The organism is Terriglobales bacterium (assembly GCA_035691485.1).
Classification (GTDB): domain Bacteria; phylum Acidobacteriota; class Terriglobia; order Terriglobales; family Acidobacteriaceae; genus JAIQGF01.
The window spans coordinates 57,165-112,664 of sequence record DASSIZ010000013.1 but is presented as its reverse complement, the minus strand read 5'-3'; the positions used below and the strand labels follow the sequence as shown (position 1 = coordinate 112,664).

Below are 55,500 nucleotides of genomic sequence, written 5' to 3'. Positions count from 1 at the left end.
AGTGGCAAATCGGTTCACCGAACGGAGCGTTTTGAGGTGCTAACCGCCTTCCGATACAAAGAATTGAGCGCGCTGCCCGCGTCGAGCGAGACGGCGCGCCCGGTACTCGGTATCCGCTGCTCAACTACTCCTTCGACGCGGTTTCGGTCTTCTTTGCTGTCGGCGGAAGCAGGCCGTTCAGGCGCAGGTACATGGACGCCATCCCGTAGTGGTCGGCCCATCCGTTGGTCAGACCCAGCAGCGCCGCCGCCTTGGGCCCCTTGTGTCCGCCAAACAAGCTGACTTCCTCACCCAACTGCGAGTCTTTCACGCCCTTGAGCGCGGTATCGCAATAAGTGAACGAGTCCTTCATCGCTGTGACCAGCTTTTCCTTCGAGTCTTTCTCGCTGACCGTCATCGCGGGTGGCGCCTGCGTCGTCAGCTTGGAGCAGTAGAATTGGTTACCCTTGGCGATGTGCTCCACCAGCTCGGCAAAGCTCATCTGCTGCGGTGTCGGCTTGTAAGAGTACTTGTCCGCCGGCATCTCCTCGGCCGCTGCCGTCATGTTCTTGGCCTGCCGGTCGATCATCGAGCGCACGCTGTCGCTGACCGGATTGGAATTCGACTGCTGCGCCAGCACCACGGCCGCGCACAGCAGCACTAGCGCGAGACACAGAACTTTTTTCATAGTTGCCTCCTCACCCGTGAGCGGCGTCAAGCATACACGTTCCCGCTGATGTCACGCCAGCCTGTGCGAAGCATCACACTCTGCGGTGCTGCGCGTCTGCTACACCAATCTGGTACATTGGACCGCCGCTGGCCAGCATGAATCCCAGTTTCGCCAAGGTTCTGTTCATCGCCGGGCTTGTTTTTGCCCTCAGCCCATGGGCCTCGCCGCCGCTGGCGCTCACTCTCGGTCTGCTCATCGGTCTCACCTCCGGTAATCCCTTTCGCGAGCAAACCCGGGCGTGGACCACTCGCCTTTTGCAGGCGTCTGTAGTCGGCCTCGGTTTCGGCATGAACCTGCAGCAGATCCTGAAGGCCGGCCGCTCCGGGTTCGTCTATACCGCCATCGGCATCAGCTTTGCCATGCTGGTCGGCATCAGCCTGGCGCATTTGCTGAAAGTGCGTCCCACGGCCGGTTTCCTGATTGCGACGGGCACGGCGATCTGCGGCGGCAGCGCCATTGCCGCGGTCGGGCCGGTGGTGGCTGCCGACGAGGAGGAAATGTCGGTTGCGCTGGGCACCGTCTTCATCCTGAATTCGATTGCCCTGCTGATTTTTCCCGCGATCGGAGCTTCGCTGCACCTGACCCAGTCGCAATTCGGGCTGTGGGCTGCGCTGGCGATTCACGACACCAGTTCCGTGGTCGGCGCCGGAGCCAAGTACGGCGTGGTCGCGCTTGCCGTTGCCACCACCGTCAAGCTGGCGCGCGCTCTCTGGATTGTGCCCATCACCCTCGGCGCCGCCGCGGTCAAGCGGCGGATGGATGATCGGCGAGCACCGGACAACGCGGTCTCCATCCCGACCAAAGTGCCGTGGCCCTGGTTCATCCTGCTCTTCGTCCTGGCGGCGGTGGCGAACTCATTTGTACCCGGCGGCGCGCCCGCTTTCCACGCGCTGGCGCGGCTTGGCATTGTCGGACTTACGGTGACACTCTACCTGATCGGCAGCGGCGTCTCGCGCGCCACCCTCAAGCAGGTCGGCGCCCGTCCCCTGATTCAGGGCGTATTGCTATGGATGATTGTGGCGGTGGTTTCGGTGGCGGCGATTCGCGCCGGTTGGGTGGCCTTGTAACGGCGGTCATGCAGGCTTCAGGATGCTGTACAACAGCACGGCCAGCACGATCAGAGTGATAAGCACGTAGCGGTAATCGCGCTCCTGCAAAAATCCGAACGCGGAAAAAATCACGCGCGCGATCGGCGTGGCGATCAGCAGCAGCAGCCCGGCCTGAATGATGCCCGCCGGATGTCCGGCTGCGGCAGAGCGCACAATCCCCGACAGACTGCGCAGGTTCTCCGGTTCGCCAAGGAAGGTGCGGTAATCCGCCTTCTCGCCACCGTACTTCAACAAGTACAGAACCCCGCCAGCGAGCACAACCGCCGCCGACGCGGCCACCCCTATGCGCAGCAGGTTGCCAATGATGATCTCCAGCCGTGCATCGCTCCAAGCGCCGGTGTTGGTATCCGTCTCCGCCGCCATTACAGCCTCCCGGTGACGCCGTTGAAGATCATCTCAATTCCCAAGGCGACGATGACGGCGGCAAACACATAGCGCAGCAGCCGTACCTTGGCCCGCATCAGCACCCTGGTCCCGACGAGCGATCCGGCGAGCACACCGAGCATCACCGGCATGGCCAGCGCGGGATCGATGTAGCCGTGCCGCAGATATACACCCGCGCTGGCGGCAGCAGTGACGCCGATCATGAAATTGCTGGTGGTGGTGGAAACCTTGAACGGCATGCGCATCGCCTGGTCCATGGCGAGCACCTTGACCGCGCCGGAACCGATGCCGAGCAACCCGGAGAGCGTCCCGGCGCCGAACATCAGGCCGAACCCGGCGGGGACATTGGTGACCGCGTACTCCTGCCGGCCGTCCGCAACCGGATAGTTGCCGTTCATGCTGAGCAGGCGCGCACAACGATCGGAAGATGTCGCCAGGTGGTCGCGTTTCTCCCGCGCCGACTGAAACGCCGAGTACAGCAGCATGAGCCCGAAGATGACGCCGATGGCGGCGGTCGAGACCCGCTGCACCAGCAGCGCGCCAACGATCGCGCCCAGCGTGGTAGCGATCTCCAGGAACATGCCGATGCGAATGTTCGAATATCCCTCGCGCACGTAGGCGGCCGCCGCGCCGGAGGAGGTCGCGATTACCGATACCAGCGATGCGCCCATCGCGTAGTGGATATCCACCTTGAAGAACAGCGCCAGCAGCGGCACCAGGACGACACCGCCGCCCAGGCCGGTCAGCGCCCCGAGAAACCCGGCGAGGAAGGAGCCCATGGCGACCAGGATGGTGAAGACGAGAACAGTCATCCGTGCGAAGAGAATAGCGGAGTTTGCTGTCGAGTCAACATTCGGTTACCTCAGCAGCCATGTGGATGGTCTTCGTCCTTTCATTGGTCACAGCATTGTGGATCGAGGCGCAGCGCCTCGGGAGCGCTTTTCCGATATGGTGATGATGATGAATCCGGCGATGCAGCCCAGCACGCCGCCGGGGACGGCGCCGAACCACAGCGAGTACATCATGTTGACCGGCACTCGGGCGGCGCTCATCACGATGACGCTCAGGATTCCAAGCAATCCTCCCAAGGCAAATCCCAGCATGGCAAAGGCGATGGTCACCAGCGCGACACGAAACAGCAGCTTCACGGCGGCGGTAAAGCTCACATTGAACTCGGACTCGGCTGGGTAGCCGATGCGTCAGAACCGCGCTTGCGATATTTCTTCATCGCCAATACGAAGCAGGCGGCAAACGCGACCGCGCTGAGCGGCAGGCCGACGCCGCGGAACAGCCCGATGGGCGCAAGCACCACATCGGGCGCTTGGAGCGGGGCGTTGGGATCGTGCAGCTTGGCCAGCACCATCAGCACGGGAATGGAGATCATCATGAAGAATGAGAAGAACAGCGCTGCGCCGGCGAGAGCCAAAGCCAAGCTCTTCAGGATGGCGGTCACCGGTCCATTCTAAGCCGCGGGAACGAGCCATATGAGAAATACCAGGATGCCGGCTCACAGTTCTGATTACCAATCACTTGGGGATATTCGGGGAATTTGTGCAAAAACAACAGCAGCCGACCCGCCATGAAGGTCATCAAAAAAAAGGTCGTTCCGTTGTCGATTTTGCCAATCCTCGTTCGATCCACCCGTGAAGCCAGGCCGAGTAGTTCAAAGCCTGCAAGAACCTGGTCTAGAAACCACCCGAAGGATAAGGAGACGTTGAGATGAGCACAAAGCCGACCTACGAACAAGGACAACTCCACCTGCAAATCTTCGAGCAGCGGCGTGAAGCCAGGTTGCGCCAGGCCCGCGATTGGTTCTTCAAGAACTACTTTGCGGACACATTCGAAGAGGCCATGCGGATTGCCCCCATGGGAAGCGAAGCCGGCACCAACTGGATGATGGTGGCGAGCTACTGGGAGCAGGCTTGCGCCTTCCTGAATTACGGTTTGCTGCACGAAGACCTGTTCTTCGAGACCAGCGGCGAATTCTACGGCGTATGGGAGCGCATCAAGCCGACGCTGGCCGAAGGCCGCAAGCGGTTTGCCAGTCCACAGTTCCTCGCCCACCTGGAGAAGGCGGCCGACCGCTTCGAAAAATGGACCGAAAGCCGCTCCCCCGGCCAGATTGCCGCCATGCGCCAGATGATGAAGCAAATGCGCGCGCAAGCAGGTAAAGCGGCATAAGAGCATGATGTCCGTAATTGGACGTCAACCATAATTTGAGCCTGCGATCACGGATGCAATAAGCCTTCCTGGATCGCAGGCTGTTTTTCGTGCTGGAGACGCGCAATCAGAAGTTTCTGCCAACGCACCAGGCCGGCAACACAGATGGCGAAGAAGATCACGTACAGCACGGCGGTGAGATAGAGCGACTTGTAGAGGTAGAGCGCGACGTAGATGACGTCGGCGGCCATCCACAGCCACCAGTTCTCGATGATCTTGCGCGCCAGCATATATTGCGCGGTCAGGCTGATGGCGGTGGTCAGCGAATCCCAGAAGGGCACGGTGCTGTCGGTAAAGCGGCGCAGCAGGAACATCAGTACAGCCGTGGACGCTACGGTCGCCAGCGCCAGCGCGGGAATATGGTTCGATCGAACCCGGCTGACCGGCAACTCGGAGCGGTTGCGCCCGCCGTGCAGCCAGCTCCACCAGCCGTAGACGGAAATGGCGACGTACACCAGTTGCAGGCCGCAGTCGGCATAGAGCTTGGCGCCGAAGAAGACGATGATGTAGCTGACGGCGTTGACGATCGCCACCGGCCAGTTCCAGACGTTCTCGCGCGCCGCCAGCCAGACGCAGCCCACGCCGGTCACAAAACCCAGGACCTCGATCGGGGACAGGGCCATTGGCGGGCATGGTATCGCAATGCTTCGCCACCGGGATACATTACAATGACTGGGTAAGCGGGGACTGGGTAAGCGGGCAATTCCGTGGTGTGTTCCAATAGCGGTCGCACCAGATGACCCGCGCTGACTTCTTCATGGCTGAAACGACACAGGCAACTACGTTGACTCCCGCCGAGGTAATCCGGCGCGCTCCGGTTTCGCAAGCTCCCAACGGCGTCTGCTACGCCGCGATGGGAGAAGTGACGGTGAACGCCGCCGACCTGGAGCGGATGGTGGCCGCCGTCCCCAGGATCATCGCCGCGGCGCTGCACCACAAGGCGTATTACTTTGTGCCGTTGGCGGTCAGCCAGAACGACGAAACCCTGATCACGGAGCGCTACGACGTCACCCTCAGCGACAGCGCAGTCTGTCACCGCAACCTGAATATCGGCGACTCGCAGTGCGTGTTCATCTCTACCCGCCTGATGGATGACCGCTTCTCGGTGGCGTTCGAGTTCTATATCAACGTGGCGCACGCCTTCGTGGAGCAGGCAGGGGTGGCAGAGACGTTTGCCGACATGATGTGGAAGCAGGCGGAAGACCGCGTGCGCGGAGAGACCTCGCTCGATGCCTTTGAATCGCGCAAGGCGGCGACCACGCCGGGACCGCAGGCGGAGAAGGCGCGCAACGAGTACTTGACCGCCGCCTTCGCCGACGCCATCGCCATTTACATGCTGGCAATTTTTCTCGACGTCGATTACTACGACCTGCGCGAAAGAGAATATCCCTTGCTCGCCCCCAATGCCCTCGCCGAGCGGCTGAGGTCGGTGGCGGCCCTGTTCCCGCCCAACCCGGGTTTCGAATTCAACGTGTACTACAAGCGGCGCGGATAGCCCTCACAGGTCTTCCACTCTCAACTTCGTGTCGGCATCCTTCCAGGCGGCGTCGAACTGCTGGCCGACCCACTCGGCGTCGTGCTCGCGTCCTTGTGCCTGGAGCGCGCGCATCAGCCCAAACAGCGAGCGCGGATTGCGCGGGTTGCGCTGCAAATCGTCACGAAAAACCTTCTCCGCTTCCGCCGCGCGGCCCGCCTGCAACAGCTCGCCGCCGAGCGACTCGCGCGTCGGATAAAACCAGTCGGGAGGCTCGGTGTAATCCATGTCGTCCTGCAGCTTGACCGCTTCGCGCATGTGCTGGATGGCGGCGTCCTTGTTGCCCTGCGCCCAGGCGATGCGGCTCTCCACCAGATGCGCTTCGAGAGCAGGAATTATGGTTGCGTTGTTCGGTCCAGGGGCCATGGTGGGGACCTTCGCCATGGCCGGCGCGAGTTTCTGCAGCGCTTGCAGTTCTGCTTTCGCTTCCGCCAGCTTGCCCCGGCTGGCGAGCGCCAGGCCGCGCGCGTAGTGCCACGCTCCATTGCTCATGGGGAGAGCGTCGTCGGGTTGCGGCAAGGCGAGAACGTCGTCCCACTTGCGGAAGCGCACCATCACCAGCAACGGCATGAAATTGAAGCTGTCGAGCAGCGCCATTTCCTTGACGTGCGGCCCAACATGCTCCTGCACCCGTTTGGCGCCCGCGAGTGAATCCGCGTAGCGGCCGATCATTGCGTTCTCGAAAGCGATGAAGTGCAGGTTGTGGGTGTAATACATCATCGGGTAAATGCCCTGCGGCTGGGTCTCCGCGATGTAGGCCTCGTCGGCGGAGGCGGCGGCGACGTTGGTCTTGGCAGAGACTTCATGCATGCCGGTGCGGATGTAGATGTGACCTGGCATGTGCACCAGGTGGCCGGATTTCGGCGCCAAGCCGGCAAGACGCTCCGCCGACGGCAGGGCAACATCAGGATGGTTCGAGGCCTCCACGGCGTGAATGTAGAAATGGTTCGCGCCGAGATGATCGGGATCGCGCTGCAGCACCGACTGCAGGGTGGCGACAATTTCTTCGGTGCCGGGTTCCGACGTGCCGTCGTGCTTCCACAGCCTCCACGGGCGCAGGTTCATGCCGCTCTCGGCGAAGAGTGTGGCCGCATCAAGGTCGTCGGGATATTTGTTCGCCAGATCGCGCATGGCATCGTTGTAGGCAACGTCGAGCGGGTGATAGTCCTTCGTCGGCTGGTTGGTGTAGCGCCTGGCCAGCGCCTCAATGTAGTCGCGCTCGACCGCGGGGCCGTTGGCGGCGAGTTGCCGCGCTTTTTGGATGGCTTCGTAGGCCTGCTTTTCGCGTTCCGCATCAACCGGCAGGTTGTAATTCGGTCCCACGACCAGCGCGATTCCCCAGTACGCCATCGCCATGTCCGGATCCAGCTTCGCGGCCTGCTGAAAACATTTCTCCGCCTCGTTGTGGTTGAAGCCGTAATCGAGCGCGAGGCCCTGGTCGAATAACTTCTGTGCCTCGGCGCTGGCCGTCTTCACCGGGTGATGCGCCGCCCCGAAGCCGCTCTCACCGCACACCGACTTGCCGGAGCCGGCGGCGTGCTCGTGCTGCGCGAAGGCAGCGCCTGAGAGAAGAAGCACTGCGAGCGTCAATACAATTTTCAGCGTTGCGTAACGGCAGGACCTCATGTGCCATCCTCCTAAGGTGAATTTTGCGGGGAGGAATCCCCCTTGGTTTCAATTTTCTGCAACTCCCATTTCCATTGCGTCAACGGAAGTTGCTGAGCATGACGGCATCCTGTTTGTCGTTGCCGCGAGTCAGCGCCAGGCGCTTGCCGTCGCGCGAAAATGCAAAGGCGTAAATGTGGTCGCTGGTGAAGTGAGTCACCTGCCGCGGCGGAGTTCCCGCCATCGCTTGATACCACAGATTGTCGACGTCGCCATTGCGCCGGGAGTAATAGAAGCCGGAGGTGTCGCGGGCAAGCTGAAAAAGACGGGCGCCGGGAGGCGCGTCGAACTCGTGCACCGGCGCGCCCCCTTCGGCGTTCATCACCACGTATTTGGGATGGTCTTCGTCATTGCCCGCCCGGCATCCGATGTACTTGCCATCGCCGGAGATGCTCGGATACCAGGGCCCGTTTTCGCCGACCACAACACTGTTGCCGCCGGAGGTGGAAACCCGCATCAACTTCCAGGCGCCGCTATCGTGGGTCAAATACAACGCCCAGGCGCCGTCGGGAGAGCAGACCGGTTGATAGTCCATGCGGCCAGAGGTCAGATCGGTTTCGCGTCCGCCCCCAATCGGAGCGCGCGCAACGTGCAGGGCATTGTGCGTCAGGCGCGAGTAGAGGAATGACTTGCCATCGCCGCAAACGCTGGCGGCGACACTGTAATCCTGGGTCGGCAGGCGGACAATGCCGGACCCATCCGGGTCGAGCAGCGCCAAATGTCCGGAATCATCCTGAACCACGATCTTGCCCTCGGGGGTCCAGTCGGCCACGTCCCGCTCCGATGATGCGCCCGTCACCGGCTGCAGCTGGTCGAAACCGGCAAGGCTGGCGATATCGCCGGCGTACACGGTCGTGGTCGCCTCGGTTTGCACTGCCACAATTCCTTTCCCGTCGTGGACGACGCTGAGCACGTCGCCATAATCGTTGAGGTCATTGGTCAGGCGAACGGGCGGGCCGGAAGTTTCGGCGCGAAAATAAATTTGCGAGCGGCCCTGCGTCTCCGGCGATTTTTCCAGCCACACTATCCCGGTTCCGTCGGGCAGCCACTGCGCTGCCGGAACCTGTCCATGCTGCGCGATTTCCCGCGCGCGTCCACCAGCAACCGGCTGCAGCAGCAACGCCCCCAAGCCCTTTTCGGTAAACAGGTCGACGGTCAGCAGCAGGGTTTTGCCATCCGCTGACCAGGAGGGCGGCACCTTGTAAAGATGCGGGTACTCGGCGACGACTTTCTCGCCATTGTCATTGACGTCGGCGATTAGAACCCGGTCGCGCCCGCCCACTTCGCGCAGGAAGGCAACCTGCCGGCCGTCGGGCGAGAGAGCAACACCGGTTGAGGTGTTGCTGATCACCACGCGCGGCGCACCCCCGAGTGACGGAATCACGTATACCGATTCCTGCGCCTTCCCCTCGGCGCGAAACGCGTAGTAGAGGTAGTTACCGTCGGGACTAAAGGCAAGATCGGAAAAGTCGCCCTCCTGCGGTTCAACGACGCGCGTCTCGGCGCCGGTGGCGACCTGCTTCACCCAGAGAGCGGCGGTGTGGGCGTCATGGCGCATCATGGCCAGCCACTTTCCGTCCGGCGAAATAGCGGCATCATGCACGTGACCGTTGTCAGTCAACCGCGTAATCGTCAAGTTCTGTGGCGTAACCACATTCGGCCTGGTGCGCGCGGAATAAAAATATGCCCCAAGTGCCGCGACAATGATCAGGCCCGCCGCGATGGCCGCGATCGGCCATAATTTCTTCTTCGTCGCCACCGCGGCCGGAATTGACTTGCTGCTGCGCTGCGCCGCCGCCGTGCGACCCGACTCCGTGTCGCGCCTCAAGCGCTTCAGGTCACCCCGCAGTTCGGCCGCGGTCTGGTAGCGGAGATCGCGCTCCTTCTCCAGCGATTTTTCCAGGATCTCCTCCAGCCGGGCCGGCACAGCCGGATTCACCGAGGACGCCGGCGCCGGCGTCTTGTCCAATATGGCGGCAAACATCACGGCCGTGGTTTTGCCGTCGAAGGGAAGGACGCCGGTGGACATCTCGTACAGCAGGGTGCCAAAGGAAAACAAGTCCGACCGCGGATCCAGGTCCTCTCCGCGCGCCTGTTCCGGCGACATGTAGGCGACGGTGCCGACCGCCGTGCCGGGGCTGGTCAGGCGCGGGTCCGGTGCGGAGGCGGTGACGGTCTGCGCGGCATGGCGATCCACGTGCACGGTTGCCAGCCCGAAATCCAGCACCTTCACCCGTCCCCGCTTGGTCACAAAAATGTTGGCCGGCTTGATGTCGCGATGAACGATGCCGAGCTGGTGTGCGGCGTCCAGCGCATCGGCAATCTGGATGCCCATCTCGAGCACATCGCCCACGGGCAGCGGGCCGGAACGCAGGCGCGCGTCCAACGTCGTGCCATCCAGCAGCTCCATGGAGATGAAGTGGCGGCCGTCGTGGTCGCCGACTTCATAAATCGTGCAAATGGATTCGTGATTGAGCGCCGAGGCGGCGCGCGCCTCGCGGCGTAGCCTCTCCAGCGCGTGCGGGTCAGCCTCCGTGTCCCGAGGAAGGAACTTAAGCGCCACCTGGCGGCCGAGGACAGTGTCTTCCGCCGCATAAACGATGCCCATGCCGCCGCTGCCCAGGCGCGACAGGATGCGGTAGTGTGAAACGACTTGTCCTTCCATTTACGGCTGCCCCACGAAGATTGAGTCATCGTACGAGGGAGCAACGGGAACGGTCAAATGCTCGCGCACGAGGGCGTGCGCGCTCCAACGGCGATATACACGCGCGACGCGGGTGCTCGCGCAGGAGGGCGTGCGCGCTCCAACGGCGATACGCAGACGAAAAGTGAATCGGGCTTTAGTACAAATTTTCGCAGCTGCTGAATGAGCGTGCATGCGAACGGCAGCACGGTCTAATATTCCCCAAGCCTAGAGCCTTGTGCCTGGAGCCTTAGCCTCACATGATTGCCCACCTACGCGGCAAGTTGATCGCCAAGCACCCCAACCAGGCGATCGTCGAAACCGGCGGCGTCGGCTACGACGTCACCATCACGGTGCCGACCTTTTCCGACCTGCCCGCCTCCGGTCACGATGTCGCGTTGTACATCCATACCCATGTGCGCGAGGATGCGATTGCGCTGTTCGGCTTTCTGCGAGCGGAAGAGAAGCAGCTGTTCGAGAAACTGATTTCCGTCAGCGGCATCGGGCCCAAGCTGGCCATCACCATCCTGAGCGGCATGCCCACAGCGGACATGGTGAGCGCCATCCGCGGTAACGATGTCGCGCGGCTCACGCGCATTCCCGGCATCGGCAAAAAAACCGCGGAGCGCATGGTGCTGGAACTCCGCGACAAGCTGGAAGGCTTTGGCGCGGCGCCGGCGGTCGCAACCGCCACCCCCGCCGAAGAAGATGTGCTGTCGGCGCTGGTGAACCTGGGATACCAGCGCGCGGCAGCCGAACGCGCGGTCGCGGCGGCCGCACGCGGCGATAACGATCGGAGCTTCGACACGCTGTTTCGAGATGCGCTGGCGGGCTTATCGAAATAAGCCTGTCACTGCTCAACCTCCGAGCCAGCATCTGCCGGCCCCCAGCTACCATTTACCAACTACCATTTGTGTTCCATCGGCGTTAGGCTGCGGTCTGTGATTCGCCGCGGTCTGATCCTGTGTTTCGCAATTGCGATTGCGCTGCCGTTGGCGGCGGGCAAGAAGCCCAAAACCGCGCCACTGGTGCGCTTGCAGGACCAGAACGTCGAGCTGGCGGTGTTCTGGCTGCCCACTCCGGCACAGAAATGCACCAATTGGGCATGGGCGGTCGCCGTCGAGGCAATGCTGAAGTCGCAGCAGGTCACCATCAAGCAGAATGCCTGGGTGCAGAAAGCCAATTACGGCGAGGTCTGCATCGACGAAGCACCTAGCCTGGAGTCGCTCGCTAAGTGGGTGAACGGCGGCTACGTGCTCGACGATGGACGGCACGTGCGCCTGGAGTCGCACATCGTCTCCGGCGCGCCCACCATTCCCGACGACCTGATCGCGCCCCTGCGTCTCGGCCGGCCGGTGCTGCTGTTCTGGAAATCACGCGCGCTGGTGGTTCGCGCCGTCACCTACGACGAGTACATCTACCCCAACGGCCAGCGCATGTTCCAGATCAAGGAAATGAAACTTGTGGACCCGCTGCGCACCGGCAAGGAGCGCGAGGTTTCATTCGTCAACGGCCACGATGATCCCGCCGACATCGGCGGCGTCTTCCAGGTAGTGGTCGTCCCCGAAACGCATCCCAATTGGAGCGGCGAAAACCGCCCGTGGTAGGTAGTTGGCCGCTGGTCGTCGAACGGGGAAGTCTGCAGAACCAGGAGTTTCCTGAGTCAGCAGCTCCCACCCACCAGCTACGAACTACCAGCTACCTTCTTCACCTGCTGTCCCGGAGGTAGCGCGTCGCGCAGCTCGCGCACGGTCCGCTTGAAGACCGGGTGACGGGCCTCAGGCGCGATCTCGGCCAGCGGTTCCAGCACGAAGCGGCGCTCGTGCATCGCCGGATGCGGGATGGTCAGTTGCGCGGTATCCACCACCGCCGAACCGAACATCAGGATATCGAGGTCGATCACCCGGGGACCTTTGGGCTGCACCCGCTTGCGTCCCATCTCCTGCTCGATCTTCTGCAGCGCACCCAGGAACTGGCGCGGCATTTTGTCGGTTGCGACCACGACGGCGCAGTTCAGGAACCAGGGTTGGGCCAGGAAATCGACGGGCTCGGTTTCGTAATACGAGGAGACCGCGGCCACCTCGCCCAATTCCCCCAGCCGGCGCAGGGCCTCGCGCAGGTTGCCGGCGCGATCGCCCACGTTGGAACCCAGCGAGAGATACACGTTCTTGCGCATGCTCGCCCTAGTTTCCAGTTTTCGTCGTCACGGAGCAAGAGAGACACGATAGTAACTTGTTGGACAATGCGAACTGTTGTCACATGGCATAGAATCGAAGCTCAGCGCCTCCTGCGGGGTTAGGGCATTCATGGCGTTACAGTCACTGCTGCTCAGCCGTGACGATGATGTAATCCGCGTCTTGCGGCGGGTGCTCACCGACCTCGAGATCGACGTCGAGGTCTGCAACGGGTCCGACAAGGCAGGCGAGCAGCTGGCGCGCCGCAAGTGGGACGCTATCATCATCGACTGCGACGACGTCCAGGGCGCGGTTGACGTGTTGCGCACGGTACGCCAGAGCCCGTCCAACAAGACTTCCACTACTTTCGCCATCATCAACGGCATCACCAGCGTGCGCATCGCCTTCGAGCTGGGCGCCAACCTGGCGCTGGAGAAACCGATCACCGCCGACCGCGCCAAGCACAGCTTCCGCGCCGTCCACGGCATGATGCTGGCCGAGCGCCGCCGCTACTACCGCCACCCGGTGGACATGGCGGTCACGCTGAAGTTTGAAGACAAAGACACCGGCCGCAGCTTTGACCTGATGGCCACTGCGGTCAACCTGAGCGAAGGGGGCATGGCGCTGAACCTCAAGTCGAAGCCGCCGGACACCAAGGCGGTTGCCATGGTTCATTTCATGCTGCCGGGAACCAAGACTTGGATTGAGACTCCGGGGACCATCGCTTGGGCGGATGGCGAAGGATTGGCCGGCGTACGTTTTGAAAACACGCCCTACGCCGTCAAAGAACATATGGCGCGCTGGTTTACCCAGACGATGACGGCAGAAAAGAAGCCGGCCCAGCCGGCGCGCGAGAAACGCAGGTTCTGGCAAAGCTGAATTGCGTGTTCTAACTTCGGGTAGGCACCTCGCCAGGGCGGCGTGTTCGCGCACGAGGGCGTGCGCGCTCCAACGGCGATACGCACACGCCATCGCGTGTGGTTATCAGTGGCTAGTCCGTTCAGTGATCGTCTTAAGTACGAAGTTCCGCCGCGCCGGAATAGGCGAGCTCCCCGGACGTGTCTTCCTCGGTTTCCTCCCACAACGTCCGGTCGCGCAGCAGGCGAGAGACCAGCGCGGTGTGCATGGCGTGGCCGGCGCGGTCAGCCACAACGCGGCCGATGATGCGACGTCCGAGCAGAGCCAGGTCGCCAATCAGGTCCAGCACCTTGTGACGGACGAATTCGTCCGGGTAGCGGAGAGGTCCGTTGACCACGCCGTCGCGGGTGAGCACGATGACGTTTTCCGGCGTGGCGCCGCGGATCAGGCCCTGGTCGCGCATGGCCTTCTCCTGCTCCAAGAAACCGAAAGTGCGGGCCGGCGCGATCTCGCGGCGGTATTGGCCGTCGGAAAGTTCCACTTCGAAGGTTTCGCGGCCGATCAGCGGATGCGGAAAATTGATGGTGTAGGAAACCGAATAGCCGGGCGCAGGATACACCGCCAGCGATTTGCCGGCCTCGCGAAGCTCCAGCTCGCGGCGGATGCGCAGGTAAATCCGGCGCCGTCTCTGCTTCTTCAGCCCGACGCTCATCACCAGGTCCATGAACGGACGCGCGCTGCCGTCCAGAATTGGCAGCTCCAGGTTGTCGAGTTCGACGATGGCGTTGTCCACGCCCAGGCCGATCAACGCCGATAGCAGGTGCTCAGTGGTGGAGATGAGCACGCCTTTCTTCATCAAGCTGGTGGCGTAGCTGACACGGGCGACGTTGCGGCTGATGGCTTCAACCAGGAATCCATCCAGGTCCAGGCGGCGAAAGACAATGCCGGTGCCCGCCGCCGCCGGCAGGATGCGCAAATGCACGGGCGCTCCCGAATGCAAGCCTACGCCGTGACATTCAACCGCGCTGCGGATTGTCTGTTCGTATGCCAGAAGGGAGGTCGCGCTCACTTTCCGCGCAGCCATACCGATTAGACCCGCGCCGACCGGATCCAGTTTCGGTATTCTCTAACTATTTTACGATGAAGAGATTACATCGGCGGGTGATTCCTTGGCTGTGGCTAATTCACCACACTTGAGGTCATTTTGGACGCAGGCATCACACTGCTAACATCCCGTTAGTGGCTACTTGATGGGGGGAAACTCAATGAACGGCCGGGTGGAACAGCGTTCCGCCAAAGATCAGAACCAGCACCAGCAGAATCAGAAACAGCGCCAGCAGGAAACGCGCGATGGTGGCAAAGCCCGCGGCCAGGCCGGAGAAGCCCAGCAATCCGAAGATCAGAGCGCAGACGGCAAAGATGATCGCCCAAGTCAGCATCTCTGATTGGAGGGCACAGGTACGTCGGGGGTTGCCGCAATTTACCCAATTCGGCAATTACCCGATTCCGCAATCCTTACTCGATGGCAGCTTCGACGCGCCGCGCTTCTGCAATGATGCTCTGGAAGATACGCGTAATGGCATCGTGGTCGAAGGGGCCGCTATTGCCCTGCCGGACGCGGGCCAGCACCTGCTGCTCGCGTTCGGGATCCACGATCTCGACGCCGGATTCGCGCTTTACCTTGGCCAGCTCGCAGGCAAGCTTGGCGCGGATGTTAAGAAGCTGCAGCAGCTGGCCGTCGAGAACATCAATCGCGGCGCGCCAGTCGGATATTTGGGTAGCCATGGGTTTTCTCCTGTCAAAAACAAAAGCCGCGAACCTTGAGAGTTCGCGGCTTCGGTCTGGAATCTTTGCGCTGGTTCTAGGTCGCGTACGCACAAGCTCCGCCTAAGCCGCTGCTCCCGAAGGAGAAGCGGTAACTAAAGGCGTAGCTAAATCGAGTGCGAGACATATGCGCAGGAGCATCATGCCTTGTCACAGGCAGGTGTGTCAATTAGCCATTTGGGTTAGCCGGACCGCGGCTGCCACTCATTTCGCGGCGGCTTGCAGATAGAACTGCATGAAATTGAACGCCTCAAACCGGGTCAGCTCTGCGCTACCGCTGCTTGAGGTTTGCCGACAAAAAATCGCCGCGCCAGGAACCGCAATACCGCCCAACCCACCCGGCCGAGGAGCATAGCGGTCAAAATCCAAACCGCGAGCAACGGCAAGTGCACCAACAGCTGTACCATCGCGTCTGCGTAATCAGTGAGTCCGGAAAGTGTGCTCAGGACGGCTAGCCTCGCCTGGTACCGCGGACGCCAGTGCAGGCCCAACACCTCCGCCTCCGCGACGGTCCCGATCGTGATGGCAATTGCCGCCATTTCCACTTGTCCAGATAAATACCTCCGCTCGGCTTCCAGCCGTTCAATTTCGCCCCGCACTTCGCTGAGCTTTTCCGTTACCGCGACGATGTCTTTCACCCGGCTCGCACGTTTGATGATCGCCAGGTATTGCGACTCTTCGGCGCGAAGATTGCGCAGCTTCGCATCTTCGTCGGTCAACGTCCGCGAGACGTCGCGGGAGTCGGTGCTCTCTTTTTGGACGCTGGTGGCCAATTGACGCACCTGGCGGCGCACTTCGTCGAAGTGAGCGACAGGCACTTGCATCGTCACCTGTGCCCACTGCGAGCGCTCGGTCCCGGTCACAGCCGAGTTCTGGATGGTGCCTGCGTGTTGAGCCGCTAGCTCCGCCAATTTCTCAACCATTTCCGCTGGGCGTGCAGTCTGAAGCTGAAAGTCAGCCGTGCGAACGATCCGTAGCTCATCGTTGAGCTGACGCACTCCTCCCAGGAATCCAGCAGGCACACCGCCCGGCACGCCACCGATGACGCCGCCCATGACACCGCCTCGCTTCATAGGGCCTGCTGCGGGTGCAGAAACGCTTTGACGGACTTGCTCGCCGCGCAATTCGGCCAATGCTGTCGAATGCGGACGAGGTTGCTGCCATGGGCGAGCGTCGAAATACCAGGCCAAGCTCCCCAGCGCGAGCAGGACAATGAATGCACTGCTGAAATTCTGCCGGTATTTTGCGATCGCACCCGCCATAACCGCCTCCTACTACGGCATAGACAAATCAAAGGAGAGAATTGTTCCGAGTACAGAACGATAGGTCAGCGTGAGGTTGCAGCGTTTTCTTGAAGAAAATAAAAAGGGCGGGTTCGCTCCCGCCCTACCAACTACCGACTGCTGACCTTCTAGATGTCCAGATTCTTCACGTCCAGCGCGTTGTCTTCGATGAACTTCCGCCGCGCTTCCACGTCTTCGCCCATCAGCGTGGTGAAGATGGCTTCGCAAGCCTCGATGTCCTCCGCCTTCACCGCCAGCAGGGTGCGGCGCTCGGGGTCCATGGTGGTCTGCCACAATTGCTCGGCGCTCATTTCGCCCAGCCCTTTGTAGCGCTGCACCGTGAAGTCCTTCTTGCCCTCGTTGAGCACGTAATCGAAGAGCTCGCGGACGGTCGGCTTCTCCACCGGCTCCAGCTCCGGACCCTTGCGGCGCGCGGCGGCCTTGGGCGCCTTCTTCTCCGCCTTTTCCAGTTCCGCCTTCTCGGTCTCGCTGAGTTCTTCTTCCTTGTTGCCGTTGGTGGCGGTTTCGCGCGTCTTGAACTCGATGACGAACGGCGGCTCCATGTTCTCCGCGATCTGCTTGTACTTCGCCATCATCTGGCGATACTCCGGCGTGGAGGCCAGTTCCCAGCCAATGACGTGCTCGGCGCCCTGGGCGTTGACGAAGTGCACCTGCCACAGGTTGTGCTCCTCGTCATACTTCACTTCCACGCTCTTGAGTTCTTCCTGCTTGGCGATCTTCTTCAGCTCTTTCTCGAGTTCTTTGATCTTCCGGGGCGGCGCGCTCTTCTCGCCTTCAAAGTCGGCGCGCTTGGCCAGATCTATTTTCGGCAGCACGCCGGCGACGGCTTCGCTGCGCAACCGGTTGCAGACTTTGTCGAAGAAATCGAGATAATCCTTCAGCGTGGTGATGAACCGCGTCAGCGGCGCGCCTTCCAGCTTGGCCGCGCCTTCCCCGTAGCGCACGATGATGCCTTCGGAGGCGCGCTTCACCATCACCCGCACGAACTCGCGGTCGTCCTTGATGTACTGCGTCGCCTTGCCCTTCTTGATGCCGTACAGCGGCGGCTGCGCGATGAACACGTTGCCGCGCTTGATCAGCTCGTTCATGTGGCGGAAGAAAAACGTGAGCAGCAGGGTGCGGATGTGCGAGCCGTCCACGTCGGCGTCGGTCATCAGGATGATCTTGCCGTAGCGCAGCTTGATGGGATCGAAATCATCCTTGCCGATGCCGGTGCCCAGCGCCGTGATCATGGCGCGGATTTCCTCGTGCCCGAGCATCTTGTCGTAACGCGCCTTCTCCACGTTCAGGATCTTGCCTTTCAGCGGCAGGATGGCCTGGAAACGCCGGTCGCGTCCCTGCTTGGCGGTGCCGCCGGCGCTCTCGCCCTCCACCAGGAACAGTTCGCAGCGCTCCGGCTGGCGCTCGGAACAATCGGCGAGTTTGCCCGGCAATCCCCCGCCGTCGAGTGCGCCTTTGCGGCGGGTCAGATCACGCGCCTTGCGCGCCGCTTCGCGCGCCCGCGCCGCCTCGATGGCTTTGTTGATGATCTTGCGCGCCACCGGCGGGTTCTGCTCGAAAAACGCTCCCAGGCGCTCGTTCACGAACGCCTGCACTGTTCCGGCAATGTCGGAATTCAGCTTGCCCTTGGTCTGCCCTTCAAACTGTGGCTGCGACAGCTTTACCGAGATCACCGCCACCAGGCCTTCCCGGACGTCATCGCCGGTAAGGTTCTCCTTCACGTCTTTGAACAACCCAAGCTGCTGCCCCGCGTAGTTGATGGTGCGGGTAAGGGAGGTGCGGAAGCCGGACAAATGCGTGCCGCCGTCAACCGTGTTGATGTTGTTGGCGAAGCTGAAAACGTTTTCCGAGTAGCCGTCGTTGTATTGCAGCGCGATTTCCATGGTCACGCCGTCGCGCTCGGCTTCCATGTAGATGGGCCGGTCGTGCAGCACTGATTTGCCTTTGTTCAAATGCTTCACGAACTCGGCGATGCCGCCGGTGTACTTGAATTCCAGGCGCTTGTTTTCGCCCGTCTTGGCGTCGGTAGAGCGCTCGTCGGTGAGCGTAATCACCAGGCCCTTGTTGAGGAAGGCCAATTCGCGCAGCCGCTGCGCCAGGGTGTCGAAGTTGTATTCAGTAACCGTGAAGATGGTTTTGTCGGGTGTGAAATGGACCTTGGTTCCGCTCTTGCGTCCGGCGCTGCCAGTTTTCTTCAGCTTGCTGGTGGGCTCGCCTCGGGAATAGCTCTGTTCGAAAGTGCCTTGATCAGGCCGCCATACTTCCAGCTCCAACTCTTCGCTCAGCGCGTTGACGCAGCTGACGCCAACGCCGTGCAATCCGCCCGATACTTTGTAGGTCGAGGAATCAAACTTGCCGCCGGCGTGCAAGGTGGTCATCACCACTTGCGCGGCAGGAATTTTTTCGCCGTCGATGTCCATGTCGCCGACCGGAATGCCGCGGCCGTTGTCCACCACGGTGACCGAGTTATCGATATGAATCGTGACCTCGACGCGGTCCGCATATCCGGCCAGCGCCTCATCCACCGAATTGTCCACCACCTCGTACACCAGGTGATGCAGCCCCAGCTCGCCGGTCGAACCGATGTACATGGCGGGGCGCTTGCGCACCGCTTCCATTCCGCCCAGCACTTTGATGGAGTCGGCAGTGTAGGCGGCGTCGCCGTTGCCGTTGGAAGCGCGGCCATTGCTGCTCTTGCCCGCGACTTCTGCGTCTACTTTGCCGTTCTTTTTTTCCGCTTTCGCCTCGACGGTTGCCGTGGCGCTCACGTTCTCTTTGCTCGCCATGAATCTCCGATAGGGAACACAGCTCGGGCCTGCGACGCGCCGTGAAAACGGCCGCCAAAAATCACGTCAAATGATTGAAATTACTCACACTTAGTGGGTGCCCGAACAACTTCATTCTACCACAAAGGAAGGGAATTTTGGGGCCGGAGAATGGCCGTAAATTGCTGTTCACGCGGGACTTACGAGGCTAAGATTTCGGGCCGCCCGGAGCCGCGGAATGGCGCTGTTTTGCACCGGATTTCCACCACAAATCGGAGCCTCAATCTCCCGGGCGAGGTGAGTATGCCCGAGTCGAAGGGACCCTACAGCCGCATCTGCCGATGCGGCATTCCAACCGCGCATGTTGTTTATCCCGCCACCTTGATCGCTTCCCGAGCTTGACGAATCACGATGTCGTGCTTGATCTGGTTGTAGAGATCTTCTGACACCAGCAAGCGCGAGAGCAGCTCCAGCTTATTGCGATACGGACGGTTCTCGATCAGGCGATCCAGCGTGAGGCTCTCCACGATGCCGAGCGACATGAGCTGTTCGCGCGTGGCGGTGTTGATGTCCACCAGCGGCTCGCGCCAGCCCGCCATGTATCGGCGGCGATGTTGCACAGCCGCGAAGGTGAACGCGCCGGCGAATGCCAGCCCAATGCCAAACATGAATGCGCCAAGATGACTTTTCACGATTCCCCCACTGCAGTCAGTCATTTCCGGTCATGCTGACTGCCATCTTCGCCCCGCCACCGGCAATCTGCTGCGCACGCGCGCGTGCCTCGAGCCAGATCTGACGCATCTGCTCCGCCATTTCCGAGCGCTCTTCCCTGGTCACCGCCTCGGCAATCAGAATGCCGACTGGCAGCCCAAGCGCAAGCCCCGTCAGGAAGTTTTTCATGCGCGCCACCCGTAGTCCCTAGAACAGATGCCTCCGCGCCGGTACGGTTTGCCGCGCCATTGCTGGCTGCCGTTGTGGAGTAGAAGCGTTTCGCCGGCTGAAGCCCGCTCGACATGACATTTGTCTTCGAGACGCGGGCGGCACGACTGAAGTCGTGCCCTTCCCGCTGATTTCGTTTTGCTCCTCGGTGCTGACCCTGCGCCTAGGCCAGCGCCGAGGTGCAGAAGGCGCACTTGCGCGCCGCAATCGGAATTTCGCTCATGCACTCGGGACATTTCTTCGTGGTCGGATCCGCCGGCGCCGGTTCCTTGTGATAACGCTGGATCAGCGTGTTGATCGGCAACACGACAAAGTAGTACACGGCCGCCGCGACGATCAGGAACGACAGTACCGCGTTCACGAAGTCTCCGTACAGAAACCGGCTGCCGTGCAGGTCGAAATAGAAGGCGGAAAAATCCGGCTTGCCGACGATGGCGGCAATCAACGGCGTCAGAAGGTCCTTCACCAGGGCGGCCACCACCGTGCCAAACGCCGCGCCGATCACCACCGCCACCGCCAAATCCACCACGTTGCCGCGCAACAGGAATTGCTTGAAGCCTTTCATGGCTGATCCTCCTCAGAGCCGGTTTGCGGCCCGTCCAAGACAAACGACAAAATCCAGGCGGAGCATCATACTGCAATGGTGTAGCGGCGCAATTCCTTCCGCCGCGATAGGCGGACACGAACTCTGCCCCAAGCGGGAACATTCCGGCAGCAATAAAAATGGGGCGGTTGGCTCGCCCCCATTCGGTCCTGACTGTGCAGGCGCTCAGATCCTCATCGGCATCACGATGTAGCGGTACTTGTAGTCGCTGTCCGGCGGCTCTTCCGGCCGCAACTGTCCTGCCGACTGCGGATCTTTGAATTCGAATCGCACCTCGCCAGTGCCGGCGGCTTTGAAAAAGTCCAGCAGGTACTGGCTGTTGAAGCCGATGGTCAGCGAATCGCCCTGGTAGCTGGTCTCAATCGAGTCTTCCGATTCGCCGGCATCGCTCGACGACGACGAAACCTTGATCTCTCCCTTATCCAACTTGAGCCGGATCGCCCCGCTGCGTTCGTCGGCAAACTGCGCCACGCGCTGGATGGCCGACGAGATGGCCTCCGTGGGCACGGTGACGGATTTGCTGTTGTCGCGCGGCAGCACCGCCTCGTAGTTGGGAAATTGCCCGGTAAGCTGGCGTGAGGTCAGCAAGCGGTCGCCAAGCCGGAAAAACAGCGTGGATTCGTCTTTGGCGAACTCTACGTGCTCGCCGTCGTAATCGCTGAGCAGCGAGTTCAGCTCGCCCATCGCTTTCTTTGGCACCAGGATCCGCATCTCGCCCGAAACGCCGTGGAAACGCGCGGACGTGTTCTCGATGTGCGCCAGCCGATGACCGTCGGTCGCAACCATGATCATCGACTCCGGCTTCAGCACCAGCAGCGCCCCGTTCAGCGTGTAGCGCGACTCTTCGTTTGAAATCGCAAAAATTGTCTTTGCGATCATCCGGTGCAGCATTTGCGACGGCAGCTTGAACGCTGTCCCGCCCGGAAACGCGGGCAGGCTGGGAAAATTCGAGCGCGCCATGCCCACCATCTTGGTGTTGGAGCGGCCGAGGCGCAGGTTGACCCAGTGGTTCTCCAGCAGCTTGATGGCGATTTCGCCGTCGGGCAGCAGCTTGACGTAGTCGAACAGCCGCCGCGCCGGAATGGTGCACGCGCCTTCCTTCTTGATCTTGGCCGAGCAACCGGTGCGCAGGCTCAAATCCAGGTCGGTGGCCGTGATCGAGAGCCGATCCCCCGCAGCTTCGAACAGGAAATTCGACAGGATGGGAATCGTGGTCTTGCGCTCGACCACGCCCTGGGTCGCCGTCAGTTCTTTCAGCAAATCCGACTTGCTGACCGTGATTTCCATTACGCCCCCTTTGACCTCGGGGACCTCCGATACGCGCGTCGCGGTTGTTTCCGTCACTGCGGTGCCCCTCCCGACCAGGGTCCCCCGAAATCCAGGGTGACCGTTTGCGATCTGCCCGAAACCGCGCGGCTGGGATGCGCTCTCGGGGTTGCTTTGACGCTTACTTCTGTGGACTTAACTTATATCAAAAGAAAATTCAATAAAACAGCAGTAGAAGCCGTTGGCCTCGAAAATGTGGAAGACTCCGGCAAATCACTTCGAGTCGGCCACTTACGCGCTCTTAACACCCTGTTCATAAGGGAATTCCAATGTGCTTGACACAGCATAACCCCGGCCGCCGCCTTAATACTTCTCCGTGTTGCACGCTTTCCACATTCCGTCCACAGCGCCTGCTTCGGATTACGCGCCACTGCCGTGGAAAAACCGAACTAAGGGCCGATTCATCGGCTGTCGCCACCACCGACTTTTCCTTAACCCACAGCGAGAGGAAGCTCCTGATCTTTGGCGAGCCCATCAGCGCGAGGCCACAAAAAAAGCACGGCTTCTCGCCGTGCTCGCACCAATCCTCATTCCCGTCATCCGCCCAGGGTCTCGGTCAGCTTGTTGAGCAACCGGTTCAGGTCCTTGTCGTTTTTGCGCACGGTGTCAATCTTGTCAATCGAGTGCAGCACGGTGGTGTGGTGCTTGCCGCCGAACTGGCGCCCGATTTCCGGCAACGAAGAATCGGTCATGTGCTTGGCCAGGTACATCGCGATCTGCCGCGGGTACACGATGGCGCGCGAGTTGTTCTTCGCCTTGATCTCCGCCAGGCGCAGCCCGAATTGCTCCGCCACCGCCTTCTGAATGGAATCAATCGTAATTTTGCGCTGCTGCGAATCAATGAAGTTCTTGAGGACGGTTTGCGCATAGCTCAGGCTGATCTCACCGCCCGTCAACGATGCGTGCGCCACCAGGCGAATAAACGCCCCTTCCAGTTCTCTGACGTTGGAGCGGATATTGGAAGCGATGAACAATGCCACGTCGGTGGGCAGCTGCACCCGTTCCGACTCCGCCTTCTTCTGCAGGATGGCGACCTTGGTTTCCAGGTCGGGCGGCTGGATGTCAGCGATCAATCCCCACTCGAAGCGCGAGCGCAGCCGGTCTTCGATCTCGGCCAGCTCTTTTGGCGGCCGGTCGCTGGCGATAATGATCTGCCGCATCGACTCGTGCAGCGCATTGAAGGTGTGGAAGAACTCTTCCTGCGTCCGTTCTTTCTGCGCCAGGAACTGGATGTCATCGATCAGCAGCACGTCGACGGTGCGGAACTTGTCACGGAAACTGGTCATCTTGTCGTAGCGCAGAGAATTGATCATCTCGTTGGTAAAGCGCTCACTGGACAAGTAGCAGATGGACATCTGCGGGTTATGGCGTTTGACCTCGTGCCCGATGGCCTGCATCAGGTGCGTCTTGCCCATGCCGACACCGCCATAGAGGAACAGCGGGTTGTAGGCTTTCGAGGGACTCTCCGCCACCGCCAGCGCGGCGGCGTGGGCGAACTGGTTGCCGGCGCCGCAGACAAAGGCCTCGAAGGTGTAGCGCGGATTCAGTTGCGCGGCGCTGTCCCAGTCGAAGCGCTGCTGCTGCTGCACCTTCACCCCCGCCGCTGCCGCCGAGGTCCCGGCCAAACCAGGGGATGGGGCGGGATTAAACCCGCCATCGTGCCGCACCGGGGTGTTGGCCGCCGCCGTCGGCGCCGGTGGCGACACCGGCGGCAGGGTCACGAACTCGATGTCCTGTAACTCCAGGCCCAAGTCCTCCATCGCTTCCAGGATCAGGTCCTCGTAGCGCTCCGCCATTTGTCCGAACTCCGGGTTCGGCACCAGCACGAACAGCGTGTGATCGCTGGTATGACTGAAACGGGTCGGCTTCAGCCACGTGTCGTAGGAGTGGCGGTTGATCTTCTTTTCCAGCGCATCCAGAATGCGCATCCAGGGATTCACAGCAGTGATTGCGGACGACACGGACATGATGATTCCAATCTCTCACCGGATTCCGCCGACGAACATCCGGCATAAAACTTGGCCGGCGCTCTTTTTTCCGCGCCGAATACTTGTGTTTCCCGACGCTCTGCATTCCACCTTGCGCAGCACGCGCCGCGTATGCCGATCAAAACTGCTCTCGACTCAGGAGTGTTGTACCTGTGACTTCATGCGGCACTGCAAGGTGGTTCAGAGTTGCACTCATTCAGTGCAGTCAGCTTTTTCGTAACCTGCGCGCATACTAGCATGAAAATTTTCTTCGTGTCGGAATTGTTGCCGGTAAAAAAAAAATTGAGCGCGAAAATTGCAGCATCTGGACACGACATGTCAAGTATTGATTTCGTAATGACGCAAGCGTGGTGCAATTTTGCTTCCGAGCTGCGGGTTGAATTTCAACCGGCGTGGCTGCATTGGCGATCGAGTGATTGAGGTTGACGGAGGGGATCAGTAAATCACAGATCTCTCAATCGCAAATGAGGCGCGCTAGCCACTTCGTATCCTCGTCAGATATACTTTCAGTTTGGCCCCTTCATAATTTTCTCCACTGAGGAGCACTCACTTTTCATGCCGAAGCGCACGTTCCAGCCAAACCGGCGCCGCCGGTCCAAAACGCACGGATTTCGCAGCCGGATGAAGACCAAGAGCGGACAAGCGGTTCTCTCGCGCCGGCGCGCCAAGGGCCGCAAGCGGGTCTCGGTCAAGCCCGGCTTTCGGGATTAGCCCGCCTTCTGCGGTCAATGTCGCGGTGAAACCCCTGTCCCATTCTTTTGCAGCACGCGCCGATGCTTCCGCCTTCGAAGCGGTGCGCCGATGCGCGTCACCGGAACGCCCGGGCAACGACGCGTCTGGCGCCGGCCTGCCGCCCGCCGGCGCCGTGTCCGGCAATGCGCTGCGTTTCGCCAAGACCTCGAAGCTTCTTCGCCATTCAGATTTTCAGCGCGTGTACAAACAGGGCCGACGCCACTTCGCCGCGCACATGACCGTGTTCTACCTGCAGCGGACTGATGTAGCCGGGCCGCGCTCGGCCGGGACTGTCACTGGGCCGCGGGTCGGGTTTACCGTGGGACGCATCCTCGGCGGCGCCGTGGACCGCAACCGGATCAAGCGCCGCCTGCGCGAGGCGGTGCGCCACCACTTGTCTGGGCTGGCGCTGCCCGTCGATGTGGTGATAAACCCGAAGAAGTCGGCGCTGCTCGCCGAGTTTGCCGTTCTGGACCAGGAGATAGCCCGCGCCTTCCGGGTGATCAGCGAAAAGGCTCGCATATGAAATCGGCGCTCCTCACCTTGTTGCGCGCTTACCAGCGGTGGATCTCGCCGCTGCTGTCGCCGGCGTGCCGTTATGTCCCGAGCTGCTCGGAATATGCGCACGAAGCAATTGATTCTCACGGTGCCGTGAAAGGCGTCCTGCTTGCCGCCTGGCGCCTGCTGCGCTGTCATCCCTTGGCGCGCGGCGGATTCGATCCCGTGCCGAACGGTGTGGCACACGCGCCCGCGCGTGTGCGCGACCTCAAGCCTGAAACCTTGCGCCTGAAGCCTGAATGAATGGAAACATGCAAAACCCGCAGCAGGACCCCGGCACGGAGCGCAGGCTGCTGCTCGTCTTCGTCCTGACCTTTGCCGTCCTGCTCATCTCGCAGCCGCTGCTGATGAAGTACATCAAGCCGCAGGCGCCCGCGCCCGAGCAGAAGCCGGCCGCTACCCAAGCCGCACCCGCGCCCGCTCCTGCCGCCCCTGCCCCGGCGATGGCAGCTCCCGCCGCGGCCAAACGCGGTGCAACAAAGCCGGCAGCCAACCGCCAAGCCGCCGCCGAGCAGGAAACGGTGATCGAAAACGATCTCTACCGGATCACCTTCACCAATCGCGGCGCGCAGGTGAAGTCGTGGGTGCTGAAGCAATTCAAGGATGACGAAGGTCATCCCCTCGAGCTCGTGCACCAGGCCGCGGCGCAGCAGTTCGGATACCCGCTCTCGCTGTGGACGTATGACGAGGGCCTGCGCAAAAAACTGTCGGCGGGACTCTACGTGCCCTCTCGCGGCAAGGACCCGGCGGCAAGCAGCGCGGGTGATGTTCTGCATCCGCCCGCCGACATCACCTTCGATTACGCGGATGGCGACATTGTGGTTCGCAAGGCGTTTCACTTTGATCACTCTTACGTGTTGAAGATCGAAACCTCGGTCCTGCAGAACGGCCAGCCGATCCGTGCTTTTCCGTCCTGGCCGGGCGGCTTCGGCGACCAGGTCTCGCCCGCCGCCTACGCCGCCGCCACCATCGATCTCTATAACGGGGAAAGGAACTGGCATGGCAGCGAGAAGGTGATCCGCCGTGCCATGAAGAATGTCAGCGGGGGAGGGACCATCAACGGTCCGTTCGCCTGGGGCGCCGCCGCCGATCAGTATTTCGCCGCCGTCTTCATGCCCGACGATCCCAAGGATGCCGCGCTCATCATGCTGCGCAATCCCGTCGAGATTCCCAAGGACCCGGCCAAGCCCGACGGCGACAAGGTCAAGCTGGAAGTTGTTGGGGCCGCTGTCGGCAATCTCAGCGGCCTGACCTCGGAACGTCTTTTTGCCGGCCCCAAGAATCTCGACGTGCTGCAAAGCGTCAAAGCGCCGCCCCTGGCTGGGGAATCGGCCACCAATCTTGGCAGCCTGGTGGATTTCGGCACCTATCTCGGGTTCATCGCCAAGCCTCTGTTCCTGTGGTTGCGCTGGACCTATCACCACGTGGTGGCGAACTGGGGATGGTCGATCATCATCCTCACTGTCGTCATCAACGTCGTGGTCTTTCCGCTGCGGCTCTCCAGCATGAAGTCGGCGCTGAAGATGCAGAAAATGCAGCCGCAGGTCAACGCCATCAAGAGCCGCTACCAGCAGAAGATCCGCAACTTGAAGCCCGGCGATCGCACCGGCAAGATGGAATTGTCTTCCCAGCAAAACCAGGAAATCGCGGCCCTGTTCAAGCGCGAGGGCGCCAACCCGATGGGCGGATGCATTCCCATGCTCATCCAGTTCCCATTCCTGGTGGCGTTCTACTCCATGCTCGGCAGCGCCATTGAGTTGCGCCAGGCGCATTTTGCCTGGCTGCACGACCTCTCTTCGCCGGACCCATTGCACATCCTACCCATCCTGATCATCATCACGACGCTGGCGGTGCAGAAGATGACGCCGCAAGCCGGCATGGATCCGGCGCAACAAAAAGTCATGACCCTGATGATGCCGGTCATGCTCGGCGTCATCTCGTGGAACCTGTCGTCGGGACTGTGCCTCTACTGGGTGGTGGGAAACCTGGTTTCCATCATCCAGCAGTACTGGATGAACAACACGCGCTTCGGGCAGGAAATGCGCGCCGAAGCTGAAAAGCGCGCCCGCAAGAAAGGCGTGCCGGTGAAGACGTAAGAGTTTCGAAGCAGGTCACGGATGTTTCCAATCAAGCAGGCGAAACCTGCGAAACATCCGAAACCTTCTTTGCTATACTGCGAAGCTTTCAAGATTCATGCCGATCGCCGACAAAGTCGCCTCTGCCCGCAAAGTCGAAAGCTTGCTCCGAGTGGCCATTGTCAAGGGCGGTTTCAAGCTGAAGTACCGCATCACCGTGGATCCTCCGCTTCCCGAGGAACGCGATTGGGAGAAGCCCGACATCCTGGTCGAACTGGCCGGGCCCGACAGCGACCTGTTGCTGGAACGCGGTGGCGAACTGCTGCGCGCCTTCGAACACCTGGCCATCGAAATGCTGCGCCTGGGCCGGGAGGAGCACGACCGCGTCAGCTTCGATTGCCGCGGATTTCGCGCCATGCGCATCCAGGAGTTGAAGCTGGCCGCCGACGTTGCCGCCGACCGCGTGCGCAAGACCGGAACACCCTACGAATTCGGCCCCATGAGTTCGCGCGAGCGCCGCATCGTCCACCTCGCCCTTCGCGATCATGCCGACCTGCGCACCGAGAGCGCCGGGGAAGCGGGTGGCCGGCACGTGGTTCTCTATCCCAAGGACTACAAGGCGCGTCCTCCCGCCGCCCCGCGCTTCGGCCGCCGCCGGTAATTCACCGTCTATTGATTCATACGCAGGCCTCGGAACCCCAGCCCGAGCCGAAGGACTCTCAACCCGGCTTGCAACTGGAAACCAGAAACCAGAAACTAGAAACTTGCAATTAGACGACACCATCGTCGCCATCTCCACCCCTCCCGGTCGCGGCGGCATCGGTATGGTTCGCCTGGCCGGCCCCGACGCGCGCTCCATCGCCGCGCACATGCTCCGCTTCGGCAGCGAGCTGCAACCCCAGAGCGCCCTCTTCGGCGAATTCATCGATCCCGACACCCAGGAACGAATCGACGAAGTGGTGGTCACGTTCTTCCAGAAGCCGCACTCCTACACCACCGACGACATCGTCGAAATCTCCGCCCACGGCTCACCGGTCGTGTTACGACATATTGTGGAGCTCGCCCTTGCCCGCGGCGCGCGCCTCGCCGAGCCCGGAGAATTCACCATGCGCGCCTTCCTCCATGGCCGCCTCGACCTCACCCAGGCCGAGGCGGTGCGCGACCTCATCGACTCGCAAACGCTCTACCAGGCGCGCGTCGCCGCCCAGCAACTGGGAGGCGCGCTCTCCCACCGGCTGTCGCCGATCAAGCAAGGGTTGGTTGAATTGATCGCCACGCTCGAAGCCGGCGTGGACTTTGCCGAAGACGATGTCTCCGTTCTTCCCGCCCCGCAGATCATGGCGCGCATGGACGCCATCGCCGCCCCACTGCGCGAACTCTCTCGCTCCTTCGCTTACGGCAAATTGGTGCACGAAGGCCTGACGCTCGCCATCGTCGGCCGCCCCAACGTCGACAAGTCTTCGCTGTTCAACCGCCTGGTCGAGCGCGAGCGCGCCATCGTGACCGCCGCGCCCGGAACCACACGCGATCTGGTCACCGAAACTGTCGCCCTCGGCGGCATCCCGGTGCACCTGGTGGACACCGCCGGCATCCGCCAGGCGCCGAATGAAGCGGAAGCCGAATCCATCGGCATCCGCAAATCTCTGGAGGTTCTTGCCGACGCCGATTTCGTCCTCGTCGTCACCGACGCCTCCCAGCCACTCACGCCGGAAGACCGCGAGCTGATCGAGCAAGTCAGCGGACGAAACGCGCTTGTCGTTGCCAACAAATCCGATCTACGAACCCAATTTTCAGGAATGTCATCCCGAGCGACTGAGGGGAACCATGACCCGAGCACGCGATCACTCGATCACCAGATTCAAACGTCCGCCCTCACCGGCGCCGGCATCGCCGAACTTCGCGCCGCGATCCTCGGCCGCATCGCCGGCGGCTCTCCCCAGCAGGAAACCGCCTTCCTCACCAACCTTCGCCAGCAGAAACTGGTGGAAGATTCTCTGGCCGCGCTTGCCGGCGCCGCCCGTGCCGTCGAAAACAATACTCCGCACGAAATGCTTTTGCTCGACCTCTACAACGCGCTCCGCCCGCTCGACGAAATCACCGGCGCCACCACCACCGACGACATCCTCAACCTGATCTTCTCCACCTTTTGCATCGGAAAGTAGACGAAGATCACAGATTTTCGGCGCAGAATCCGTTACTCTGTCCGGCTCACATGGACTGGTTTTTCGAATCTCTCGACCTGTTCGTGCCTCTGGCGGTCTGCACGTTCATGGCATGCAAAGCCAGCTGGCGCTGGGCGCGCTACAGATTCCTGCATGTGTCAGCTCGCTACTGGCCCACGACGGACGCGTTGGTCCAGGTGATAGAGCGGGACGAGCCTTTCGCCATCTGCGGTCTGCGCGTGGAGTACGAATATCGGGTGGACGGAAAGTTCTATGCCGGTGAGCTTGTGTACAACACGTTGTTCACCGAGGCCTATGCACAACACTTCGTGGAGCGAAACCGCTACCTCATTCACTACGATCCGCACCGGCCCGAACGTTCTCTGTTGCCGCTCGATGCGCGGCCGGTTTACTCCGGTGAACAGGTCTTGATCTGAAATCGCGTATTCAAAATTGAGCTACGGCACAATGATCCTGCTTCCCTCCGGCGCTCCTACCGCCAGCTTCTCGGGAAAATTCGCCAACAGGAAGTCCAGGAACGCGCGCGACTTCGGCCTTCCCGAGGTTTTTCCCAGCGCCAGCCGCAGCGTGAACACCAGCGCCTTCAGCACGTCGCCATCCTTCAGCGTCGAGTAGCCCCGGCTCTGCTCTTCCACTTTCCGCATCTCCTGCAGCGTCTTCGAGATCTCCGCCGCAATCGCATGCTGCACCGGGTTCGACGTCGGTTGCTCGTAGATCAATCCCGACTTCACCTGCGTCTCATACGTCTTGGCCATCGCGGTCAGCGCCGCGATCACGTCCCGGTCGTACACCTGGCGGTCGCGGCGCCCGGACTGCGCGATAGCAAAACTCATGCCGGCCAGCAGCGGTTCGCGCTCGTAGAGGAACGAATCCGGCACGTCGACCTCGGGCATCAGCGCCTCGCGATCCAACTCGGCCAGGTGACTCATGTTTTCGTTCTTCCGCGCCTGCTGCAGATACGGACACTCGCTGGGACAATCCAGCGTTACCTCGCGCTCGGTGCCGCAGCAGATGGGGCAAATGCGGTCGTGCACCGCCGGACAAAAGCGCTTCTCTTTTCGCTCATGACAGATCGCACAGCTCAATTCGTCTTCTCCATTGCTCTCGGCCCCCGCGCGCGAACCCCTCATTATCCCATTAGCAAACAAAGCCAACCCGCCGGTTCGACCCAAGGGCTCGAGCGAATTCCTCGGTGGCGGATTTCTTCGGCGCCAATCTGCGCTTCCAGCCTGATTTTCGCTCCCCATCCCCTCAAAAGGGGCATTTTTTGCGGGTTTTCCACAGGAAGATGCGAAAAACCCGCATAAAATCAGGCTTCCGCGCTTCTCAACCGCTCGCGCCCTGTTGTACCATGGCCGCTATCGAGTTAAGCATTCTGGACTCACAATTCAAGGAGGATGTATGGCAGCAGGCATGACCAAGACTCAGCTCGTCCGCCACGTGGCCGAAAAGGTCGGCACCAACAACAAGACCGCGGCCACTTTCCTGGAGACGCTGGCTGAGACGGCCGTCAAGGAGACCAAGAAAAACGGCCTGTTTGTTCTTCCCGGCCTCGGACGCTTGAAGAAGGTGCAGCGCAAGGCACGCATGGGCCGTAATCCCCAAACCGGCGAGCCCATCAAGATCGCAGCCAAGACCACCGCGAAGTTCTATCTCGCCAAAGCCGTCAAGGATGCAATCGCTCCCAAGAAATAGTTTGCTCTTTGTGTTTCGGTAACTGGGCCGGCCTCGCGCCGGCCTTTATTTTTCTGCTTTCCCGTTCTGAAATTCCATTCCCGCCGCAGTTCATTCCTTCGAATCCCGTGTCCGCTCCCGGCCTACAATTTCCTTTAGCCGAGGTGACGCCCATGAAGTCCAAGGCTGCCATGGTCCTGATCATTCTGCTCCTTATTTTCCTGTTCCCCGCGCGCGTGAACTCACAATGGCCGCCGATGCCGCAGGAACTCGCCGGCGGCCGGCCGGGCACTTTTCATTTCTCCACCGACGCCCAGTCGCAGGCCGATCGTTACGACCTCGCCGAACTGCGCGCCAGCATCGAGCGCGTGCAAAGTCTCCTGCCCGCGATCCAGAATTCGGCCACGCGCCAGGCCCTGCAGGTGGAAGTGCAGAAGTGGCAAATCCACGCCGCGCGTTACGAGCAGCGCTTGTCGGTGAGCGCCAGCCCTACGGCCGCTGCGGCCGAGGCGCGTCTCAACCTCCTGAAAGGCCGGCGCAATTGCGCTCTTTGCCACGGCAACATGGGTGATTCCGGCCAGTGATTTGTGCTTTACCGGCTTATCCTGAGCGGTCTTCAGGTTTCACGACTTTTAGAGCGGAGTTATACGCACGTCATCCTGAGCGAGGGCGCACGCCCGAGTCGAAGGACCCCTGCGGTCTAGGAATGAATCTGCCGCCCTTGCTTTTTCCAAGACCGAAATCGAAACTGAATTCGTGCATCCTGAGCGCATCGCCGCCCTGCTTTCCCCCTTTCTCGGCGCTGCCTCGCTCAGCCCAACTCAACTCGAACAACTGTCGCGATATCTCGACCTTCTTCTCCGCTGGAACGCTCGCATGAATCTCACCGCGATTCGCGATGCGGAGCAGATCGTCGCTCGCCACTTCGGGGAATCCCTGTTCGCCGCTGTGCATCTCTACCCGTCCGGCAGCCTGCCGCCGGGAGCCAGCCTGAAGCCTGCCTCCTGCAGCCTGGTCGACATCGGCTCCGGCGCCGGCTTCCCTGGCCTGCCCATCGGGGTTTGGGCGCCCGGCCTGCACACCACCTTGCTCGAATCCAATCAGCGCAAGTCGACCTTTCTTCGCGAGGTTGTCCGTTGCCTCGGACTCGCGCAGTTGGATGTTCTTACCGGCCGCGCCGAAGCCCTCGCGCAAAACATAAGTAAGGTAGGCCCTGGCGCCGGCGCCGGGGCTGCGTATGAAACCACCGAAAGCGCTGCTGCCGCGGGTGCCCTGCCCGCGGCCGAGCTGACGGTCACGCTACGAGCGGTCGAGCATTTCGAAGACATTCTCCCCGTCGCCGTGAAGCTGCTTCACCACTTTTACGCGACCTCGCGCCGCCTTGGCCTGTTGATCGGTGAAGCGCAGGTAGCAGCCGCCCATCAACTCGCGCCCGCCGTCCAATGGTCAGGCGCGATCGCCATCCCCCAATCCTCGCAACGCGTGCTGCTGATCGGGAATTTGACGTAAGGAAATCCGCGACGCGGCTGGCCCGGTCCGTCAAGCCTGCGACTCTACTCCAAAGAATTTCTCCACGTCCCCCAACTGCGTCGTGCGGCGATACTTGGGCAGGCTGTCCAGAAACACTTTGCCGTACTGCTTCTTCAAGATCCGGTTGTCCATCAGCGCCAGCAGGCCGCGGTCGTGGAGCGAGCGAATCAGGCGCCCGAAGCCTTGTTTCAGGGTGATCACCGCCGCCGGCACCTGGTAATCGAAAAACGCATTCCCACCTGAGGCGTCAATGGCGCGAATCCTCGCCGCCACCACCGGATCGTTGGGCACCGCAAACGGCAGTCGATCAATAATGACGCAGCTCAACTGCTCGCCCTGCACGTCCACTCCCTGCCAGAACGAAGCCGTCGCGAACAGCACCGCGTTCGGCGTGGCCCGGAACTCCTCCAGCAATGCATTTTTCGGCGCCTGCCCCTGGATCATGACCGGGTACGCCAGCTCAGCCAGCAGGCGGTCGTGGATTTCGTGCATCTGCGCGTAGCTGGTGAACAAGCAGAACGCCCTACCCTGCGTGATCTCCAGCAGCCGGCGCATTCGTTCCGCTGCCTTCGCGGTGAACTCCGGCATGCGCGGATCCGGCAGGTCCGGCGGAATGTACAACAGCGCCTGCGATTCGTAGTGGAAGTGCGACGGCACCACCAGCTCGCGCGCGTTCTCCAGCCCGAGGCGCTGGCGGGCGTATTGGAAGCCGTTACTCACCGCCAGCGTCGCCGAGGTCAGCACCGATGTTTCCAGCTTGTCGAACAGGTACTGTCGCAGGATCTGCGACACATCAATCGGAGTCGCCTGCAGAAACACGTGCTGGCGGCCCTCGTAGGTCGATCGTCGAGCGTCGAGCGCCGACTTACGCGAGGATGGCTTCGCCGCCGAGGCTACGCGCGTTCCCCGCCGCTCAATCCAGAACACCGTGTTCGGGTCCTCGTTTTCCATCACGAACCCAAGCTGCACCTGCAGCTCCTGGGCTCGCCTGGCCAGCATGTGCAGCTCGTCCGGCTTGTTCTTCACCGCCTGCAGCTCCGCCTGCAACCGGCCCAGCGCCCGCATCGCCGCCCCGTACTCGTCGCCGTTTTCTTCCAGGAACTCGCGACGCCCGGTGAAGGCAAACCGCCCTTCTCCCGCCGGCAGCAGAGAGAAGAATCTTTGCGCGTGCTCGCGAACTCCGGCTGTCGCCTGCAGCAATGCCGGCGACGCCAGTTGCGCCTTCTGCAGTGTTCCCTCCACGTCGCGGGCCAGCTCTTCAAAGCGCGGCGTGCTCACGCTCACTCCGAAATAACTCGCCGCCACGTCCTCCAGCTCGTGCGCCTCATCGAAGATCACGGCGGCGCAATCCGGCAGGATGCCCGCATCGGTCTCGCCTTCGGTCGCCATCTTGATGGCCAGGTCGGCAAAGAACAGGTGGTGATTTACGATGATGATGTCGCTCTCCGCCGCCTTGCGGTGCATCTCGGTGATAAAGCAGCGGTCGAACTGCTGGCACTTTTGTCCCAGGCACGACTCCGCCCGCGCGTCCAGCTTCGGCCACAACGCGCTCGATTCGGCAATCGTCACCAGTTCGGAGCGGTCGCCGGTTTGCGTCGTCTTCTCCCACTCCGCAATCGCGCGATACTGCTGGATCTCCTCCAGCCCGCTCAGCACCGGCTGGTCGGAAAGGTCATAGAGCTTTTTCCGGCAGAGATAATTGTTCCTGCCCTTCATGTAGCAGACGCGCAGCTCGCCGATATGCTGCGACAGGAACGGAACATCCTTATAGAAGAGCTGCTCCTGCAGCGTCTTCGTTCCCGTGGACACGATTACGCGCTTGCCGCTTCGGATCACGGGCAGCAGGTACGCCAGGGTTTTTCCGGTGCCGGTGCCGGCCTCGACGATCAGGTGCCGCCGCTCTTCGAGCGCCTTCGCCACCTCTTCCGCCATCTGCAGCTGCCCGCGCCGGAACTCGTACGCCGGATGCGTCTTCGCCAGCAATCCCCCGGGCGCGAAGAAGCTGTACAGAGACCCGGTGGCGGGACTGGTCGCGGGTTTGGCAGGTGTGGACACGGGCGTGAAAGCTGTCATCCTGAGCGAGGCCACCGGACTGAATGAATTGGCGACCGAGCGAAGGACCTCGAACGAGCCGGAGGCGCTTCCTTATAATAGCTGCTGGAAGATTTGAAATTGGAAATTTGAGAATTTGAAATCTGCCCGACGCAAACGCACCAATTACCAATTTTCAAATTTCCAATTGCAAATTTCTGTGCCTCATGCCTCCCAATCCGCCGCCCACCTCCCGACCCTCGCCATCGTCGGCCGCCCTAACGTGGGCAAATCCACGCTCTTCAACAAGCTCATCGGGCGCCGCCGCGCCATCGTCACCGACGAGCCCGGCATCACCCGCGACCGCCTCTACGGCGAGACGGAATGGAACGGACGCCGCCTGCGCGTCATCGACACCGGCGGCATCATTCCCGACGACAAGGAACTCATCCCGGCGGAAATTTTTCGCCAGGCCCGGGTCGCGCTTGATGAAGCCGACGCCATCGTTCTCGTCGTCGACGGCCGCACCGAGCTTGTCTCCCCTGACATCGACCTGGCGCGCATGCTCATTCGCGGCGGCAAACCGCTGTTTCTCGCGGTCAACAAAATCGACACTCCCAAGCTCGAGGCAGCCGCGGAGAATTTCCGCCGCCTCGGCATTCGAAACCTTTTCGCCATCTCCGCCGAGCACGGCCTCAACGTCGCCGACCTGCTCGACGCCATCATTCAGAAATTGCCCGAAACCGTGTGGCAGGGGTCTTCGACCCGTGACTCGCGATCCGCGAAACCAGCCACTGAGAGCACAGAGCAGCAGTTCAAGAAAAGCACTCCACAAGATTCCATATCCGAAGTTGCACCGCAGCCAGAGGAAGAAATCCTTTCCTCCGCGCCCTCCGGGATAAATCTTTCTGAACGCGAGACCCGCGTCGCCATCATCGGACGTCCCAACGTCGGCAAGTCCACGCTGCTGAACACGCTCACCGCCACCGATCGTGCCATCGTCTCTCCCATGCCCGGCACTACGCGCGATGCGGTCGACGAACTGGTGGAACGCGACGGCCACGCCTACCGCTTCATCGATACGGCCGGCATCCGCCGCAAAGGCAAGACCAACCTGGTCGCGGAAAAGCTTTCCGTGGTCATGGCGCGCAAGCACCTCGAAGCCGCCGACATCGCCCTGCTCATCATCGACGCGGCCGAAGGCGTCACCGCGCTCGACGCTACTATCGCCGGTTACGCTCATGAGAGCGGGCGCTCCGTCATCGTCGTCGTCAACAAGTGGGACCTGGTCGCCAAGAAAGAAGATGAGCGCGCGCGCCGCGCCACCACGCGCCATCGCGGTGGCGTGCAGTTCCGTCGCGGCAGCATGAACGCCCGCATCGCCGCTCGCGCCGGCAGCGATAACGGGCACAAGCCCGCCGACCGCAAGATTTACGAGGAGGAACTTCGCCACCAGCTGAAATTTCTCGACTACTCCCCCGTCGTTTTCGTTTCCGCCAAGGCCGGCACGAATGTGGAGAAGATTTTTGATCTCGTCGCGCAGGTCGCCGCCGAACGCCGCAAGCGTATTCCCACTGCCGCCATGAACCGCTTCGTGCAGAGCATCGACTTCGACCGCGCCTCGGTTCCCTACTCGCGCCGCGTCAAAATTCTCTATATGACCCAGGCCGGCACCTCGCCGCCCACCTTCGTCCTCTTCACCGACCGCGCCGTCAAATTGCATTTTTCCTACGAGCGCTTCCTGGAAAACCAGATCCGCCGCGCCTTCGGTTTTTTCGGCACACCCATCATCATCAAAACCCGCGCCCGTAGTTAGCCACAGTAGTTAGCCACAGAGGACACAGAGAAATGACCTTCACTTGGCCTGACGTTCGCCGTGCCAGTGCGTCCATTCATTCAGGTATGCGTTACGCGCCCGTAGTTAGCCACAGCCCACGTATAATCCCGTTTCGACGAATGGAGCCTCCGATGCGCTTTCTCACCGCCGTTGTCTTCGTCCTGCTCTCCTTCAGCCTTTTTGCGCAGACGCCGTCCGCCGGGCCGCCACCCCCGAAGCTCAACCACTTCAGCGTCGACGAAGTGGACCCCTCGCTGGACGCCTGCACCGACTTCTACAAGTACGTCTGCTCGAAGTGGCAAGCGGCGAATCCCATTCCCGCCGACCAGGCCGCCTGGGGCTCCAGTTCGAACCTTCAGATCTGGAATGAGACCGTGCTCCGCGACACGCTGGTGCAAGCCTCACAGCCTTCGCCGAACCGTTCTGCCATCCAGCAAAAGATTGGCGACTACTGGACCGCCTGCATGGACGAATCCGGCGCCAACGCCGCCGCGCTCAAGCCCATCCAGCCCCTCCTCGACGCCATTGACAACCTGCGTTCTATCTCGCAGCTTGCTCCCGTGCTGGCGCGCCTTCATCTCTCCGCCCCCGCTGCCTGGGACGCGGGCAGCACCCAGACCAACGCTCCCGTCTTCGGTTTCGGACAGACTCAGGACCTTGCCGACGCCACCCTGGTCGTCGCCTTGGTTGATCAGGGCGGCATGGGCATGCCCGGCCGCGATTACTACCTCGAAGACAATCCTCGCTTGAAGGAAGCCCGCGGCAAATACCAGCAACACATTCAGAAGATGTTGACCCTCGCCGGCGAACCAGCGGCACAGGCTGCTTCCGACACGGCCGCCATCATGAAAATGGAAACCGCGATGGCCCGCGCCGCCATGGATCCGGTCCGACGTCGCGATCCAAAAAACATTTACCACGTCATGACCCTCGCCCAGGTGAAGGCGATGACGCCCTCGTTCAATTTCGCCGAGTACTTCAAACTTGTCGGGGCTCCTGCCCCCCAACACTACGTCGTCAGTGAGCCGGGGTTCTTCACCGCCCTGCAGCAGCTCCTCAAGTCCGAGCCGCTGCCGGCCTGGAAAGCCTACCTGCGCTGGTGGACGATCTCCCAGCACGCTCCCTACCTCAGCCAGCCCTTCGTGGAAGAGAATTTCGATTTCTACGGCCGCACTCTGACCGGCGCGCAGCAGCTGCAGCCGCGCTGGCGCCGTTGTGTGCGCGCCGCCGATCGCGATCTTGGCGAGGCCCTCGGTCAAGCTTACGTAGACAAGGCATTCCCGCCCGAGAGCAAGCAGCGCACCAGCGCCATGGTGAAAAACGTCGAGGCGGCGCTGGGCCGCGACATCCAGCAGATTGACTGGATGACTGCTGCCACCAAGCAGCAGGCGGAAACCAAGCTTCACGCCATCGAGGACAAAATTGGATATCCCAACCGCTGGCGCGATTACTCGGCGGTGAAGATCACGCCCGGCAGCTGGTCCGACAACGTGGCGCAGGCCACCGCCTTCGAGTTTCACCGCCAGCTCGACAAGATTGGCAAGCCCGTCGACCGCGCCGAGTGGACCATGACTCCGCCCACCATCAACGCCTACTACGATCCCCAGCTCAACACCATCAACTTTCCCGCCGGCATTCTGCAGCCTCCATTTTTCGATCCCGCGCTCGACGATGCCGTCAACTACGGCGCCATCGCCACCGTGGTCGGCCACGAGATCACGCACGGCTTCGATGACCAGGGGCGCAAGTTCGACGCCAAGGGCAATCTCAGCGACTGGTGGACGCCGCAGGACGCGCAGGCTTACGAGCAGCGCGGCGCCTGCATCGCCGAGCAATACACGGCCGAAGTTCCCGGCACCGGCGTCAAGCAGAACGGCAAGCTGACGCAGGGCGAAGACACCGCCGACAACGGCGGCACTCGCCTCGCCTTTATGGCGCTGGAAAAGCTATATAAAGAGAAGGGCAAGTCGATCGACGACAAAGAATCCGACGGGGTCACCCCGCGCCAGCGTTTCTTCCTCGCCCATGCGTTTGAGTCCTGCTACAACATTCGGCCTGAAATCGCACGCACCCTCATCGTCACCAACCCGCACTCGCTGCCCGTCTTCCGCGTCAACAACGTGGTTTCCAATATGCCGGAATTCCGGCAGGCCTTCGGCTGCAAACCCGGCCAGCCCATGGTCCGCCAAAACGCCTGCCGCGTCTGGTAACCCCGTGGTTAGCCACAGAGGAAAAGGGTTGTGCTAACGCGAGCCCAGGATCAGTGCGGCCGGAAAACCGATCCACAGGAGGACGTCGCCGGAGACGAGCAGGACAGTCTGTCTGGTCTCAAGGAGAGGAATCGGACCTGAAATCTCCGCCGACGCGGGCGCACCGCCCACGGCAAATCTTCCCTCAGCGGCCTCAGTGCCTCTGTGGTTAAATCTCTGCATGGCTGATGCCAAGCCAATTCGTCTGACGGAAGCGGTCAAAGCCGCGGGTTGAGCTTCCAAGCTGAGTCCGGCGGCGCTGGACGCGGTGCTTGGGAAATTAGCCCGGCAACAAGACGCGAACGTCCTGGTCGGCTTCGACAAAGCCGACGACGCCGGCGTGTACAAAATTTCCCCTGACCTCGCCCTCGTTCAGACCGTGGATTTCTTCACCCCCATCGTTGACGATCCTTACACCTTCGGCCAGATCGCCGCCACCAACGCCCTCAGCGACGTCTACGCCATGGGCGGGCGCCCGCTCAGCGCGCTCACTCTCGTCTGCTTTCCCGACAAGGGCGATCTCGACGTCCTCGAGCGCATCCTCGCCGGCGGCCTCAACAAGATGATGGAAGCCGACTGCACCATCGTCGGCGGCCACTCCATTCGTGACGACGAACTCAAGTTTGGCTACGCTGTCACCGGCACCATCCACCCCGACCGTGTCCTCGCCAACTCCGGCGCCCGTGCCGGCGATAAGCTCATCTTCACCAAACCGCTCGGGACCGGCGTCATCTCCACCGCCATCAAGAAGCAGAAGGCCGAGGGCTCCTGGATCTCCGCCGCCATCATGTCCATGACCACGCTGAACAAGGCCGCCGCGGAGGTGATCACGAATTTCAAAGTCGACAAAGCTGCCATCGACCATCGCAACGACGCCGTCCACGCCCTTACCGACATCACCGGCTTCGGACTCATCGGCCACGCCCGCGAGATGGCGCTCGCCAGCGACGTCTCGCTCCGCGTCAGCGCCTCGGCCGTCCCGCTTCTCCCGGGCGCACTCGATTGCGCCCGCGCCGGCTTCATTCCGGGCGGACTCAAAAACAATCGCGACTTCGCGGAATGCTGCGCCGAATTCGACGTCGACATTCCCGCCGACGTCCGTACTCTGCTCTTTGACCCGCAGACCGCCGGCGGCCTGCTCATCTCCGCTACCGCCTCTGTCGCGGACGCTCTCCTCGCCGCCCTGCGCGCAAAAAAAATCCCCGCCGCTTTGATCGGCGAGGTCCTCCCGCGCACCACACCCCTGATAGCAGTGATTGCGTAAGCCACTGCCGCCTGGCCACTACCTTTGCTATTAGCCCCTCGCCACCGGCCTTCTCTGCTACCAGCCCATTCTCTTTCGCAAGCTCATGATGTGCGCCACGTGATGTTTGCCGTGCCACGCGTACATTCCGAGCAGGCGGTCAAGGTCGAGCTGGCCAAGCTCCGGGTGCTTCAACTTGAATTCGAACTGGATGGGCGTCATCGAGCGCAGTACCGCGAGCCAGCGATGGTGCACCGCCTCCAGCAACACCAGCGATGTCTCAATCGGCACCTGCACATCCGCCAGCTTGGCCCACTCTTTTTCGTCGTAGGGTTTGATGGTGGGGTTGGGCTCGGTCAGCGCCAGCTTGAAGCGGATGAAAGCGTTCATGTGGCTGTCGGGCAAGTGGTGGACCACCTGCCGCACGGTCCATCCACCCGGGCGGTACGGCGTGTCGAGTTGCGATTCCCGCAGGTTGTGTACGGCCCCGCGCAGGCGCTCCGGGCAGGCCGCGATTTCGTTGATGAAATGCTGTCGCTGATCTTCGCTATAGGGGCCTTCGTAGTTGAACTTGCCGATGGGATAACTGAGGTCGGGAATGGCAGATGCGGTGCCCATGCGCACATTGTAGCCAAGAGCGATTTACAAATTTCAAATTTTCGCGTTTCAAATTTACAATTCCGGGATGCAACATTCACCGCGATTCCTGCAGATCGTCAACGACGCCAAAAAGCGCGTGCGTGAAACCACCGTCGACGCAATCAAGAGCCGGCTCGACCGCGGCGAACGCCTAACCATCGTGGACGTGCGCGAAGAGAGCGAATACGCCAAGGACCATCTCCCCGGCGCGATTCACCTGGGCAAGGGGATCATCGAGCGGGACATCGAGGCCAAGGTGCCGGACCCGAGCACGGAAATCGTGCTCTACTGCGGCGGCGGCTTTCGCTCCGCCCTGGCCGCCGATAATTTGCAGAAGATGGGCTACACCAACGTAATCTCAATGGACGGCGGCATTCGCGACTGGCGCGAAAAGAAATACCCGCTGAGCAACGTGGCGACGCGGTAATGGCGGGCAGCAGCGGGTTACTTCTGTTCTTCGATGGCGCACAACTGCTGCACGGCGCGTCTTTGCCCATCGCGCGAGTAGAGGAACTCGAACCCATGCTCGGTGCCGCGGTTGTTGCGCACTGCGGCATAGATGGCGAGCATGGGAGGGATCTCCAGCTTGACGATTTCGCCGATGTAGAGCGCGTCGGTGAGCCTGGCGCCCACACCACCTTGGCCGATCATGAATCCGCGGCCATGGATTTTCCGTATGGGATGGTCATCCCAGTAAACGGTGGCGTTTATGGGCCGGTCGATGGGATAGCGGGGAAACCGGCGGCTTTGCACGACATTCTCCTCCCAATGATTGCTTGATTTTAGGCCCGGTTCCTCCTGCCGTCGCGTCACGAAAGGCCCAGCCGCCAGGTAACGTTAGCCATGGAAGGGGACCCCATTTCGTCGTACAATTTGCGCCTATCCGGGGTGGCCAGCCTGCGGACGTCCTGCCCGCGGCAAAGGAGTCACTGCCATGAGCGTGAACTACACCGTCCGAAAGGTGGGAGAGGTTACCGTCCTCGATCTCGACGGCCGCATCAGCCGCGGCGACGCTCAAGCCTTCGGTCCTGACGGCGGCCGGGGTCTGCACCCAGTGGTGCGAGACATCGTCGAGAAGGGCAGCCGGAAGGTCCTGTTCAACCTGCGTCACGTCACCTACGTGGACAGTTTTGGGCTGGGCGAGCTGGTGGCCTGCATGACCACGCTGCACAACCACGAGGGCGAATTCCGCGTCTGCAACGCAACCGCACGGGTGGCCGAACTGCTGCGCATGACGCACTTGAGCGCAGTACTGCACTGCGAAGAGGACGAAGTAACCGGCCTGAAGTCGTTCCTTGAGAGTGCAAGGATGACGGCTGCTTGATGCCGTAGCGAACAACTGCGCGACGTCACTTTCCTGGGATGAACCGCGAACGCGGCGCGCCGGGAGTCGTATTGCCTTCCGTAATCCCTCTCCCCTAACTTACGACTGGTAACCGGTCCGACGAATGCTATGCTTCGCCACATTGGGAGAGGAGGTGCTATGTCCGGAAGATTCGGCCGCACCTGGGAACTGACCAAGCAGAGTTTTCATGTGCTCGCCGCCGATAAGCGAATGCTGCTGTTTCCTGTGATGAGCGCCATTGCAGTGGTGATTGTCAGCGCGAGCTTCCTGATTCCGGTAATCGCGACGGGCATGTTCGGCCACCGCGGGCAGCCGCTCACCAACGGCGAGTACGGGATCATGTTTCTGTTCTACTTCGCCAACTATTTCGTGATCGTGTTCTTCAACAGCGCGCTGGTCTATTGCGCCAGCATCTGCCTTTCCGGCGGACACGCCACGGTGCGTGACGGCCTGCAGGGCGCCTGGGGGCGCATCGGACAGATCCTCACCTGGGCGATCGTGGCCGCCACCGTGGGCATGATCCTGCGCATCATGGAAGACCGGTTGGGCAAGTTCGCGCGCATCATCACCTGGCTGCTGGGTACCGCATGGACGCTGATGACCTACTTCATTGTCCCCGTGCTGGTCTTTGAGGACATGGGCATCGTGGATTCGATCAAGCGCTCGGCCTCGGTGCTGAAGCAGACCTGGGGCGAGGAAGTAATCAGCGGCTTCAGCTTCGGCCTGATCTGGCTGGCATTGATGGTTCCTGGAATCGTGCTCGCCTTGGCGGCGATGTTCGTGCATCCGGCGCTCGGCATCGCGCTGGGCGTGCTCTATTTCCTGATGCTGGCGGTGATCTCGGCGGCAGTGAAGACCGTCTTCACCGTGGCGCTCTACCGCTACGCCTCGCAGGGCGCGGTGCCGGCCGGCTTTTCGCCCGACCTGGTGCAGGGCGCGTTCATCTCCAGGGGATAACCCAAAGTTTCCACAAACCGCGAGTCCCGAACCGCTCGGGACTCGTTTTTATTTGCCGCTCGCTTGCCGGCTGCTCGAGAAACTCCCAGTGGCACGCCAATTTGCGGCAGCGACCTACGCCAGGCAAGTCACTTTCCCATTCCGCGGTTTCATCGCCACACGAAGGTACGGTCACCGGCGTAATTTGGTACATGGCCTTCAGGCCGGATACCGTCTAATCGCACGGGGCAAAGCCGATGGAGACGGGCAAAGCGCGTAAACGCCGGGGACGCCGGATTCCGATGCGCCTGCCGGTCATGATTCACTGGCGCGAACCACAAGGCACCTGGCGCGAAGTGCCGGCTGAAACGCGCATGCTGAGCCGCCACGGATGCCTGGTGAGCTGCGAGGCCCGCATCAAGCTCTCCGACGAGGTCATGGTCTGGTGGCTGGAACGGGGCCGCTACACCCAGGCGCGCGTCGTCTTTCGCAAAGTCAGCTCCGACGAGGCGGTCGAACTCGCGCTGGAGTTCGTGGGCATGGACGATTTCTGGCAGATGGGTTTTTCCGAAAGCCTTCCGCTGCGGCACAGCCTGCCCGGGCGCACGCGCTGAGGCAGCGGTCGCGGGTCAGTTACCGCGCTTTCCTTCCGGCATAAGGCTCTGCCGACGTCTCGCCGAGGTCGGGGTTTTCGTCGTCCACGGGGCGCTCCTCAATCAATTGGTCATCCGGCGCGGTGTGAAACGACACCACGGCCCAATCGCCTGGCCCCATCACCGGCCGATGCCAGGTGTTGGCCGGGATCGAGAGCCACCTGTCCTGCAAGGCTTGCTGATTACCGCCGTCCGGAACACTCGTCAGGATGTGCGAGACCCACTTCGCGCCGTCCCAGGTCTGCATATCTGCCGAGCCGCGGTACGACATGAAGCGCTGGATGCTGTCGGGATGGCGCTCGGCGCCGGAGGTACAGCCGGCGCGCAGCACGAAAATCCAACTGGACGCGATCTCTCCGGGCAGGCGCTCGAATATGTCGAGCGGAACCGTGCGCCACGCCAATCGCGCCTCGGGATGACGCGCCAGTTCCTGGCTGACCTCGTCGGCAACGGCCGCCAGTTTTGCCGACACGCGCGGCGCGCGAATGGCCGCGTCGAGGGCTTCCAGAATGGCCTGCTCGGCGGAGGCAAATGACAGGTTCGTCGTCATCCCTGATCAGATGTACGCAGCGGCAATCCGTTGCTGAGTGCGGCCGCGTTTGATCAGCGCAATCAGCGGCTGGTTTCCAGGTCGGCGACATGCTGTTCCAGCGCGGCGACCTTTTCCCTTAATTCGGCAAGTTCCATTTCCAGGCGCGCGATCCGGTCGACATCGAGTGAACGTGGCGGTCGAGCTGGTTGGGACGAATCGGGTTGGACCGCTGCCTGGCTTTCCGCGGCGCCTTCCACTTCGCCGGAGAACAGGTGCGCGTAGCGAGCTTCCTTGGTGCCGGGCTGGCGGCGAAGCATGGTGACCAGCGGCGGTTCACGCTGCATCAGGCGCTGCAGGGTGGATTGCACGTCCGACAGCTCCTCGAACCGGTACATGCGTTCGGTGCGGCCGCGCAGTTCGCCGGGTGTTTGCGGCCCGCGCAGCAGCAACACGCAGAGAATGGCAGACTCGCGGCGATCGAAGTTGAACACTTCCTGCAGCCGGTGCTCGTACTTGGTGACGCGGGAATCGGCGGAGCTGACCGGGCCGGCGAGCCGTTTGCCGCCGAGGGAAGACAAGGCGTCGCGGACTTCGTCTTCCCCCAGTTCCATCACCGGATCGCGGCTGGATTTCTGGTTGCAGGCGTTGACAAGGGCATTCAGCGATAAGGGATAGTAATCCGGGGTGGTGATTTCCTTCTCCGCCAATGCTCCCAGCACCCTGACTTCGACGTGGTTCAGCAGTAGGTCCATAAGCGCAGATGGAATTTACCACCAGGGGCGGGGTGACGGTGCTAGTAGTTCAGCGTGACCGAAGACGGCTAAAGCCGTGCCCTTTCAAAGCGTCGCGTGTCAACTCGCGGCCACCTCCACAAAAATACGGAGCCAGGATTCGGTCGTGCGCAAAAAAAGTCAAAACCCCAATTTCCTCGCGGGCTCCCTCGCTGGCCTCCGTACGCCCGCTCGGAATGAAGAATACTTGATGAGGTGTTTTCGCAGGCCTAAACGCCTGCGCCACCCATCGGGCAGAGCCGCGCCCCGGAAAAAGAGCACCACGAGCGGGACGCGGAAAAATGCCGTTCACTAAAATATTTTTCTCGCCCAGGCGTCTACAGCAGTAGATGGACCAGGCGCTGAGAAAACAGTGGCCGATGGCAGAGCAGGACCAAAAGATCTCGGAGGCAATCGATCGAGACCGGGCCCGTTTGCGGAACTTTATCCGCAGACGCGTAACCGACCCCGGCGAGGCGGAAGACATCCTGCAGGAGGTTTTCTACGAGCTGATCGAAGCCTACCGGATGACGAAGCCGATCGGGCAAGTGACGGCGTGGCTGTTTCGCGTGGCCCGCCACCGGATCATCGACCTGTTCCGCAGAAAAGGTCGAGAGGCGGCACGCACCGGCGCGGCGACGGCCACCGAAGATGAGGCAGTGCTGTTGACGGCAGAATTGCTGCCTTCGCCGGATGCCGGGCCTGAGGCGGCCTATGCGCGCAGCGTGCTGCTGGAGGAACTGGACGATGCTCTTGACGAGTTGCCGGAGGAACAGCGGGAGGTGTTCGTCGGCCACGAGCTGATGGGATACAGCTTCAAGGAGCTGTCCGCGCAAAACGGGGTCAGCGTCAACACGCTGCTCTCGCGCAAGCATTACGCGGTGCTGTACCTGCGCCGGCGCCTGCAGGCCATCTATGACGAGTTCATGAGGAGATGAGATGAGAAGGCATTGGGCAGTACGGATGGTGAAATTCGCGGTGTTTGCCGCGGTATTCCTGGCGGTGGCAGGTTTCGTCGTCAAGGGCCTATGGAACTGGCTGATGCCGGGGCTGTTCGGCTGGCATGCGATCAGCTACTGGCAGGCGCTGGGAATTCTTGTTCTGAGCAAGATCCTGTTCGGGGGTTTCCGCGGCGGCGGTCCTGGCCGCCATTGGTACTGGCGTCGCCGCATGATGGAGCGCTGGGAAAAAATGACGCCGGAGGAGCGCGAGAAGTTTCGACAAGGCATGCGGGCAAGGTGCAGTCCATTCCGCGAGCCGGAGACAGGAGCAAAACCAACGGCAGGGTGAATCAAGTTTGTGATCAAAGGAAGGGCCCACATTGTTTTCGATGGAATGTGGGCCGCTTCCGTAGGTGGGGCGCGGACATCTCGCCGCGCCCCCGGGATGACAGTCGCTATGGTTTGCTGGGCGGCGTGTAGCTGAGGTCCGGACGCAAGTGCAGCAGCTCAGTGTGAGTGCTGTAATAACCCTTGCGCAGCGAGCCCAGGATGGCCGCGCCCTGGTCGCCATAAGCTTCCTGCATGATCTGTTCCAGGGTTTTCCCGCCACCGATCCCCATGTCACCGATGCTCTTGCGTTCCTGCACCAGCACTACCTCGGGACCGCGTCCGCCATTGGCCAGTGAATACCAGGTGGACGGGACGGTTGGGCTGTTGGTCTTGGCGATGCCCGCTATGACCTTTTTCACTCCCTCATTGAAGTCGGCAATGCCCTCCGGCTTGAGATAGAAATGGATGACGCTCACGTACGGCGGCGGCTGCTTGGTGGCGCTGGGAGGGCCGAGATCGGGACGCACCACGTAGTACGACATGGATTCACCGGCCAGGGTGGGACCCATGGTGGCGTTGGCATTGGTCGAGTCGGCGGCGTTGAACTTTTCGCGGTCGAAGTCCTTCCAGTCATGTCCACAAGAGGAGACGAGGTAATTGCCGGTATTTTCGCCGGTCGTGATCTCCCAGATGTTCCATGACCAGGCGTCATTCTGGGATTTATGCCATGCCATGTGCTTGGCGCGTGCTTGTTCATACTGCGCGGTCATGCCGGATTTCACTTTGTTGATGTGGATCTCGCACACGCTGGCCGCGGGCGGAGCTTGCGCCAGCACCAGCGTCGTGGCGAGGGTGACGATGAACAGCAGGAGAAGCGGTTTGCGCATGCGTCGACCTCCAGAACACACTTTCGATTGAATTTTTCCAGATAAAAGGGGCCGTCTACCAACCACTTGGGGATGGTTGGCCGCAAGCCTACGCGTGCCCTGGTACGAGTGTCAACTCTGGAGAACGGAGAGATGAGCCGGCGATCACGCAGCCTCAAATGTTCGCTGCGGAAACAAGAACGGCCTGTCCGCGCTCAAGATCGAGCAGCCTCCGCTTCAAGCCAAGGCCACCGCCATAGCCTCCAAGCTTGCCGCCGGTGTTGATGACGCGATGGCAGGGCACGACGATGGCGATGGGATTGTCGTGGTTCGCCATGCCGACGGCGCGGAAGGCCAGCGGCTGGCCGACCGTTCGAGCCTGCTCGGCGTAAGTACGGGTCTCGCCATAAGGGATGGCGAGGAGGGCGCGCCAGCAGCGGAGTTGGAAGTCGGTACCGCGGAGGTCAAGAGGAAGGGTGAAGGCGCGCAGTGCGCCGGCGAAGTATTTTTCCAGTTGGCGGCGCCAGGGGGCGAGCTTTTCGTCGGATGGGAGAGCGCCCTGGATGCGCGATTGTCCGAACTCCAGCCGCAACAATCCGCGCTCAGATGCAACCAGGGTCAGGGGGCCAACGGGCGAGCGCCAGATGGAGTAGGAGAGGGTCTCCATGACGTCATGTTACACCGGGGGCGCAGCTCAAGGACGCGAACAAAAACACGGCGGAATGAATTCTGCCGTTGCGCAAAAGTTGACTGATGAGCTCACAGAAAGGGGCGCCCGGTACGCGCGGGGGAGCACGCACCGGGCTCGGGGGTTGCTACTGCTGCGGCGGATTCGGCTGCTGCGGCGGAACGCTGGGGGAAGCGCCCTGCTGCTGTTGCGCAGGCGAAACCGGCTGAGCGGTAGCGGGGGTAGAAGCCGGGGTGTTCAGGTTCGAGGCCGGATTGTTGGTGGTGGCCGGCTGCGAACTGGTGTTGGCGGAAGCGGGCTGCGACTGGGTCGCCGTGCCGCTCATGCCGCCCTCGGTTGAAGACGCCCCCGCCGACATTGAGGGGGCCGCGCTCAACTGCTCGAGATCGTTCTTAAGCAGGCTGATCTCGACGCGGGCGCCGCGCACGCGCTTCGACGTGCCGTCGCTGGATTGAATTGGGGTGTTGCCCAATCCGAGGACGTGGACGCGGTACACCGGAACTTCACTGTTGATGACCAGGTAGCGGCGGACGGCGTCGGCCATGCGCTGCGAGCTTTCGATCGCGGATTCGCCGCGGCCGGCCGAGAAGCCCTGGATTTCCAGGATGTAACCGCGCTGGTCCTTCAAGCCCTTGGCCATGTCGTCGAGAGCATCCTTGGCTTTCCGGCTGAGCACCGTCTGGCCGGGGCGGAAGCGAATTTCGGTCTGGGTGACGGGCTTGTACTGGTCAATGTTGTTGACGACCTGCTCGACGGTCTGGATGCGGGTGGTGGCCTGGGTCGCGGTCTGCTGCGCCTGCTGGGCGCGGTTGCCGGCATCGACGGCGTGCATGTCGGCTTCATTCGCCTTGTTGTGGGCGAGCTGAATACCCTGCTGAGCGCGAGCGTCCACATCCTTGATGTTCTTGGCGTTGGCGGCGGTCAGCTCATCGAGCTCGTTGACGCGGTCGCGGACCGGACTGAGCTGGCGTTGGACATACTTTTTGCGCGCGAAGGGGTTGATCTTGCCCCAGAAACCTTCGTGACGCTCGTAGGTGAGCGGCTGCCGCGCTTGGAGATTCTGGTCGGCGGATTTCTGGTCCGGAGTCTGCTGGGTTGCGGTTGGGCTGGTTTGGTCCTGATTGCTGGAAGCGGGAGAGGTCTGCGCGGCGGCAGGGATAATCAAGACGGCCGCGAGCGGCAGAGCGATCCAGAAGCGATTCTTCATTGCAAAGTTCCTCCAAGAAAACGTGAGCGGCGCATCCCGGCACAATGCGCCAGGGCGAAAACTTGTGCGGCCCAAGGTGGCCGACTTCGCGCTCCGCCACTACATAATCAAATACATTGCCAAAGTTGAGGCTGGTTTTCCGCTTGCAAGTGACTGAAAGACAAAGGCGTGCCCCCAAGGGTCATGTCTGGTGGTGCGTAGGAAAGGGGTGGCGCGAGTAATTTTTGTCGATAGCGCTAGCGGTGGCATGGCACTGGCCGATCTCGGAGCATTGAAATCCGCCGCATATACTGCCGCCGAATCGGGGGTCCGTCGACTACTCTGGGCGGCAACTTGCCTGGCCGGTCCCAAGCGAGAAAGCAGGCAACCCTGGTGGGGATAAGGGTTGCAGCTACTCGCGATTAGCAGCCCACCCGGCCAGCGGCAGCCACATCGTATAAGCGTCACTCACACTGGCAATCTGCTGCATCCCCTGGCGCAGCGGCGGGAGCGAGGTCGCATGCTGAGAAAGGTGCGCCCGGCCTGGGTCGCAGGTGGGGACGAGCAACCTGGGAGGACAGGAACCATGAGGAGACTAACAGCAGCCATCTTGCTGATTCTGGCGCTTTCCCTATTGGCGCCGGCAGTATTCGCACAAGAGGAACGCGGAGAATTCGGTGTCTTCGCCGATTTCACGCGCTTCAACAATCTGAACAATCAAAACTTCTGGGGCGCCGGCGGAAACCTGGGCTTCAACCTCAGCAAGCACGTGCAATTGGAAGGCACGATGGCGTACGACTTCGAGCGCAACTTCGTCAGTGGCGGAAGCACGACGCTCGGTACCATCGGCAGCTTCCAAAACACGAGGTTCCGGATCCTGGATGGCTACTTCGGGCCGAAGTTCCAGACCGGTATCGGCCCGGTGAAGGGTTTCATCGCGGTGAAGCCGGGCTTCATGAATTTTGGAATTACGAACCAGGGGGTGGCGACGGGGTTTGTCACGTCGGTGAGTAACGTGCCCAGCGGCGATACCCACTTCTCCCTGTTTCCATCGGGCGGGTTGGAGTTCTTCTTCCACCACAACATCGGCCTGCGGGTCGAAGCCGGCGACACGATGTACTGGCAGAGCCGGTTTACGACGAGCGCGGGTAATACCGTGAGCGGCGGTGTCAACCACAACCTGACAGTCCGGTTCGGGCCGCAAATCCGCTGGTAAGAAATCGCGTTCCGATGTTCCCAAGCGCCCTCCACGGGCGCTTCTTTTTTGCCTTAATCCGTCTTGCATGACGGAAAGGGTGTGATAGTATCGCCGGCCAAGTCCAGCAGCTCACGTGTTGTAGTTCTAGTGCCCATGCGCCATTCCACAGTCCGTCTTCGTGTCGCCGCCGCCGCGCTTTCGCTTGTGACCGCCTGTTTCGCTCTCCTCCTGGTTCCCGGTGCCGCCGGGCAAAGGGAGGATGACGTTCACCTGACGCCGAGGGAAAAACCGGCGCAAGTCGCGGGACAAGCCCTATTGGCGCACAGCAAGCCGATCCGCAGCGACGTCAACGTGGTGCTGGTGCCGGTGACGGTGACGGACGCGAAAAGCCGGCCCCTGGTCAGCCTGGGAAAGGACAACTTCCTGCTGTACGAAGGCGAGCAACTGCAGAACATCCGGTATTTCTCGCTGGAAGACGTACCCATCTCGATCGGGGTCCTGCTCGACCTGAGCAAGAGCATGAGCAACAAGATCGACCTGGCGCGCGAGGCGCTGGGGGAGTTTTTCAAGACTGCCAATCCGGAAGACGACTACTTCGTGGTGACGTTCGCGGACCGTCCGCAGGTACTGGCGGACACGACGCAATCGGTGGGCACGATCCGCGCCAAGCTCGCGGACGCGGTAGCCTCCGGGCATACCGCGCTGCTGGACGCGATTTATCTGGGACTGAACAAATTGCGTCACGCGCGTTATAAGCGGCGAGCGCTGCTGATCATCTCCGACGGAGGAGACAATTGCAGCCGCTATCGAACCCGGGAGATCAAGAGCCTGGTGCAGGAATCCGATGTGGAGATCTACGCCATCGGGATCTTCGATTCCATCTTCAAGACGCCCGAGGAATGGGCGGGCAAGCGGCTGCTCAGCGAGATCACGCAAGCCACCGGCGGCCATACCGTGGCGCTGGGAAATGCTCGCCAGCTTCCGGAAGTCGCGGCCGCCATCAGCCTGGAATTGCGGAGCCAGTACGTGCTCGGCTACCAGCCCAGCAACACGGCGCGCGACGGTTCCTGGCGCAAGATCAAGGTGCGACTGGCGCCCTCGGCAACACCGGAGCCGGCGCAGGTCTATGCCAAGCATGGGTACCAGGCGCCGGAAAAATAACTCACGGCGGGCGACCGCACGAACCATCAAAACTCACTCATTTCCCAAAAATTTTTATGCCGAGATAGAGGATGGTGGCGCCGGCAGAGCCGCCGGTGGCGGCGCCCACCCAGAAGTTTTCCCACCAGGTGTTGGTGGTGCGCATGATGCGGCGATCATTGGACACGATCAGGATGAACAGGAATGTGGGCACGGTGAGCAAGCCCGCCAGCAGCATGGACCAGTACAGCGCTTTGATGGGGTTGATGTTGATGAAATTTCCCAGGGTGGCGATGATCATCGAGACGGAGATGAGCATGTAGAAGCTTTTGGCCTCCCACGGATGCTCACTCAGACCGTAGCGCCATCCCATGGCCTGCGCCAGGTCGTAACACATGGAAGCGACCAGCACCGGCAACGCCACCAGGCCGGAACCGATAATTCCAATCGCGAACAGGATGGTGCCGAAGCTACCGACGGCGGGACGCAACGCCTCGGCTGCCTGGCGAATGGTCATGTCGGCCGGGTTGCTGAGGTGCAGCACCGAAGCGGCCGCGATCATGATGGAAATTCCCAGCACGGCAGCAACAAGGGTGGCCGCATAGGCATCCGCCCGGTGGGGTTGATGCTCAGGGTCGGAGCGGGAACTGGTCTGCCAAAGCACGATGTAAGGAGTGAGCAGGGAGCCGAACAGCGCCACTACGCCGTCCACGAGATGCGGTTTGTGGGCGAGCGCGGGAACAAAGACTTGATGCAGCAGTTCGCCGAACCCGGGCCCGGTCAGGAAAGCCGATGCGACGTAGACGTAAAGCGGAAGAGAGAAAATGACTAGCGCCTTGGTGATGCGCCGGTAATCGCGGAAGATCAGGACGTACCAGACGGAAAAGGCGATGACGGCGACCATGTAGGCGCGCGGCACATTGAGGACCACGGAAAACGCCTCGGAGACCGCCATGAGATCGGCGATGATCACCGCCATGCTGATGAAGATGGTGATGCTGGCGAGTAAAACGGCGAGGCCGCGGCCGTAGTTTTCGCGCACCAGGTCCAGCACGCCCTTGCGGGTCTCCACCCCGATGCGCGCGGTGACGGAGAACAAGGCCAGCAACAAGGGCACGCAGAGGAGCACCACCCAGAGCAGCGAAAGCTGGTAGGCGGCACCGACGACGGTCGCGGTGATGACCGCCGAGGGATCAAGGTCGGAGGCTCCGGTCACCAAGCCGGGTCCGACGTGCCACAGTCTCCATAACCATCCGTGCTGCTGGGCTTCGAGGGAAGAACGCTGGTCGGGAAAATTGAGCAGGCGTCCGCGCCCCCGATCCTTGGGTGATCCTCTTCGACGCTCTCCCTCCCAGAGTTCCATGTGCAGAGTTCTCGCGGTGCCGGTTGGTCTTTCCAGGCCTATGGGATCTTGGGAAGGCCCCGATTGAGGTCATGTTCGATTTTGCGCTCGTGCCATAAGCGCAGCGGTTTGGCGTAGGTGATGACGCCGAAAGCAGCGATGGCAGCCAGCAGCAGACCACTGCTGATGCCGAGAAACACATTGGAGGCGTCGGTATGGCGCGAAATCCTGGCCAACTCGTCGGCATTCTGCGGAACCAGCAGCAATGCTGCCGCCAGGGCGAGCATGCCTAACCCAGCCAGCAACCCGGTCACGTTCTTGGCCCAGCGTCCCTTGGCGTAATACTCGGCAAACAGGGTAAAGCCGTAACAGAGCAGCCCTGCAATCACGATGAAGTTAGCCGCCGCGGTCAGCGAAATCTTCGTCGGTTCCATGCTGGATAGTAGGACGCCGACCGGAAGCAGCAGGTTGGAACAGGTGAGAACAATCCAAGACGCCAAGGTGGGTTCAGAGCCGGTCTTGGTGATAACTCGAAAACCATTCCGGCCGCGCCAGATAGGCAACGTTGCACTTGACCTGTGGCATATACTCTGCACCCATGTACCTGGTTGTCCTATGCGCGCTGATAGCAGTGGCAGTGACGGTCTGGCTGATTATGTCCGGGGAGGGGAAATCGCCCGAGTCGCGGCGAAACAATGCGCGAATTCCGTTGGTGGTGGCGGTGGAACTTGAAACCTTCGGCGAAAAATACCATGCCAACAGCCAGGACATCAGCCGCGGCGGCATGCTGCTGAAAGCGGAGGCGCCGGTGAAGGTGGCCCAACCGCTGCAGTTAACCTTCAGCTTGCCGGACGCGTGCCTGATCGAAATTCCCGCCGTGGTTTGCCACAAGCGCGGGCAACTGTTCGGAGTTCGATTCGATCCCACACACCAGCGACGAGGCGTCATCGAGCGTTGGGTGCGGCACGCATTTGAAGAGGACCACCGGCGCGCCGCGAAATCGGGGATTCAACAACCCACCTGATTGAGGTTCAAGGCTTCAGGGCAAGGCGCAAGGCAATGTCTTTTGCTCCAGACTTACGCCTTCAGCCTTGTGCCGGACCGATCAAAAACCGAAAACTTATTTTGCCGGCGGCGGCGGTTCCAGGCGCTCGCGAAATTTCGTCAGCAGATGCTGAGCAGCTTCGACAAGATGCTCGTCTCGCGCCTTCTGGCGAAAGCCGCCTTTAGGCTGTTCGGAAGCGGTCCACAGGGTGAGATGGGTGCGGGCATCGGAAACCACCATCCGGATCGGCCCTTCGTAGCTGTTGGTGGGAGCAGACTCGGGAACCGCGCCGCCAACGTGAGTCTTCGGCGAGGAAGAGGACTTGGAGGTGTGGTCGTCGTCGGGAGATTTGATGTCGATCACGATGTCAGCTTGCTCTTCCGAGTCCACTACGACAAAGCGGCCCCAACCATCCAATCCGCCGGATATGACGTTGAAGGGGACGTCACTGCCCCCGGATTGCTTGAAAAACACGGTCTTGGCAGAGGCCAGCCGAGCCGACGGGCTGACATAGGCCGGGTTTTTCTGCTCCTTCGACGGCGTTTCCTGGGCGAAGAGAGGCAGGGAAATCAGTACGGCGGCAACGAGCCGGAATGCGTGGCGCATGGCGGAATTATACAAACGGCAAACCCGAAAAGCGCGGGTCTGAGGCCCGCGCCATCTTGCCGAGGAGGTATCGAAGGCGCAGTACGCTAGGTGGGAAAATGAAAGTACACGTCCTGTTGCGAAGCAATGGCGCGGCCGTCGATCATGGCAGGGCGAAAACGCCAGTTGCGCAAGGCAGCTACAACCTTGTCCTCGATTCCGTGGCCCAGACCTTGCAGCACGCGGGTATCGGTGACATTCCCCTGGGCGTCGATGGTGACTTCAACAATCACCGTGCCTTCCACGCCGGAAGGAATCTGCCAAGGGAGAATACCGGGGTTGGGAAAGACCATCGGCAACGCAGGACGAACATCGTGACCAGTCGTGAGGCCCTGCGCCAGCGAGCCAAAAGGAGATCCGGCGCGTGAATCCTGATCGGTGGTGAGGCGATCGGTCGCAGTGGTCACAGGCGAGGCGGCGGGGGCAGCCTTGGGACGGGAGCGCGCTTTTGACTTCAGCGCAATCCGGGGCGGCTCCGGTTTTGACGCCGAGTCGCCGGCCACGTTCGCGCCGCGCTGGGTCAGGTAAACAAGCTCGGTGGAGAGGCCGCCGTGTCCGAAGGCGACCGATGTGGGCGTGTTAATAAAGATGGGATGCGGAGGCCGAGCCACAAAAAAGATGATGACCAGGTGAACGACGAACGACACCACGAGCGAGGTATTCCACCTGCGGTTGGAGGGTCGAGATTGATCGAACATCCGCACCCCGCGCTGATGAGCAACATTGTAGCTCGAATCTGCCGGGCGGTCAGGGGCCAGCGATCGATGGGCAGGCCGAATCATCACCGGTCCCCAGGTTTGTACGAACTGGCGAGAACGCAGCTATTGCAGGCGGAATCGCTCGGTCATCAGGCGCTGCAAGCGGGGTTTGTAGATGAGGTCGTAGGCGAGTTCCTTGTCGGGGAACATGGCAAGGGCGGCACGCTTGGCATCGGCAACCAGCTCGGAAGCTTCCTCGACGGTCATGTTCACGTCCTGGCTGATGACGGACATCACCATGTTCATCATGACCTGGAGGCGGCGAATCTTGCGCAGCTCTTCCAGCTC

General features: G+C 61.5%; 61 protein-coding genes (1 of these 61 cut by a window edge). 28 read left to right on the top strand and 33 right to left on the bottom strand.

Going from position 1 to position 55,500, the window contains the following annotated elements; all coding sequences use genetic code 11:
• Positions 1–124: 124 nt before the first annotated feature.
• Positions 125–667 (bottom strand): DinB family protein, encoded by a 543-nt coding sequence (locus VFI82_02035; GenBank protein HET7183434.1) that lies wholly within the window; start codon positions 665–667, stop codon positions 125–127.
• Between the two features lie 137 nt (positions 668–804).
• On the opposite strand from VFI82_02035, the gene VFI82_02030 reads away from it, so the two are divergent.
• Positions 805–1,776 carry a putative sulfate exporter family transporter gene (locus tag VFI82_02030; protein HET7183433.1) on the top strand — a complete coding sequence of 324 codons (972 nt, stop codon included), beginning with the start codon at positions 805–807 and terminating at the stop codon, positions 1,774–1,776.
• A 6-nt stretch (positions 1,777–1,782) separates the two neighbouring features.
• Here the strand turns inward: VFI82_02030 and VFI82_02025 are convergent, their stop codons facing one another.
• The 4 genes from VFI82_02025 to VFI82_02010 form a co-directional block, all read right to left on the bottom strand.
• The gene (locus VFI82_02025) at positions 1,783–2,181 is read right to left on the bottom strand and encodes a DUF1634 domain-containing protein (protein HET7183432.1); all 399 of its coding nucleotides are present in this window, start codon (positions 2,179–2,181) and stop codon (positions 1,783–1,785) included.
• Positions 2,181–3,014 carry a sulfite exporter TauE/SafE family protein gene (locus VFI82_02020; GenBank protein ID HET7183431.1) on the bottom strand — a complete coding sequence of 278 codons (834 nt, stop codon included), beginning with the start codon at positions 3,012–3,014 and terminating at the stop codon, positions 2,181–2,183. The genes VFI82_02025 and VFI82_02020 overlap by 1 nt, the downstream gene beginning before the upstream one ends.
• Positions 3,015–3,101: 87 nt before the next feature.
• Entirely contained in the window at positions 3,102–3,368 is a 267-nt protein-coding gene (locus tag VFI82_02015) for a hypothetical protein (GenBank protein HET7183430.1), read from the bottom strand.
• Positions 3,365–3,655, bottom strand: coding sequence for a hypothetical protein (locus VFI82_02010; protein ID HET7183429.1), 291 nt, complete (start codon positions 3,653–3,655; stop codon positions 3,365–3,367). Before VFI82_02010 ends, VFI82_02015 begins: the two co-directional genes overlap by 4 nt.
• A 266-nt stretch (positions 3,656–3,921) precedes the next feature.
• On the opposite strand from VFI82_02010, the gene VFI82_02005 reads away from it, so the two are divergent.
• Positions 3,922–4,383: a hypothetical protein gene (locus VFI82_02005; protein ID HET7183428.1), complete on the top strand. Its 462-nt coding sequence runs from the start codon at positions 3,922–3,924 to the stop codon at positions 4,381–4,383.
• A 47-nt stretch (positions 4,384–4,430) separates the two neighbouring features.
• Here VFI82_02005 and pnuC read toward each other — a convergent pair whose 3' ends face one another.
• Positions 4,431–5,045, bottom strand: a complete 615-nt coding sequence (gene pnuC / locus VFI82_02000; GenBank protein ID HET7183427.1) for a nicotinamide riboside transporter PnuC — start codon at positions 5,043–5,045, stop codon at positions 4,431–4,433.
• Between the two features lie 134 nt (positions 5,046–5,179).
• Here pnuC and VFI82_01995 point away from each other — a divergent pair, with 134 nt between their 5' ends.
• Positions 5,180–5,917, top strand: a complete 738-nt coding sequence (locus tag VFI82_01995) for a hypothetical protein (GenBank protein HET7183426.1) — start codon at positions 5,180–5,182, stop codon at positions 5,915–5,917.
• 3 nt (positions 5,918–5,920) lie between these two features.
• On the opposite strand, the gene VFI82_01990 is transcribed toward VFI82_01995, so the two are convergent.
• Entirely contained in the window at positions 5,921–7,582 is a 1,662-nt protein-coding gene (locus VFI82_01990) for a hypothetical protein (GenBank protein HET7183425.1), read from the bottom strand.
• Positions 7,583–7,661: 79 nt separating this feature from the next.
• Positions 7,662–10,286 (bottom strand): protein kinase, encoded by a 2,625-nt coding sequence (locus VFI82_01985; protein ID HET7183424.1) that lies wholly within the window; start codon positions 10,284–10,286, stop codon positions 7,662–7,664.
• Positions 10,287–10,564: 278 nt separating this feature from the next.
• Between VFI82_01985 and ruvA the strand changes: the two genes are divergently transcribed.
• Together ruvA and VFI82_01975 are read left to right on the top strand one after the other, a co-directional pair.
• A complete protein-coding gene (gene ruvA / locus VFI82_01980; GenBank protein ID HET7183423.1) occupies positions 10,565–11,149 on the top strand; it encodes a Holliday junction branch migration protein RuvA in 585 nt (194 codons plus the stop codon).
• A 96-nt stretch (positions 11,150–11,245) separates the two neighbouring features.
• Entirely contained in the window at positions 11,246–11,911 is a 666-nt protein-coding gene (locus VFI82_01975; protein ID HET7183422.1) for a hypothetical protein, read from the top strand.
• 77 nt (positions 11,912–11,988) lie between these two features.
• Here VFI82_01975 and folK read toward each other — a convergent pair whose 3' ends face one another.
• On the bottom strand, positions 11,989–12,480 hold the full coding sequence (gene folK / locus VFI82_01970; protein ID HET7183421.1) for a 2-amino-4-hydroxy-6-hydroxymethyldihydropteridine diphosphokinase: 492 nt from the start codon (positions 12,478–12,480) through the stop codon (positions 11,989–11,991).
• A 130-nt stretch (positions 12,481–12,610) separates the two neighbouring features.
• On the opposite strand from folK, the gene VFI82_01965 reads away from it, so the two are divergent.
• Positions 12,611–13,357, top strand: coding sequence for a PilZ domain-containing protein (locus VFI82_01965; GenBank protein HET7183420.1), 747 nt, complete (start codon positions 12,611–12,613; stop codon positions 13,355–13,357).
• Positions 13,358–13,490: 133 nt separating this feature from the next.
• On the opposite strand, the gene lpxC is transcribed toward VFI82_01965, so the two are convergent.
• The 10 genes from lpxC to dnaA form a co-directional block, all read right to left on the bottom strand.
• Entirely contained in the window at positions 13,491–14,420 is a 930-nt protein-coding gene (gene lpxC, locus VFI82_01960) for a UDP-3-O-acyl-N-acetylglucosamine deacetylase (protein HET7183419.1), read from the bottom strand.
• A gap of 178 nt (positions 14,421–14,598) precedes the next feature.
• Positions 14,599–14,775 carry a DUF1328 family protein gene (locus VFI82_01955; GenBank protein ID HET7183418.1) on the bottom strand — a complete coding sequence of 59 codons (177 nt, stop codon included), beginning with the start codon at positions 14,773–14,775 and terminating at the stop codon, positions 14,599–14,601.
• Positions 14,776–14,851: 76 nt separating this feature from the next.
• Positions 14,852–15,121, bottom strand: coding sequence for a chorismate mutase (locus VFI82_01950; GenBank protein ID HET7183417.1), 270 nt, complete (start codon positions 15,119–15,121; stop codon positions 14,852–14,854).
• A gap of 299 nt (positions 15,122–15,420) precedes the next feature.
• Entirely contained in the window at positions 15,421–16,233 is an 813-nt protein-coding gene (locus VFI82_01945; GenBank protein ID HET7183416.1) for a DUF4349 domain-containing protein, read from the bottom strand.
• A 338-nt stretch (positions 16,234–16,571) separates the two neighbouring features.
• Positions 16,572–19,250 carry a DNA topoisomerase (ATP-hydrolyzing) subunit B gene (gene gyrB, locus VFI82_01940; GenBank protein ID HET7183415.1) on the bottom strand — a complete coding sequence of 893 codons (2,679 nt, stop codon included), beginning with the start codon at positions 19,248–19,250 and terminating at the stop codon, positions 16,572–16,574.
• A gap of 347 nt (positions 19,251–19,597) precedes the next feature.
• Positions 19,598–19,921, bottom strand: coding sequence for a hypothetical protein (locus tag VFI82_01935; protein HET7183414.1), 324 nt, complete (start codon positions 19,919–19,921; stop codon positions 19,598–19,600).
• Positions 19,922–19,937: 16 nt separating this feature from the next.
• Positions 19,938–20,129, bottom strand: coding sequence for a hypothetical protein (locus tag VFI82_01930; GenBank protein HET7183413.1), 192 nt, complete (start codon positions 20,127–20,129; stop codon positions 19,938–19,940).
• Positions 20,130–20,331: 202 nt separating this feature from the next.
• Complete coding sequence (gene mscL / locus VFI82_01925; protein HET7183412.1) at positions 20,332–20,733, bottom strand: large conductance mechanosensitive channel protein MscL; 402 nt, start codon at positions 20,731–20,733, stop codon at positions 20,332–20,334.
• Between the two features lie 204 nt (positions 20,734–20,937).
• On the bottom strand, positions 20,938–22,059 hold the full coding sequence (gene dnaN, locus VFI82_01920; GenBank protein ID HET7183411.1) for a DNA polymerase III subunit beta: 1,122 nt from the start codon (positions 22,057–22,059) through the stop codon (positions 20,938–20,940).
• A gap of 575 nt (positions 22,060–22,634) precedes the next feature.
• Positions 22,635–24,065, bottom strand: coding sequence for a chromosomal replication initiator protein DnaA (gene dnaA / locus VFI82_01915; protein ID HET7183410.1), 1,431 nt, complete (start codon positions 24,063–24,065; stop codon positions 22,635–22,637).
• 576 nt (positions 24,066–24,641) lie between these two features.
• Between dnaA and rpmH the strand changes: the two genes are divergently transcribed.
• The 7 genes from rpmH (at position 24,642) to VFI82_01880 (ending at position 30,050) form a co-directional block, all read left to right on the top strand.
• Positions 24,642–24,797, top strand: coding sequence for a 50S ribosomal protein L34 (gene rpmH, locus VFI82_01910; GenBank protein ID HET7183409.1), 156 nt, complete (start codon positions 24,642–24,644; stop codon positions 24,795–24,797).
• Positions 24,798–24,822: 25 nt separating this feature from the next.
• A complete protein-coding gene (rnpA, locus tag VFI82_01905) occupies positions 24,823–25,344 on the top strand; it encodes a ribonuclease P protein component (protein ID HET7183408.1) in 522 nt (173 codons plus the stop codon).
• Positions 25,341–25,619 (top strand): membrane protein insertion efficiency factor YidD, encoded by a 279-nt coding sequence (yidD, locus tag VFI82_01900; GenBank protein HET7183407.1) that lies wholly within the window; start codon positions 25,341–25,343, stop codon positions 25,617–25,619. The genes rnpA and yidD overlap by 4 nt, the downstream gene beginning before the upstream one ends.
• On the top strand, positions 25,616–27,472 hold the full coding sequence (gene yidC, locus VFI82_01895) for a membrane protein insertase YidC (GenBank protein ID HET7183406.1): 1,857 nt from the start codon (positions 25,616–25,618) through the stop codon (positions 27,470–27,472). Before yidD ends, yidC begins: the two co-directional genes overlap by 4 nt.
• 97 nt (positions 27,473–27,569) lie before the next feature.
• Positions 27,570–28,112: a R3H domain-containing nucleic acid-binding protein gene (locus VFI82_01890; protein HET7183405.1), complete on the top strand. Its 543-nt coding sequence runs from the start codon at positions 27,570–27,572 to the stop codon at positions 28,110–28,112.
• Positions 28,113–28,215: 103 nt separating this feature from the next.
• The gene (gene mnmE, locus VFI82_01885) at positions 28,216–29,613 is read left to right on the top strand and encodes a tRNA uridine-5-carboxymethylaminomethyl(34) synthesis GTPase MnmE (protein ID HET7183404.1); all 1,398 of its coding nucleotides are present in this window, start codon (positions 28,216–28,218) and stop codon (positions 29,611–29,613) included.
• 50 nt (positions 29,614–29,663) lie between these two features.
• Positions 29,664–30,050, top strand: coding sequence for a hypothetical protein (locus tag VFI82_01880; protein ID HET7183403.1), 387 nt, complete (start codon positions 29,664–29,666; stop codon positions 30,048–30,050).
• A gap of 21 nt (positions 30,051–30,071) precedes the next feature.
• Here the strand turns inward: VFI82_01880 and VFI82_01875 are convergent, their stop codons facing one another.
• Positions 30,072–30,719 carry a hypothetical protein gene (locus tag VFI82_01875; GenBank protein ID HET7183402.1) on the bottom strand — a complete coding sequence of 216 codons (648 nt, stop codon included), beginning with the start codon at positions 30,717–30,719 and terminating at the stop codon, positions 30,072–30,074.
• A 316-nt stretch (positions 30,720–31,035) separates the two neighbouring features.
• On the opposite strand from VFI82_01875, the gene VFI82_01870 reads away from it, so the two are divergent.
• From VFI82_01870 to VFI82_01860, 3 genes are all read left to right on the top strand, one after another.
• Positions 31,036–31,329 (top strand): HU family DNA-binding protein, encoded by a 294-nt coding sequence (locus VFI82_01870; protein HET7183401.1) that lies wholly within the window; start codon positions 31,036–31,038, stop codon positions 31,327–31,329.
• 152 nt (positions 31,330–31,481) lie between these two features.
• Positions 31,482–31,892, top strand: coding sequence for a hypothetical protein (locus VFI82_01865; protein ID HET7183400.1), 411 nt, complete (start codon positions 31,482–31,484; stop codon positions 31,890–31,892).
• A 172-nt stretch (positions 31,893–32,064) separates the two neighbouring features.
• Positions 32,065–32,817 (top strand): 16S rRNA (guanine(527)-N(7))-methyltransferase RsmG, encoded by a 753-nt coding sequence (locus VFI82_01860; GenBank protein ID HET7183399.1) that lies wholly within the window; start codon positions 32,065–32,067, stop codon positions 32,815–32,817.
• A gap of 30 nt (positions 32,818–32,847) precedes the next feature.
• Here VFI82_01860 and VFI82_01855 read toward each other — a convergent pair whose 3' ends face one another.
• A complete protein-coding gene (locus VFI82_01855; protein HET7183398.1) occupies positions 32,848–34,893 on the bottom strand; it encodes an ATP-dependent DNA helicase in 2,046 nt (681 codons plus the stop codon).
• A gap of 196 nt (positions 34,894–35,089) precedes the next feature.
• Here VFI82_01855 and der point away from each other — a divergent pair, with 196 nt between their 5' ends.
• The 3 genes from der (at position 35,090) to selD (ending at position 40,219) form a co-directional block, all read left to right on the top strand.
• The gene (der, locus tag VFI82_01850) at positions 35,090–36,685 is read left to right on the top strand and encodes a ribosome biogenesis GTPase Der (GenBank protein ID HET7183397.1); all 1,596 of its coding nucleotides are present in this window, start codon (positions 35,090–35,092) and stop codon (positions 36,683–36,685) included.
• A gap of 152 nt (positions 36,686–36,837) precedes the next feature.
• Positions 36,838–38,916, top strand: coding sequence for a M13 family metallopeptidase (locus tag VFI82_01845; GenBank protein ID HET7183396.1), 2,079 nt, complete (start codon positions 36,838–36,840; stop codon positions 38,914–38,916).
• Between the two features lie 220 nt (positions 38,917–39,136).
• Positions 39,137–40,219, top strand: a complete 1,083-nt coding sequence (gene selD, locus VFI82_01840; GenBank protein ID HET7183395.1) for a selenide, water dikinase SelD — start codon at positions 39,137–39,139, stop codon at positions 40,217–40,219.
• 57 nt (positions 40,220–40,276) lie between these two features.
• Here selD and bstA read toward each other — a convergent pair whose 3' ends face one another.
• Positions 40,277–40,816 carry a bacillithiol transferase BstA gene (bstA, locus tag VFI82_01835; protein HET7183394.1) on the bottom strand — a complete coding sequence of 180 codons (540 nt, stop codon included), beginning with the start codon at positions 40,814–40,816 and terminating at the stop codon, positions 40,277–40,279.
• A 67-nt stretch (positions 40,817–40,883) separates the two neighbouring features.
• On the opposite strand from bstA, the gene VFI82_01830 reads away from it, so the two are divergent.
• Positions 40,884–41,264 (top strand): rhodanese-like domain-containing protein, encoded by a 381-nt coding sequence (locus VFI82_01830; GenBank protein HET7183393.1) that lies wholly within the window; start codon positions 40,884–40,886, stop codon positions 41,262–41,264.
• Positions 41,265–41,281: 17 nt separating this feature from the next.
• On the opposite strand, the gene VFI82_01825 is transcribed toward VFI82_01830, so the two are convergent.
• Complete coding sequence (locus VFI82_01825) at positions 41,282–41,590, bottom strand: PilZ domain-containing protein (protein HET7183392.1); 309 nt, start codon at positions 41,588–41,590, stop codon at positions 41,282–41,284.
• 181 nt (positions 41,591–41,771) lie between these two features.
• On the opposite strand from VFI82_01825, the gene VFI82_01820 reads away from it, so the two are divergent.
• The 3 genes from VFI82_01820 to VFI82_01810 all read left to right on the top strand — a co-directional run bounded on the left by VFI82_01820 (position 41,772) and on the right by VFI82_01810 (position 43,732).
• Positions 41,772–42,161, top strand: coding sequence for an STAS domain-containing protein (locus VFI82_01820; protein ID HET7183391.1), 390 nt, complete (start codon positions 41,772–41,774; stop codon positions 42,159–42,161).
• 159 nt (positions 42,162–42,320) lie between these two features.
• Positions 42,321–43,139 (top strand): DUF6159 family protein, encoded by an 819-nt coding sequence (locus VFI82_01815; GenBank protein ID HET7183390.1) that lies wholly within the window; start codon positions 42,321–42,323, stop codon positions 43,137–43,139.
• A 236-nt stretch (positions 43,140–43,375) separates the two neighbouring features.
• On the top strand, positions 43,376–43,732 hold the full coding sequence (locus tag VFI82_01810) for a PilZ domain-containing protein (GenBank protein ID HET7183389.1): 357 nt from the start codon (positions 43,376–43,378) through the stop codon (positions 43,730–43,732).
• A 19-nt stretch (positions 43,733–43,751) separates the two neighbouring features.
• Here the strand turns inward: VFI82_01810 and VFI82_01805 are convergent, their stop codons facing one another.
• Both VFI82_01805 and VFI82_01800 read right to left on the bottom strand, forming a co-directional pair.
• Entirely contained in the window at positions 43,752–44,321 is a 570-nt protein-coding gene (locus VFI82_01805) for a hypothetical protein (GenBank protein ID HET7183388.1), read from the bottom strand.
• A gap of 62 nt (positions 44,322–44,383) precedes the next feature.
• Entirely contained in the window at positions 44,384–45,055 is a 672-nt protein-coding gene (locus VFI82_01800; GenBank protein ID HET7183387.1) for a YceH family protein, read from the bottom strand.
• Positions 45,056–45,423: 368 nt separating this feature from the next.
• Here VFI82_01800 and VFI82_01795 point away from each other — a divergent pair, with 368 nt between their 5' ends.
• Positions 45,424–46,011, top strand: coding sequence for a sigma-70 family RNA polymerase sigma factor (locus VFI82_01795; protein HET7183386.1), 588 nt, complete (start codon positions 45,424–45,426; stop codon positions 46,009–46,011).
• Between the two features lies 1 nt (position 46,012).
• Complete coding sequence (locus VFI82_01790) at positions 46,013–46,363, top strand: hypothetical protein (GenBank protein ID HET7183385.1); 351 nt, start codon at positions 46,013–46,015, stop codon at positions 46,361–46,363.
• A 106-nt stretch (positions 46,364–46,469) separates the two neighbouring features.
• On the opposite strand, the gene VFI82_01785 is transcribed toward VFI82_01790, so the two are convergent.
• From VFI82_01785 to VFI82_01775, 3 genes are all read right to left on the bottom strand, one after another.
• Positions 46,470–47,231, bottom strand: coding sequence for a hypothetical protein (locus VFI82_01785; protein ID HET7183384.1), 762 nt, complete (start codon positions 47,229–47,231; stop codon positions 46,470–46,472).
• Positions 47,232–47,385: 154 nt separating this feature from the next.
• A complete protein-coding gene (locus VFI82_01780) occupies positions 47,386–47,877 on the bottom strand; it encodes a methylated-DNA--[protein]-cysteine S-methyltransferase (protein ID HET7183383.1) in 492 nt (163 codons plus the stop codon).
• 148 nt (positions 47,878–48,025) lie between these two features.
• Positions 48,026–49,105, bottom strand: a complete 1,080-nt coding sequence (locus tag VFI82_01775; GenBank protein HET7183382.1) for an OmpA family protein — start codon at positions 49,103–49,105, stop codon at positions 48,026–48,028.
• A gap of 565 nt (positions 49,106–49,670) precedes the next feature.
• Here VFI82_01775 and VFI82_01770 point away from each other — a divergent pair.
• Together VFI82_01770 and VFI82_01765 are read left to right on the top strand one after the other, a co-directional pair.
• Positions 49,671–50,300 carry an outer membrane beta-barrel protein gene (locus tag VFI82_01770; GenBank protein HET7183381.1) on the top strand — a complete coding sequence of 210 codons (630 nt, stop codon included), beginning with the start codon at positions 49,671–49,673 and terminating at the stop codon, positions 50,298–50,300.
• A gap of 135 nt (positions 50,301–50,435) precedes the next feature.
• Positions 50,436–51,443 (top strand): VWA domain-containing protein, encoded by a 1,008-nt coding sequence (locus VFI82_01765; GenBank protein HET7183380.1) that lies wholly within the window; start codon positions 50,436–50,438, stop codon positions 51,441–51,443.
• Positions 51,444–51,480: 37 nt separating this feature from the next.
• On the opposite strand, the gene VFI82_01760 is transcribed toward VFI82_01765, so the two are convergent.
• Positions 51,481–52,785 carry a divalent metal cation transporter gene (locus VFI82_01760; protein ID HET7183379.1) on the bottom strand — a complete coding sequence of 435 codons (1,305 nt, stop codon included), beginning with the start codon at positions 52,783–52,785 and terminating at the stop codon, positions 51,481–51,483.
• Between the two features lie 38 nt (positions 52,786–52,823).
• Positions 52,824–53,198, bottom strand: a complete 375-nt coding sequence (locus VFI82_01755; protein ID HET7183378.1) for a hypothetical protein — start codon at positions 53,196–53,198, stop codon at positions 52,824–52,826.
• A 164-nt stretch (positions 53,199–53,362) separates the two neighbouring features.
• On the opposite strand from VFI82_01755, the gene VFI82_01750 reads away from it, so the two are divergent.
• Positions 53,363–53,788 carry a PilZ domain-containing protein gene (locus tag VFI82_01750; GenBank protein HET7183377.1) on the top strand — a complete coding sequence of 142 codons (426 nt, stop codon included), beginning with the start codon at positions 53,363–53,365 and terminating at the stop codon, positions 53,786–53,788.
• Between the two features lie 96 nt (positions 53,789–53,884).
• On the opposite strand, the gene VFI82_01745 is transcribed toward VFI82_01750, so the two are convergent.
• The 3 genes from VFI82_01745 to VFI82_01735 all read right to left on the bottom strand — a co-directional run.
• Positions 53,885–54,415: a hypothetical protein gene (locus tag VFI82_01745; GenBank protein HET7183376.1), complete on the bottom strand. Its 531-nt coding sequence runs from the start codon at positions 54,413–54,415 to the stop codon at positions 53,885–53,887.
• 86 nt (positions 54,416–54,501) lie between these two features.
• Entirely contained in the window at positions 54,502–55,152 is a 651-nt protein-coding gene (locus VFI82_01740) for a TonB family protein (protein HET7183375.1), read from the bottom strand.
• A gap of 123 nt (positions 55,153–55,275) precedes the next feature.
• On the bottom strand, positions 55,276–55,500 hold the 3' portion of the coding sequence (locus VFI82_01735) for a hypothetical protein (GenBank protein ID HET7183374.1). The gene runs 42 nt beyond the window's last position; 225 of the gene's 267 nt are visible here — the last part of the coding sequence; its start codon lies off the right edge, out of view — the gene reads right to left on this strand; it ends in the stop codon at positions 55,276–55,278.

Bases quoted from the DNA above. Each gene is read 5' to 3' on its own strand.
- VFI82_02035 (HET7183434.1), bottom strand. From the start codon at position 667: ATGAAAAAAGTTCTGTGTCTCGCGCTAGTGCTGCTGTGCGCGGCCGTG.
- VFI82_02030 (HET7183433.1), top strand. From the start codon at position 805: ATGAATCCCAGTTTCGCCAAGGTTCTGTTCATCGCCGGGCTTGTTTTT.
- VFI82_02025 (HET7183432.1), bottom strand. From the start codon at position 2,181: ATGGCGGCGGAGACGGATACCAACACCGGCGCTTGGAGCGATGCACGG.
- VFI82_02020 (HET7183431.1), bottom strand. From the start codon at position 3,014: ATGACTGTTCTCGTCTTCACCATCCTGGTCGCCATGGGCTCCTTCCTC.
- VFI82_02005 (HET7183428.1), top strand. From the start codon at position 3,922: ATGAGCACAAAGCCGACCTACGAACAAGGACAACTCCACCTGCAAATC.
- pnuC (HET7183427.1), bottom strand. From the start codon at position 5,045: ATGGCCCTGTCCCCGATCGAGGTCCTGGGTTTTGTGACCGGCGTGGGC.
- VFI82_01995 (HET7183426.1), top strand. From the start codon at position 5,180: ATGGCTGAAACGACACAGGCAACTACGTTGACTCCCGCCGAGGTAATC.
- VFI82_01990 (HET7183425.1), bottom strand. From the start codon at position 7,582: ATGAGGTCCTGCCGTTACGCAACGCTGAAAATTGTATTGACGCTCGCA.
- VFI82_01985 (HET7183424.1), bottom strand. From the start codon at position 10,286: ATGGAAGGACAAGTCGTTTCACACTACCGCATCCTGTCGCGCCTGGGC.
- ruvA (HET7183423.1), top strand. From the start codon at position 10,565: ATGATTGCCCACCTACGCGGCAAGTTGATCGCCAAGCACCCCAACCAG.
- folK (HET7183421.1), bottom strand. From the start codon at position 12,480: ATGCGCAAGAACGTGTATCTCTCGCTGGGTTCCAACGTGGGCGATCGC.
- VFI82_01965 (HET7183420.1), top strand. From the start codon at position 12,611: ATGGCGTTACAGTCACTGCTGCTCAGCCGTGACGATGATGTAATCCGC.
- lpxC (HET7183419.1), bottom strand. From the start codon at position 14,420: ATGGCTGCGCGGAAAGTGAGCGCGACCTCCCTTCTGGCATACGAACAG.
- VFI82_01955 (HET7183418.1), bottom strand. From the start codon at position 14,775: ATGCTGACTTGGGCGATCATCTTTGCCGTCTGCGCTCTGATCTTCGGA.
- VFI82_01950 (HET7183417.1), bottom strand. From the start codon at position 15,121: ATGGCTACCCAAATATCCGACTGGCGCGCCGCGATTGATGTTCTCGAC.
- VFI82_01945 (HET7183416.1), bottom strand. From the start codon at position 16,233: ATGAAGCGAGGCGGTGTCATGGGCGGCGTCATCGGTGGCGTGCCGGGC.
- gyrB (HET7183415.1), bottom strand. From the start codon at position 19,250: ATGGCGAGCAAAGAGAACGTGAGCGCCACGGCAACCGTCGAGGCGAAA.
- VFI82_01930 (HET7183413.1), bottom strand. From the start codon at position 20,129: ATGAAAAACTTCCTGACGGGGCTTGCGCTTGGGCTGCCAGTCGGCATT.
- mscL (HET7183412.1), bottom strand. From the start codon at position 20,733: ATGAAAGGCTTCAAGCAATTCCTGTTGCGCGGCAACGTGGTGGATTTG.
- dnaN (HET7183411.1), bottom strand. From the start codon at position 22,059: ATGGAAATCACGGTCAGCAAGTCGGATTTGCTGAAAGAACTGACGGCG.
- dnaA (HET7183410.1), bottom strand. From the start codon at position 24,065: ATGTCCGTGTCGTCCGCAATCACTGCTGTGAATCCCTGGATGCGCATT.
- rpmH (HET7183409.1), top strand. From the start codon at position 24,642: ATGCCGAAGCGCACGTTCCAGCCAAACCGGCGCCGCCGGTCCAAAACG.
- yidD (HET7183407.1), top strand. From the start codon at position 25,341: ATGAAATCGGCGCTCCTCACCTTGTTGCGCGCTTACCAGCGGTGGATC.
- yidC (HET7183406.1), top strand. From the start codon at position 25,616: ATGAATGGAAACATGCAAAACCCGCAGCAGGACCCCGGCACGGAGCGC.
- VFI82_01890 (HET7183405.1), top strand. From the start codon at position 27,570: ATGCCGATCGCCGACAAAGTCGCCTCTGCCCGCAAAGTCGAAAGCTTG.
- VFI82_01880 (HET7183403.1), top strand. From the start codon at position 29,664: ATGGACTGGTTTTTCGAATCTCTCGACCTGTTCGTGCCTCTGGCGGTC.
- VFI82_01870 (HET7183401.1), top strand. From the start codon at position 31,036: ATGGCAGCAGGCATGACCAAGACTCAGCTCGTCCGCCACGTGGCCGAA.
- VFI82_01865 (HET7183400.1), top strand. From the start codon at position 31,482: ATGAAGTCCAAGGCTGCCATGGTCCTGATCATTCTGCTCCTTATTTTC.
- VFI82_01845 (HET7183396.1), top strand. From the start codon at position 36,838: ATGCGCTTTCTCACCGCCGTTGTCTTCGTCCTGCTCTCCTTCAGCCTT.
- bstA (HET7183394.1), bottom strand. From the start codon at position 40,816: ATGGGCACCGCATCTGCCATTCCCGACCTCAGTTATCCCATCGGCAAG.
- VFI82_01830 (HET7183393.1), top strand. From the start codon at position 40,884: ATGCAACATTCACCGCGATTCCTGCAGATCGTCAACGACGCCAAAAAG.
- VFI82_01820 (HET7183391.1), top strand. From the start codon at position 41,772: ATGAGCGTGAACTACACCGTCCGAAAGGTGGGAGAGGTTACCGTCCTC.
- VFI82_01815 (HET7183390.1), top strand. From the start codon at position 42,321: ATGTCCGGAAGATTCGGCCGCACCTGGGAACTGACCAAGCAGAGTTTT.
- VFI82_01810 (HET7183389.1), top strand. From the start codon at position 43,376: ATGGAGACGGGCAAAGCGCGTAAACGCCGGGGACGCCGGATTCCGATG.
- VFI82_01805 (HET7183388.1), bottom strand. From the start codon at position 44,321: ATGACGACGAACCTGTCATTTGCCTCCGCCGAGCAGGCCATTCTGGAA.
- VFI82_01800 (HET7183387.1), bottom strand. From the start codon at position 45,055: ATGGACCTACTGCTGAACCACGTCGAAGTCAGGGTGCTGGGAGCATTG.
- VFI82_01795 (HET7183386.1), top strand. From the start codon at position 45,424: ATGGACCAGGCGCTGAGAAAACAGTGGCCGATGGCAGAGCAGGACCAA.
- VFI82_01790 (HET7183385.1), top strand. From the start codon at position 46,013: ATGAGAAGGCATTGGGCAGTACGGATGGTGAAATTCGCGGTGTTTGCC.
- VFI82_01785 (HET7183384.1), bottom strand. From the start codon at position 47,231: ATGCGCAAACCGCTTCTCCTGCTGTTCATCGTCACCCTCGCCACGACG.
- VFI82_01780 (HET7183383.1), bottom strand. From the start codon at position 47,877: ATGGAGACCCTCTCCTACTCCATCTGGCGCTCGCCCGTTGGCCCCCTG.
- VFI82_01775 (HET7183382.1), bottom strand. From the start codon at position 49,105: ATGAAGAATCGCTTCTGGATCGCTCTGCCGCTCGCGGCCGTCTTGATT.
- VFI82_01770 (HET7183381.1), top strand. From the start codon at position 49,671: ATGAGGAGACTAACAGCAGCCATCTTGCTGATTCTGGCGCTTTCCCTA.
- VFI82_01765 (HET7183380.1), top strand. From the start codon at position 50,436: ATGCGCCATTCCACAGTCCGTCTTCGTGTCGCCGCCGCCGCGCTTTCG.
- VFI82_01760 (HET7183379.1), bottom strand. From the start codon at position 52,785: ATGGAACTCTGGGAGGGAGAGCGTCGAAGAGGATCACCCAAGGATCGG.
- VFI82_01755 (HET7183378.1), bottom strand. From the start codon at position 53,198: ATGGAACCGACGAAGATTTCGCTGACCGCGGCGGCTAACTTCATCGTG.
- VFI82_01750 (HET7183377.1), top strand. From the start codon at position 53,363: ATGTACCTGGTTGTCCTATGCGCGCTGATAGCAGTGGCAGTGACGGTC.
- VFI82_01745 (HET7183376.1), bottom strand. From the start codon at position 54,415: ATGCGCCACGCATTCCGGCTCGTTGCCGCCGTACTGATTTCCCTGCCT.
- VFI82_01740 (HET7183375.1), bottom strand. From the start codon at position 55,152: ATGTTCGATCAATCTCGACCCTCCAACCGCAGGTGGAATACCTCGCTC.